The following is a 57671-nucleotide window of genomic DNA, read 5'->3' as shown; positions in this document are numbered from 1 at the left end:
AAGCGATATCCTGTTACAAGTACAAGTGTCATAAAGATAATTATCGGCATAATCATCCAAATCTTAAGAAAAAGAACGACAAATGGTAAGTTTATTTATACGCATCATAATCGAATAGCATAAAAAAAAACATACGTTTGGTTAATTAACAGCCAAGAAATAGTCAGAATGTGCGATTACTGCTATAGAAACTGGATTAAAAATTGCGAATAAGAGATTTTGTCCTTTTTCTTGGAGTAACAAAGAGGGATAAACCCCGAATTCTCCAACTTAACTTCACTTGGGTATATAATAACAACAACCCACTATTTACTGTTATGTTGTGAGCCTAATGAAAGAAACCACCTTTATTCAAGAATCACATTATCTTGAAACCATGAAAAATGACGTTACTCCTTTTTGGGAAAGACGCCAACACGGCTTTTATCAAGGTGAAAAATCGACACAACTGCATTGGGTAAGTTTTACCAGTCCAGCCAACCGCAAAGCTATTATGGTCGTCAACGGACGCATTGAAAGTGTTCATAAATACCAAGAGCTGTTTTATGACCTTTTCTGTCAGGGTTATGATATTTATTCATTTGATCACCGCGGGCAAGGCCTGTCAGAACGACTAACAGACAATCAAGATATTGGGCATATCGAAGACTTCAATGATTATATTCTCGACCTAAACAACATGACTCAATACCTAATTACACCTGAAGACTACCAAGATTGTTATTTACTTGGTCACTCGATGGGCGGTGCAATTGCTACTCAGTATGCAGAAACTCACTCACATCCATACTCCGCAATGGCATTAAGCGCACCAATGCACGGCATTCATATTCAGCCTTGGTTAAAACCAATTGCAGGCCCAATAAGTCGCTATTTAAGTCGTTGGGCTTCACAGCCTTCTTACGCTTTAGGTCAAGCTCCCTACCAGGAAAAACCGTTTTTAGATAACACATTAACCACCTGTGAAATTCGCTATCAATGGTTCCGTGAATTATACAACCTAAAGCCTGAGCTTCAGATCGGTGGCCCAAGTAATCACTGGGTAAATCAAAGTTTAAAAGGGTCAAAACTTTGTGTCGAGCAAGCCGCATCTTGCTTGGTGCCTACTTTATTACTTCAGGGAGAAAACGATCGCATTGTAGATAATAATGCTCATGTCGCTTTTCAAAAAAAAGCCCCAGATTGCCAATTAATCACAATTCAAAAAGCAAAACACGAATTACTTTTTGAATCCGATAGTTGCCGTAATCAAGCACTCTCGGAGATCCTCAACTTTTTCCAACATCATAGTTCATCATCAGAAATGTGATGCCTTACTAAAGTAAAAAGAGGAAAAGCAATATTGTTATCTTTACCCTCTTTTTTCTTTATAAAGTGACGTAAACTGAACTCAGTTATTTTTAAATCTATTCTTTATTTCTGAGGCTTTATGATTACTATCGTTGCATCTGATCTTGACGGCACGCTACTGACTCCTGAACACAAAATTGCAGACTTCACAAAAAAAACACTTAATAAACTGCACCAACAAGACCTGACCTTTATTTTTGCAACGGGTCGTCACCACATTGATGTGGGCAATATTCGTAACGATGTGGGCATTCCTGCTTACATGATCACATCCAATGGTGCTCGCGTTCACGATGCTGATGACAATCTTATTTACAGTAAAAACCTGCCTGAGCATTTAGTTCCGCAAGTATTAGACCTACTAAAAAATGATGACTCTTTATCTATTCATATGTATTCCGACGATAAATGGTTTATGCATAAAGAAGATGAAAGCTTAAAAGAATTCCATGACAGTGGTTTCACTTACACTTTATTTGATGTTGAAAACCCACCGGTTGAAAACATGGCAAAAATCTTCGTGACCATGCCAGAGCATGAATATTTGGTGCAATATGAAACTAAGCTAAAAGCACAATTTGGCGATCAATTAATGGTCGCTTTCTCAACCCCTTGGTGCTTAGAAGTGATGGCTTCAGAAGTCTCTAAAGGCGCTGCATTAGAGGCTGTTGCTAAGTTACTTGGTAAGACATTAGATAACTGCATCGCGTTTGGTGATGGCATGAATGATTATGAAATGCTGCATATGGCTGGTAAAGGAATCGTGATGGGAACATCGCATGAGAAAGTAAAAAAAGCCCTACCAAATAATGAAGTTATCGGCTCATCTGCCGACGAAGCCGTTGCTCATTACTTAGAAAACCTACTGTTAAAATAAGCGTACAGACTACTTAGCCTATCATAGGCCAAATAGTTAACTGTTATTTAAAAACAAATGGTTACCTAAGTTCATAGTAAAAACAATCAAGTATAAAAAAGCCAGATACGTAATAATACGCATCTGGCTTTTTTATACTTGATATCAATCTAGATACCCCGTTGAATAAATTATTTTTTCTTCGCTCTTGGATGCGCTTGGTCATACGCTTGAGCAAGATGTTGAAAATCTAAATGGGTATAAATTTGCGTAGTAGAAATATTTTCATGCCCAAGTAACTCTTGAACGGCACGTAAATTGCCACTCGATTCAAGCATGTGGGTTGCAAATGAGTGACGTAATTTATGTGGGCTAATATGACTATTGACCCCCTGTTTCATTCCCCACTCAGCCATTCTTTTTTGCACATTTCGATGCGAAATACGAACACCCAATTTAGAGACAAATAACCCTGGCTCTTCTGGTTTTGCTAGTTGATTTCGAACTTGTAACCAATGCCCTAACCACTCTTTCGCTTGACCTGAAAAAGGAACTTTACGTTCTTTATCGCCTTTACCAATGACGCGTAATTCGCCTTGGCGTAATTGAATATCACGAACATCAATACCCACTAATTCAGCCAAACGTAAACCAGCACCATACATGAGTTCCATCATGGCACGATCACGAATCGATAATGGATCATCTTCGTTTACTTCAAGTAACTGCCCCATCTCATCCACATCGATATTTTTTGGTAATGGACGAGATTTACGAGGTGCAGAAACCCCTTTCGCAGGGTTGGCCGCTAATATATTTCGTAATACTAAAAAATCAAAAAAACTGCGCAGTGAAGATAATCGAGTGGATAAGCTACTCGCTTTCAGTCCTTCTCGCATGCCTTTACTGGTAATTTGACGTACCCAACCCGCATCGACGTCTTGCCAAGACTCTACGCCTAACTCAACCAGTTGCTCAGCAATCGTTGTTAGTTGGCGCTTATAACTGCGTTGAGTATAAATACTTAAGCCTTTTTCATTACGTAAAAATTCATAAAAGGCATCAAGGTGTTTGGAATATTGAAGAGGAAGTACATCACTCATGAGAAGATTTCGACCATTGCATTAATAAATAATGGAAAACACTAACCAGCTGTTCTAAAAATAAGGTATCCATATTTGGTTCGAAATGCCGGCCATCACGACTAGCAAACGCCATCACCCCAATAGGTTGAGATTGACCTAATGGAAGGATAGCAAACGAGCCTAGCTCCGCACTTGAGTGGTCAAGCCCACCATAGGCCAATAAGCTATCACGCTCAGCCTTACGTAAGCGACCTAAATACGCAGAGTGTCCATTCAAAAACTTTTTAATAAAATTATCGAGTGCGGTTTTATCCACATGATACTTAGGATGAGAATGATCAATGATTTTAATATGCGCGGTTAAATCTAGAGAAAGTGCTTTTTGCTCGATAATTTTTGCCGCTTGAGAAAAATCCTTACACAGTAATAATTGTTTTTGTATATTAGCAAAATCATGAAATAGACGATCATTTTTTGCTGCAAGTGACATGAGTTGAGTAATTTCTTCTTCTAAGTCACCGATACGATCACGCAATTTACTGACTTGAACTTCAACTAAAGAAACCACGCCTCGCTCAGGCGTGTCTACTTTAATTCGTCCAAGTAACTCTGGATGCTGCTGAAAAAAATCAGGATGGTCCATTAAAAATTGAGCAACAACGTCTTCAGTAAGTTGAGTGGGTTGCGGTTCGATTGATGTTACGTCATTCATATTGATAATTGACCATCATAAACATGGGCTGCAGGACCAGTCATGAACAATGGGTAACCTGGGCCTTTCCATGAAATCTGCAAATCACCGCCAGGCAAAGAGACTTTAACGTCTTCACCTAATAATTCTTGCATGATACCAATAGCAACCGCACCACACGCGCCACTTCCACACGCTTGAGTTTCACCAGCGCCACGCTCATAAACACGTAATTTCACTTCATTCGGTGAAATAACTTCCATAAAGCCCGCATTCACACGATCAGGAAAACGCTCATGCCCTTCGACTAACGGACCATATTTATCAACGTCATAATTATCAACATCATCAACCACGGTGACACAATGTGGATTACCCATACTTACCGCACCACAGAAAAGTGTTTTATCTTCTGCTCGTAGTAAATAGGTTTTCTCAGCTTGAGTGGCTTTAAATGGAATTTTATTTGGTTCAAATACTGGTTCACCCATGTTTACCGTTATTTGATCATCATCTTCCACTTTTAACGTCATTTTACCTTTTTTGGTGCTCACTGAAATGCTGATTTTATTGGTTAAGCCTTTCATTCGAACGAAACGTGCAAAACAGCGAGCGCCGTTACCACATTGCTCTACTTCTGTGCCATCAGCATTAAAAATACGATAGTGAAAATCAGTTTCAGGATCATAGGGAGCTTCAACCACCAATAGCTGATCAAAACCAATACCACGGTTACGATCCGCTAGGCGACGGATTAAATCTGGTGAAAAGAAAATATTTTGAGTTAAGCAGTCAACCACCATAAAGTCATTGCCAAGCCCGTGCATTTTAGAAAAATGAAAGTGCATAGTTGTTCTTCTTTTTTATATTTTAGGTTGAATACCAAAAGAGCAAGTAACGTTAAGCTGCTTGCTCTTTAATCTAAGTTAGTTTGGTAAGATGGATTCTAGTTCCCATAAAGAACTTAACTCTTCTCGTTTACGTACAAGATGAACTTGGTCCCCATCAACCATTATTTCTGCTGCGCGAGTGCGCGTATTATAGTTTGATGACATCACAAAACCATAGGCTCCAGACGAACGAACCGCAAGCAAGTCATCAGCTTCGAGAACTAGATCACGGTCTTTACCTAAGAAGTCACCAGTTTCGCAAATAGGCCCAACTAAATCATAGCTTTGCGCTTCACCTTCACGAGGAGCCACAGGCACGATATCTTGCCACGCTTGATATAATGCAGGACGCATCAAGTCATTCATTGCCGCATCAATAATGGCAAAGTTTTTATGCTCAGTGTGCTTTAAGAATTCAACTTTAGTCACCAAGATACCGGCATTTGCTGCAATCGCACGACCTGGTTCAAAAATCAATTCAAGATCTTCACGGCCCACTAAACGACTTAATAATGCGGTTGCGTATTCTGATGGCTGCGGCGGTAACTCATCACGATAAACCACACCTAAACCACCACCCACATCAAGGTGACGAATATTGACACCTTGTGCTTTTAAATCATCAATCAAGGCAAGAAGACGATCTGTGGCATCAATGAATGGCGTAATATCCGTTAACTGAGAACCGATATGGCAATCAATACCTTGGATATCTAAGTTCGATAGGGTTTGTGCAAATTTGTATACTTCAGGAGCACGATCAAACGCGATACCAAACTTATTATCACGCAAGCCCGTTGAAATATATGGGTGTGTTTTCGCATCGACATCTGGATTAATACGCAGTGAAATAGGTGCAATTACCCCCATTTCAGCAGCAACCGCATTTAAGCGCTCAAGCTCTGGTTCTGATTCAACATTGAAGCATTTAATTTTTAGCTCTAGTGCTCGGCGCATTTCATCAGCCGTTTTACCAACGCCAGAAAAAACCACTTTAGTTGGATCGCCACCGGCAGCCACAACACGCTCAAGTTCACCTTGAGACACAATATCAAACCCTGAACCTAGACGGGCAAGTGCATTTAACACGCCGATATTTGAGTTCGCTTTTACGGCGTAACATACAAGATGAGGTTGTTCACCTACCGAGCTATCAAATGCATTCCAGTGGCGCTCTAATGTCGCACGAGAATATACATACAATGGCGTGCCATACTGCTCAGCTAATTGTGCAACCGGTAACTCTTCAGCCCAAAGTTGTCCATCATCCTTATAATTGAAATAATCCAATGTCGTCTTCCTTGTCTAGTTCAGTGTTTATTAGCCAGTGATTATTCAAATACACTGACTACAAATAAATTATTCTGCTACTTCTGTTTTTGGTGCGTCATCTGCAGGCATGTACAACGAACCCGTTTGACCACAACCTGCCAGCGTTAAGGCACTCAATAGCATTAACGCCATCACTCTTTTTTGCATAAGATTTTACCATTAGTGTTAATATCTGGTTATGCTCTCTATAATCGCACCACAGCCAAGAAAAGCAATAGGATAAATAAGATGAATAACACTGAATTTCACGAGTTAGTCGATGCAAAACTGCAATTAATCGAAGATATGATTGATGAATCTGGTGCCGATATTGAACCAGTTATCACGGGTAACGTTTTAACATTAGAATTTGAAAACCGCAGCCAAGTCGTGATCAACAAACAAGAACCAATGCACGAAATCTGGTTAGCATCAAAATCTGGCGGCTTCCACTTTGCTTATACTGATGAGAAATGGACATGTTCTAAGACGGGCATGGAATTTATCGAGATGGTCAAAGAAGAGTGTCAAAAGCATGCAGATGAAGAGATTGAGTGGGCTTAAAGCAGAGTTCAGATCGGTCGCAAGCTCCCTTGAAGAGTTCAGAGGAGCTTGAGATTCAGGATTCAGGATTCAGGATTCAGGATTCAGGATTCAGGATTCAGGATTCAGGATTCAGGAGGATTTTATTGCTCTTCCTGAACCCTGCAAGCGAAGCGGCCTGAAACCTTAAGCTCCAATACCCGCATGACGCAGCATTGCATCTACTTGTGGCTCACGACCACGGAAGCGTTTGAACAGTTCCATTGGCTCTTCACTGCCACCCATTTCAAGAATATTATTCAAGAAACTTTGGCCTGTTTCTGTATTAAAAATGCCTTCTTCTTCAAAACGAGAGAATGCATCCGCTGATAATACTTCTGCCCATAGGTAGCTGTAATAACCCGCACCGTAGCCACCCGCAAAAATATGACCGAAGCTGTGAGAAAAACGGTTCCACTCAACACTTGGTAATACCGCTACTTTCGCTTTTACTTCAGCCAGCGTTTCTAAGACTTTTGCACCTAAATCAGGATCATAATTTGTGTGCAACGTGAAATCGAACATACCGAACTCTAGCTGACGCAGGATAAACATCGCTGATTGGAAGTTTTTCGCAGCAAGCATTTTATCTAGCATCTCTTTTGGCAGTGGCTCACCCGTTTCATAGTGACCAGAAATAAACGCCAATGCTTCTTCTTCATAACACCAGTTTTCTAAGAACTGACTTGGCAATTCAACCGCATCCCAAGGCACGCCATTGATACCAGACACTGACGCCACATCAATTTGCGTTAGCATGTGGTGAATACCGTGACCAAATTCGTGGAATAAAGTAACCACTTCATCATGAGTAAATAGCGCTGGTTTACCACCAACAGGCTTATTGAAGTTACACGTTAGGTATGCAACTGGCGTTTGCAGTTCGCCATTTTCAGTAATACGACGGACACGACACTCGTCCATCCATGCGCCACCACGTTTGTGCTCACGCGCGTATAAATCTAAGTAAAAACTACCACGTAAGGTATTGGTAGAATCAAAGATATCAAAGAAACGCACTGATTCATGCCATACATCAACACCCTCACGCTCAACTACCGTCATACCAAACAAACGGTTTAATACTTCAAATAGACCAGAGACGGCTTTTGATTCAGGAAAATAAGGACGTAACTCTTCATCTGAGATCTGGTATAGCTTTTGTTTTAGCTTTTCAGAGTAATAAGTCACATCCCACAGATCTAACTCATCAATATCAAACTCTTCTTTTACAAAGGCTTTTAACTCTTCAACTTCGCGCTCACCTTGTGGTTTCGCTTTCGCTGCTAAATCATTTAAAAAGCCCAGTACTTGAGTTGGGCTTTCTGCCATTTTGGTTGCTAATGATTTTTCACTGTAAGAAGCAAAGCCCAATAAACGTGATACTTCATGACGAAGTTGCAGCTCTTCAGAGATTAAATCGGTGTTATCCCATTTACCTGCGTTTGGACCGCGATCTGATGCACGAGTCACGAACGCTTCGTAAATTTCACGACGCAGTGGTTTATTATCAGCATAAGTCATGATTGGAATGTACGATGGCATTTCTAGTGTCAGTAACCAACCGTCTAACTCTTTCGCTTCTGCCGCGGCTTTTGCTGCTGCCATTGCAGATTCTGGCAAGCCAGATAATTCCGCTTCATCAGTAATATGTTTTGACCAACCCATGGTTGCATCAAGCACGTTGTTGCTGAAGTTTGAACTTAATTCTGAGGTACGCTTGCTGATATCACCGTAGCGTTTTTGTTGATCTGCCGGTAGGCCAATGCCTGATAATTCAAAATCACGCAGCTCATCAACCATTGTTTTTTGTTGAGCTTGAGACAGGGTTGCAAACGTCTCACTCTCTTTAATTGATTTATACGCTTCGTACAATCCTTTATGTTGGCCTACCCACGTGCCGTACTCAGATAACGCAGGTAAACACGCTTCGTACGCTTCACGCAATGCTTCACTGTTTTGCACTGAGTTCAAATGGCTCACTGGTGACCAAATGCGACTTAGGCGATCATCGGTTTCAGCCAGAGGAATAATTATGCTCTCCCAACTTGGCGCAGCATCAGACTCTAATACTTCTTCCACTTTAGCGCGACAATCGGCAATGGCTTGTTCTACCGCAGGCTGAATATGCTCAGGCTTAATTTGAGAAAACAGCGGTAAATCAGTAAAGGTTAATAACGGGTTAGACATATTCATTCCTTTTCTATTTTTCGTTTTTAGGATCGGCTTATCCCTTAAAGATGGTGCTTAATGGATAAAATTTCAATGGCTGATGCAAGAGTACACACATTGAGCGGTAAACTTGGGTATAATCATGTGATTCCAATAGTGAGAGTTCATCCATGCTAAGTTATCGTCACAGTTTTCATGCAGGCAACCATGCCGATGTGGTTAAACACATTGTACAAAGCCTTATCCTTGATTCATTAACGCAAAAAGATAAGCCATTTGTTTATCACGACACCCATTCAGGGGTTGGTCGTTACGATTTAACGCATGAATGGTCTGAAAAGACAGGCGAATACAAGCAAGGTATCGCTCGCATCTGGGAGCAAACTGATCTTCCTGAAGAGATCACAAGCTACCTAAATGCCATCACTGAATTAAACGACGGTGAAGAACTGCGTTACTACCCAGGTTCACCTCGTGTTGGTCGTGCTCACCTGCGTCGTCAAGACCGCATGGTATTAACCGAGCTTCACCCTGCCGACCACCCTCTGCTTGAGCAAGAGTTTCACCGTGATCGCCAAGTGTCTATTTATAAAGAAGACGGCTTTGCACGACTAAAAGCAAGCCTTCCACCAAAAGAGCGCCGAGGATTAGTCCTAATCGACCCACCTTATGAGCTTGCAAAAGAATACCGTGATGTTGTGACTGCAATTGCTCAAAGCCATAAACGCTGGGCAACGGGCATTTATGCAATTTGGTATCCTGTGGTTAATCGCTGTGATATCGAAGATATGATCGAAGGATTAGAAGGTCTTGGTATTCGTAATATCCTACAAATTGAATTAGGTGTTTCTGCTGATACTAACGAGCGTGGCATGACCGCATCTGGCATGATCGTCATTAATCCACCATGGAAATTAGAAAGCCAAATGAAAGAAATTTTGCCTTTCTTGAAAGAAGCAATTGCACCAGCAACAGGTCACTTTAAAGTCGAGTGGATTGTTCCGGAATAAGATCTAAGAATTCAGTTCGGTCGCAAGCTCCCTTAAAGAGTTCAGAATAGGTAGCGGGAGGCGCTCACTCTCAACAAACACCTCTGAACTCTGCAAGCGAAGCGATCTGAATTCTCAAGCTTTTGAAACCTCGTAGGCCTTGAAAAAGAAAAATTTGGTCGCATTTCATACATAGTATTAAAAAAATTAACACCAATATAATTAGATAATTATTAGCATTGGTATAAAACCTATCGGAGAGAAAGTAATGGCTACGCATTTTGATTATATCTGTATCGGCGGTGGTTCTGGCGGTATCGCATCAGCAAACCGTGCGGCTATGCACGGCGCAAAAGTTGCTCTTATTGAAGCACAAGAGCTTGGCGGCACGTGTGTAAACGTGGGCTGTGTTCCTAAAAAAGTAATGTGGCACGGTGCACAAGTTGCTGAAGCAATTAATTTATACGCTGAAGATTACGGCTTTGATGTTGAACTGAAAAAATTCAACTGGAGCAAAATGGTTGAAAACCGCCAAGCGTACATTGGTCGTATTCACCAATCTTACGATCGCGTTCTTGGTAACAATAAAATAAACGTAATTAAAGGCTTTGCTAAGTTTGTTAATGCAAACACAGTTGAAGTGAATGGCGAACACTACACAGCGGATCATATCCTTATTGCTGTTGGTGGCCGTCCATCAATCCCAAATATTCCAGGTGCTGAGCACGGTATCGATTCAAACGGTTTCTTTGAGCTAATGGAGCAACCAAAACGTGTTGCTGTTATTGGTGCAGGTTACATCGCAGTTGAAATCGCAGGTGTTCTTCACTCTCTAGGCACTGAAACTCACCTTTTCTGCCGTAAAGAATCACCATTACGTAGCTTTGATCCAATGATCATCGATACGCTAGTGGAAGTAATGAACACAGAAGGCCCTACACTTCATACTCACTCTGTACCAAAAGCAGTGGTTAAAGAAGCCGATGGTAGCCTAACACTTCACCTAGAAAATGGTGAAACACAAAACGTTGATACCCTAATTTGGGCAATTGGTCGTCACCCTGCGACTGACGCAATCAACCTAGAAAACACAGGCGTTGCTACTAACGATCGCGGTTACATCAAAGTTGATGAATACCAAGAAACTAACGTAAAAGGCATCTACTGTGTAGGTGATATCATGGAAGGCGGCATTGAGCTAACACCTATCGCGGTTAAAGCCGGTCGTTTATTGTCTGAGCGTCTATTCAACGGTCAAACAAACGCAAAAATGGACTACACATTAGTTCCTACTGTTGTGTTTAGCCACCCACCGATTGGCACAATTGGTCTTACTGAACAAGAAGCTGATGAGCAATACGGCAAAGACAACGTAAAAGTGTACACATCAGGCTTCACAGCGATGTACACAGCGGTAACTAAGCACCGTCAGCCTTGTAAGATGAAGCTAGTATGTGCTGGTGAAGACGAGAAAGTTGTTGGCCTACACGGTATCGGTTTCACCGTTGATGAAATGATCCAAGGTTTTGCAGTAGCAATGAAGATGGGCGCAACTAAGGCTGATTTCGATGCCGTTGTCGCTATCCACCCAACAGGTTCTGAAGAATTTGTTACTATGAGATAGTCTATTTTTAGACTGTTTTGATTATAAAAAACGCCGCCAATAGTTAATATTGGCGGCGTTTTTGTTTTATTTAATCAGGTTTAATTCAATTAAATATGATGTTACTTGCCTGACTTTTCTGCAATTTTATCTTCAACCATTGGTGCTAACTTTTCATAAGGTAAATAGCCAGGAAGAAGTTGACCATCGATCAACATAGCTGGTGTTCCCCTTGCGCCTAAATCCGTAAATAATTGGCGGTTTTTTGCCACCATATCTTCCACTTCTTTATCCGTTGATACGTACTTTTCAGCATCATTCGCTTTTGCTACTTTCATCACAGAGCGCACATTGTGAATGCCGGGTTTACTCCATAAGGTTTCGTTAATTTTATTAAATTTTTCAGGGCTTTCTTTCCATACTCTCATTGCAAAGGTGGCAGAGTTAATCGGGTTTAAGTGCTCTTTAAGTGGTACATAAATATTTATCACTTTAAGATCATCTGGGTGTTCATCGACCAACCTCATTAACACTGGATCTAGTTTTTTACACCAAGGACAACTTAAATCCGTTAACACCACAATAGTTAACTTAGGATCTTTGGCACCAAACGACGGAAGATTTGGGTTGTTGTACATATAATCATGATAATCCGCCAATGTTTTTTGATAGTTACCTTGTTGAACAATATACATAGCTAAACTTTCATGAAGACTATCAATGATTGCAGGATTACCTTTAAGCATCTCATTGATATCTTGAATTTTCTCCGACTGAGTCATTGCAGAAGCAAGGGGAGAAAATAAGCATGCCATTACCAGTGTTGTGATTAATTTCGTTTTAAATTTCATTTTTTATTGTCCGTATATATTTGTTTAGATAAGCCATAAGCGAGCAAGTAATCCCATCGGAGTTGTTATCCCCGTAGTGATGTTTTTTATCTCGCCTTTATCAATAATGACGATCGTTGGGGTCACTCTAATGCCCCACTCTCTTGAAATATTGCCGCGCGTATCATTAATATTTTTAAAGGTATATTCGTGGGATTTCATATAGCCGGAGACTCTTCTATCCTCTCCAGAGCTCGTACTCACTCCAACAACCTGATAAGAATCACTGAACCAATTAATTGTTGGTGTTACGAATCGACACGCTGCACACCACGTCGCCCAAAAATAGACCACCACAGGTTTTTCTTGGCTCATCGCAATAACATCTATCGACTCTCCTGTTGTGCTAATCCCAGCAACTGCAGGAGTTGCATTAACAGGCATATCTTTGGTTCTCCACATATCAACAGCAAAGCTAAGAATAATGATCATAACCAAGTAAATAAGCGCTTCTTTACCCCAACGTTTCATTTTTTTACTCTTACCCATCACTGTTCCCCCCTGCTTTTTTAATCGCATCCATAACGGCTTTTTCATTCAAAATCACAGGAAGTTCGATGCCGTTTGGCGCTCCTGGGCCATAAACCACATTAAATGGCACCCCAAATCGGCCATGATCTTGTAGGTAAGAGGTAATCTCTTCATTCGGAACCGTCCAATCTCCCTCCATAGGAACAACATTGGCGCTGTTTAACTCGCTATAAACCGGCTCTTGAAGCATCACACCAATCTTGTTTGCCTTACATGTCACACACCAATCGGCGGTAACATCAACAAACACCACTTTTCCTTCATCGACATGTTGCTGAATAGATTCACTCGATAAAGGAACCCAGTTGGGCTCGGCAGGTAAAAGGTCCGTTGACGTCATGCTGTCTATCACGGTGCCAAAACCAAATGCGATCGCAAACAAAATACTCAACCATCCCGCCGCTTTCTTACTATGCACTTGAACCGTTCGCAGTAAAATTGCACCACCTGATATCACTGCAATAGCATAAATCCAAAGCTCTGATAAATGATTAGAAAGTAAATTCAGTAACCAAATACTGGTGATAAGCATCATCGCACCAAAAAGAGACTTAACCTTACTCATCCATGGACCAGGTTTTGGTAACGAAAGAGCAATCGATGGGAAGATCGCAACCAATATCCACGGTAAGGCCATACCAAGCGCTAACGCAGTAAAAATGCCGTACATGGTTGGGATATTTGTCGCTAAAGCAAAAGCAACCGCAGTTCCTAAGAAAGGGGCGGAGCAAGGTGTGGCAAGTAAGGTGGCAAACATACCTTGAATGAAGTGACCAAAGTAAGAGTTGTTCCCTTTTGATGCGATCCAAGTGTTGGTATTTGATGATAATCGGATTTCAAATAAGCTCAGCATATTGGCACCAAACAACACGGTAATGAGTGTCATTGCCCCAATAAACCACGCACTTTGAAATTGAATCCCCCATCCAATTGCATTACCCGATAACTTGAGCACCGCTAAGAAAGAAGCAAGAAGCCAAAACGAAAAAACAATCCCACTTGCAGAGGCTAAAAACTGCAATTTAATCTGCTTTTTCTCAAGGCCTTGGGCTGAGATAACACTACTTAATTTCATACCCAGTACAGGGAAAACACATGGCATGATATTTAAAATAAAACCACCAAATAAAGCAAACAGGACCATTTGTACAATAGACTGCATATTGCGTGCGATCATTCCATCGCGAATACTTGCGGGCTGCTCAGCAATGAATTCCTTATCTTTTAAAGTAACACTGATATTTTCACCGGTTAGATTAGGAGTTCCCATCCAACTGCTGACATCGAATGTTGCGGTGATATCATCACCATCCACATCAATCTTTGGACGAGAAAAGTTATCGTCCTGCATCTCATCGGAAGGACCATCAACCAATACATCAGGGGCTATCCACCCCATTTTTTTGGTTGCTGTCACCTGAAGCTGCATTTTTGTAGCATCCCACACCGCTTTCACCTCACTGATCAATGCCGATTGTTTTGGAACCTGACTTAACCCTTGGGCATAAACGTGCATCGCTTCTTTGGAAAGCGTTAGATCGGTAGGAGTGAACGTAAGTTCAAATGGATAGTCAGTCAGTACGCAGATAGTGGTACAAGATGACAAGGTGAGATCGGCCTTAAAGGTTACAGGCTTATTGAGATCATCAATATGAAGTGTCATAGGGAAAATAACACTTCCCTTATAGCCTAGGGTTTCAATCCCAAGTAAATCGAAGCGTTTCGGATATGGCCAATACCAATCGATACTGCGAATGTTTTGAGAATCCTCCCACGTCATGCTCGGGGCAATCCCCCCTTCTCCAGGGCTTCTCCAATAGGTTTTCCAATCACCGGCAAGACGAACTTCTAAAAATCCGGCAACGGTTTGATCAACTTTATTGATTTGTCCAGTAAGAACAAAACGTGTTTCTATTGGGGTGTGGTTGGGGTTTTTAATCCATCCAGTATTTGGCGTTTCTGCATGGGCAACAGATATAAATACGCTGCACAATACCGCGAATAGCCCAAATAAGACTATACGCGCTGTCATTGCTGATTTTTGCATGTGTGTTTCCTTTAAAAATAAATATACGTCGAATGTCGATAAAACATTCGATTATTTATTCTCTAAAGACACATAACTTGAGATGAAGCCGCCTTCCTTTGTGAAGGATTGGCTCTGTAAATAAGGAGGTATAACTAAAAGATAGCAACAGCCCTATCACTAGGAGGACTGTAAATATCTGTACAATAAGTACATGCTCGCCAACTTGATGTGATTCAAAATGAACTAAATGATCTGATAATTCGCATTTATCACTTAATCCGTTTTTATCTTGCTCTACTTTTGATCCCTGCTGAACAGAAGCAGACTCCGAATCAGTTAACGGCAAAGAACATGAATTCAAGAAACCAATATTATTTGCCGCACAGACAAAGATAACCCAACATACGAGAATGAGGGGCCATCTAAAAAATTTATGTCTGTGAAACGCAGATTTCATCAACCGGTTAACTACAAATAATAAGGAACGAGTGCAATTAGGACACACGCTCCTTTAAATAGTTTCCTAGTTTACCTATTTAAATTTAATGCGAGTGATCATGGTGATGATGATGCCCACAACCACAAGTCGGTGCAGCGATAACACTTTGTAGGGGGTGAAACTCCATTTTTTCTTGTAGAGCTTCTGGCGTTAACGAGTTTATTAACTGCATATTTTCCATATTCACCGCATCCACATTACCCAACTCACGCTGCGCCTTAACCACTTCAATAAACTGACGGCTTAATACTTCTGGCAGCGTAAACTCTCGAACAGCGACGAGTAAATTCGTTGCACTATCTACCGCTATCATAGAAACAGATAGAGCTTTCTCTTCTGTCAGTGTGAAATAATCTTCAGGAATAGCGGCTGAGTTTAATTGCATCTCAAATGCTAGATCACCAAAACTAACCACAACCAAGCAACCCCCATTATCAGAGGTAATGACACTAAGTTGCGCGTCAGTTTGACCTAAAACCGCTTGTTCATCAGCGGTGATATTACCAAGGCCAACATAAAGCATATTTGGTAAATCATTACGGAACAACTCAAGCATTGCACCATCACCTTCTTGAAACGGGTGATCTGTAAACGTTTGTCCAACTTGAAATTGCAGAGTGTTGTGTTCAGCCATAATAATTACCTTCTATGCATTAACTCGATTTGATGAGACTAAGTGTAAGCTTTATTTGAAAAATGACTATCCCAGTAAAAAGCAAATGACTATTACGTGAGTGTAATAATAACCTAAGATAAGCCAGCATAAAGAAGGATAAAAACTCACCATACAATGCAAGGATCAATAAATTTACTGAAATATTCTCACTTTTTAGAAAATAAATTCCCTTTTATCACATTAGTGAATACAGTACGCAAAAATAACTATACTCATAATTCCGTGCAGCTAGGAAATACCACCACTCAAGTGTTTTATCGCTTACTAGATTTAGATGAGAAGCAGCAAAAAAAAGCACTCGAAACGCTTAAAGAAAATCATCAAACACTCTATCAAGAGATAATCCCTTTACTGACTACTTCCACTTCAGAGCACTTTACTAAACTGCTCGGTTTTCACGCGCAACAAATCTGCCTTTTTGACCATGATTTAAGCGGCCAAACCGTAGATAAGTACCAACTAACCCATGAACTTGGTCGTGGTGGTATTGGGGTCGTGTATTCTGCTGTTCGTGCTAATGATACTTTCGAGCAAGAACTCGCTATCAAATTTATCCAACCAAGCTTTAATAATTTATTGGATAAACACGCTTTATTTAAAGAAGCTCAACTATTGGCTAATCTAAATCATCCGTATATAGCTAAAGTTTTTGATGGCGGAGAGCATCAAGATCTCGTTTACATCGTGATGGAAAAAGTAATTGGTACAACCCTTAATGAATTTACCGCTAATACTTCATTATCAAAAAATCAGAAACTGCATTTATTTAGTCAGATTTGCCAAGCATTAGAGCACTCTCATCAACATAATGTGCTTCATGCCGATTTGAAACCGGAAAATATTCTAATAGATAAGCAGGGGTTACCGAAGTTAATAGATTTCAATTTAACCCAAAAAACACATGATGAACCATGCTCTAATCAGCATACTTTACTTGCTTTTAGTGAACAATTTGCGAGCCCAGAACAAAAATTGGGGAGCAATCTAACACCACAAAGTGACATCTACTCATTAGGGCAACTATTACGCTTTTTATTTCCAAACCTTACTGATAAAAGTGATATAGCACAGATCCAACATAAAGCGGCACAAGTCCATTTATCTGAGCGTTATCAGTCGGTCGCTGAGTTGCGCCTAGATATTGAATGTCTACTGGGTTCTCGACCAATCGCCTTTAAACGACACTCACCTCTTTATGTAACTCAATGTTTATTAAAGCGAAAGCCGATCCAGTCATTTCTTTTTGCTTTATTAATCCTATCTGGAGCCACTTTTTCAACGCTCCTAGCGATTAAAAACCATCAATTAGAACAAGAAAAAATCGTTGCTGAAAAAATGATGTTTGAAGTAACCCAATTACTTTTTCACTCAAAGGGAACCTCCACGTCACAAGCATCAATTAGCTCAATGCTTGAGTTAACTCGACGTCGAATTTTGTCTAATCAAGAATTGCCTACACACATAAAACAGAAAATGTTGCTGGCCATGATGACGCCTATTCCAACGAAACAAAAAATAACAGCGGTTCCCCCTAAAGACTCAACACATCAAGAGAAAAAAGCAGCGCTATTATGAAAACAATACTCAAATCCTTACTGTCCTCTGGATTACTATTTAGTATTTCTACCCCTACTTTTGCTGAAATTAAGACCGGATACTTTATTGATTCACCAGTCACAGGGCTTTATTACCAAACTAGCTCACAACTTTCTGGCACAACAAATAAAGGCGCTTTTGAGTATCGCTCTGGTGATGTCGTACGCTTTTTCTTAGGAAACGATGATAGTGGTTATTTACTTAGTACATTATCAGGCCAAGAAGTGGTAACGCCGACTTTAGCAACGACAACACCAAGCAAAAGCATTAATCTCACGCGATTATTACTTTCCCTTGATAGCACCCCAAATAATCGCGAAGAGATCACCCTTGCCAGCAAAATGCTTTCTGATGTGAGCTTCCAACAACAGCTCAAAAAAATTGATCTCAATATATTAGATCATTCAGCAGCGGCGCTTAATATGGAATTGGTCTCTGTCAAAGAAGCAGTACAACATCTAAACCAGAGCCAGAAATACATTGAGCAAAACTTTACATCAGACAATATTATTTACCGCCCACTCAATAAGCGATTTGAACATACCACGATTAAGAAAAAAGATTGGCAAGGAAGAGTGTGTGTTTATGACATTAAGTATCAGCATCACCCAAAATTCCGCCCTTCTTTTGGAAATATTGAATATGAAGTTAGTCTTTCTCATCTTACTCAATATCCAAGCTCGGGCGATTATTTTAATGGATGCCGATTAAACCCCTCTAACTCTGTAGAAAAAATCAAAGAACCTATTTCTGAGTTTGACGGTTTTGGTGGTCTTATTGGTTGCTCAACAACCGGATGTACTCGCAATGATCTTAATGGTTTTTCTTTAGATAATTACAATGACGCTGGAGATTGGAAGTACAGAACCATTGCGATGAACTTTGATCCTGAAACTGAATTATTCATGGAAAAAGCACAAGGGCTTGGACCTAATGAACACATTAAACATCAAAATCGCAGTGAAAAAATCACCTTTACCTATCCAAAAGAAAAAGAGAAACACATCCCTTTTGAAGGTATTTGGCGTCAAACGCAATATCAAGATAATACGATACACACTACCTGCTTATTAATTAAAGACGGTTCTGTATTTAAAGGCCCTAACGAAACACGCTCTTGCTCTTTGAAAAGAGATGATTATCAATTAGATGTAAGCAAAGAATATGCGGATATGTGGTGGATAAAAAATAAAACCAAAAGCGCTCGTTTGGTCCAAATGAATTTATTAATACGTTGGTACCTCAACGGTAACCAAGCTCAGCACACCAGTTGGGAGTATTTGCCTGCAGGTAAAAATTGGCATCAGGGTATTCTTTATCGCTACCGCCAAACGCTTCAAGTACAACCTGATGGAACTGAAGAGCTCCATACTTTTTCGATCTCTGAATTTAGTAAAATTTAACGGAATATCTTTTATGACAGCGACAACGCAATTAACTCAAATAATTCAAGACTGGCAATCTGGGGATAAAAAAGCAGAAAGCCAACTCTATCAATTTGCTTACTTACAACTGCGTCATATAGCCCAAGAAGAACGAAAACGTAACGCCGAAAAGTATGGTGATGATAACGATGTATTGTCTGATAGCGTTAATAGCACCACGGCGTTAATTCACGATGCATATCTTAAGCTATCAAATTCAGAGCTAGATAATATAAAAACTAAACGTGATTTCTTCTTAATGGCAACTAAGGTAATGCGTCAAATTTTGATCGATAATGCTCGCTCATTACAAGCAAGAAAGCGTCAAGCATTGACTGCAATACAGAATGACAGTGATAGGTTTGAACAGCTGCTTATAATGGATAAAGCATTAGACAGTTTTAGTATTCGCTATCCTCGTCAATCAAATGCCCTAAAATTAAAATATCTGATGGGTATGAAAAACAACGAAATCTGTCAGCTTTTAGAGTGCAGCTCAAGCTTAATCGAAAAGGATTTAAAATTCTCTCGCAGTTGGCTTCAAACACGTATGATGTAATAACACATGAAAAAATACACATTACCATTAGTGCCAGTCGCCGTAATATTGATGGCTGGCATCGGACTATACTCAGTACACTCATCGCCATCAGATAAAACACTGACGATAAAAAATCTATCACAGCCAAAAGCTAAAAATAGCCCGGAGCATGACGCTTTTCTTACTCGTTTTCACCGTACTGAGGCATCTATAGAAAAAAAAGCTCAATCAGAACAACGTGAGAAAGAAACAATAAAAGAAGAAGACGCTACAACAATAAATAAGACTTCAATGATTCAAAACCTCCCTCAAGACACATTGAATACAGAGAGTGATGAATATACCAATCAAGACAGTTCAAAATTAAAAGCAGAAGAAAAATCAGGCCACCTTGGTAATCAAAAACCTAAAGTAAACAAAGAAATACATCAAAAACTTCAAACTATGCTATATGCTTTGGATTTAACCCAATCAACGCCGATTAATTTATCATTCAATATCAGTGGTCTATTTTATGATGAAGAAGATGACTTTATTACCACTCGAATATACTTTTCATATCCAGGTTTATCTTTAATAAACAAAAATGGCCTCACCTTGGTTGGTTCGCCAATTAAAAATGAGAAAGAGACGAACTTTATTATTTCAGCCAAAGATGATCATCACGGAGAGGGAGAAGAAGCCTGGACACACATTGAATTCACGCTTCCTTCAATAGAGGATGCAGCAGCAACCAACGAAAACGCACTTGTTGGAGAGATTATTTATCGTTTAGAAACAACAAACTCGTTTCTTGGACAAGATTACGATTATGAAGTTGTTTATTGTGAAGCGTTTAAATTTATTAATGATACCGCTTTCTATGCCTCATCGACGAATAAACAAACCTGCCCTACCGAAAAACAATTGACTCAAATAGGAAATTATCAAGCTGATAAACAACAGCTTATTTTAACCAGTACTCATTCTTCTTTTGATGCCGATCAGCATTGGCAAATTAAACTTGCTTATGAATCCAGTGAAGAAAAAGGAGAGAGCCTCCTCACTACTGTGCATAATGGAAAGCAATTTGAAACCTATACAATTTTAAAAAATAAGCAGGCCATGGAATCCCGTTTAAATGTAGTGACTGGTGAATATCCTTATCAAATGGAAAAATTTGAATATTTCTTTCCTACCGATAAAAGTGGTAACTACATTAAAGGGACGACTGGAATGTACATGATGGATTCTAGGTTAATAGACCCAAGCTGGGCTGTCTTAGATTCTGATCTGAATATTAATTCTGATACTCATGATATGAGATGTAGCTTTGTTTTGCCTTTCTATCAAAGTTCAATATTAGGTGGACAAGGGGCATACGCTAGCATCACAACAAGCTCAACGGCACCAAATAATATTGACCCTATAGAATGCGAAGAGAGAATTAACGCAAATAACCAAAAGCGCTTTGCTTATTTAGATTTAGATTACTCCTATTATGATGAGCTGGTTGATGGTGGAATCTATAGTTATGTTCTCAAGCCAAAACCAGAGTTTGCCCATCTCATTGAAGAGTTTAAAGTTAACTTAATTTATCACGCCCCAACATTCGATTAAAAACAGTAAACCATTTAATATCAAAAATTTAAATATAGAAGGGAAAATAAAGAAGCCCCTTCTATTATTTGGCCTATAGTAGGCTAAAAACTCCAAAGGGCTTGTAAGCCGGTACTGAATGTATGAGTATCGGCTTCTGGTAGTGTCGCATATCCACTGTTCATCTCACGCTCAGTACACACTCCATCAACCATGGTCACACAGGTCTCAAATTGCACTGCTTGTTTATCTGTCTCAAAACGTTTTTCGTAGCTAAGCATAGCATACCAACCAAGGTGCAGCCCTTTCATTATCTCGTAACTAACCGTCCCCTCAATGGATGCTCTCATGCCAAAATCATTAAAGGTATTATCTTCGAACTTGGTGTTTTTAGTCACACTGTAAATTGGCATTCCAAGTACCGCACGACCACTCACTTTCCATTTATCATCACTAAATAGAGAGCCATTATCATAAGCGACACCAAGATCAACAAAGATATCTGTCGATGTTTCTTCCCATGTTCCATAGAAGGCTTTGTTAATAAAACCATTATGGTTTCTCATGCCATAGCGAGTGTAGGTTTGATAAGTAAGAGCTGGACCACCAATCACTCGCCATTCATCAGTAAGCTTGTAGTGTAATTGAATATTCGTCGCCGTTTTTAAGTATTCAAATTGGTTTGTTTGGGTTAGTTGCCCACGATAATCCCACTCTTCAACCGCACTTTGTGGAGAGAATGACGCTAACGCATCTATCGAGAAATCAAACTTATCGTTGATGTAATACAGACCCCCACTGTTTAACACAGGATTGGTGATCGTCACTTTCGATTGCGTCCCACCATAATATTCTTGATAAGTAACGTTCTCTAATCCGAATGTAAAGTAAGAATAACCGTAATTTTTCTCACCTTCATGCGCCACTGCCAAGCACGGAAGCAAGCCTAACCAAACTAATCGTTTCATTTTTAATCCATCACTTATTTTTGCGGCGAAATATGAGTGATTTATTCCAAAAAACCAAGATAGTTATTGAAAATAAATAAAAATAAATTTTACGGTTTTTTCCTTATTTTCCGTGTCTTGTTTAGCTCCAAAAGGAGGAGTACAAGTAGCCTGTTTTTTTGAATTTATAAATAACATGCTGGGTTCGGCTACCCGACATTACAAAGGATTAAGATAAAAATGAAAAAGGTAAGTTTACTAGCAGCGTCAGTGGCATTAGCGTTAGTGGGTTGTGGCGGCTCAGATGGTGGTTCAGATACCAATACAGGTACACCTTCAGCTGGTGGTATCGTTATTACGGGTTTTGATGGTTATTTTAAGAATGCGGTAGTTTTTCTTGATAGTAACATTGGAACTAAAGGCCAACTTGACCAAAGCGACACAGTTCTTGGCTTAACGAATACAAAAGGCCAAATAACGTTACCTAAAGGTACTGACTTATCAACAGGAACTATTGCGCTACAAACATTAAAACCTGGGGATATGACTAAGGAATTTGCTGATCAGCAACTTGCTCAACGTTTAGCTGATGCTGAAAGTAAATTTGCATCAGAATACTCTGATACCTATACCACAGATATGGATTTACCGGGGCAACCAATGGAACATTCGGTTGTATTTCGCTCTCAACAAGTTGGCGATAATATCGTAATTTCACCAATTACTGACCTTGTTGCATTGCAAGCTCCTGTAGTATTAAGAACAGATGCAACAGCTGAACAAAATGTATGTAATTCTCTATTTGGTGAAGGCACAGTAACAGGCGAAAAATGTACAACTAAACTGTACTCTGACTTCACTAAATCAGATCCAGTTTTACATAAAACAGCACAAATTCTGACAGAAACAAAAGCGACTTCTGCACCTAGTGATTACACAACTAAAATCGATTCGATTGCCAAAGTCGCGATGGATACCGCTGTAACATTAAATACTGATGAAAATAAAGATAAATTAACCGACCCAACATACAAGCCAGTAATTGATACATCTGTAGCTGTCGATAGTATCGCACCACCACCAACCACAACTTACAAAACACTGGTTAATCAAGCTAAATACAATGAGATCCAAAACTCATTAGATAAACTAAATTTAGAACAAGCTCTCTCTCCAAAAGAAGCAGCATCATTACTAACAATTTCTATCGCAGATCTATTTAGCGATAAAGATATTAATGGTACTGAGATTCTTGCTGTGACAGATACAACTAATACCCCTAAAGGTATGGCATTTGAAATTATTAACAACGAGTTAGTTATTTCTGGTGTTCCAACAGACGCTGGTAAATTTGCTCTTATTTTACAACCAGAAGCGGGACAAGAAAAGGTTGACTCAACAGTTACTGCCCGCTTCTCTTTTGATGTTAAAGCAGAAGCTGACGCTGTAAAACCTTCTATCGATACCGACTATTTAGCTGAAACAAAAGATACGCTTGCAAATCTAGACCTAATCGTTGGCCAGTCTTTCACTATGCCTGAAGGTACGGTTCTTTCCGCTAATGGTTTGTTTAACGAAACCGTTAAGACAATCGAACTATCATCAAATGCAAACGCGATTGGCTTAACTATCAAATTAGATGAATATCAGAAAGATATTATTATCTCAGGTCGCCCAACAAGCACAGCAAAAGCAGGTGAATATTTTATTCAACTAAGAGCAACTGCGGATAACGGCTTAAGTAGTGAAGTGGTAAAGCTTGAACTTCCAGCAATTGTTGAAGGCATGATTTCAGTTAATCAAAATGAAGTGAAATTACTGCAAGACCAAATTAATAGCCTTGATTTAACCGTCGGTGATTTAATTGACCATGAGGCTCTAGACTTAGATATTACACCTCTGTTCAATTCAAATGTAACTGGAGACATTGAGTATTACGCGGGCTTAGAATTTGATAAAAAATCAAGAAACAATCACGAGTATTACACAACGATTCCTGGTGTTCGAGTTTATACTGATGAAGTAAACGGCCTTGGTACTTTAACTATTTTAGGTACACCAAAAGAAGCAACAAAAGGCGGTTATTTCTACGTAGCAGCAGGCATCAATCCTGATGCTGAAAATGAAATCGTTTCTAAAATGGTAAAAATCACTCTGCCTGATGTTAAGCCAGCGGATGAAGTGATTCCACCACCTCAACCTGGCAATAATGTCAGCATGGAAAACACTTTCCTTTATGAATCTGCAGTTGAAGGTATCGATAATGAAGATGGTCAATACTTAGGTTCTGGTGTTTCATGTGAAGTTCGTTACTTTATGAGCGATGGGGCAAATACAGGCACTGGCGAAATGTTCTCATCAATTCGCACAGTAGAAACTTTTGATGAATGCCCAACGATAAGTAAAGATACGCAACCTAATATCGATGAAAGATTTGAATCTTTTGGCAAATATACCGTTGATAGCAACCATGTAATAAACCTGCAAATGGAAGAAGAATACCGCGATGAGAATGGTGATATTATTCTTGATGATAATGAAAAGCCTTTAATGGAAAAAGGTAATATCTATCTATCTGCAAAAATGTTTGATAATAAATTTATTACAACACTTCAGGAAACTATGACCCCTCCGGTAGGGCACGGTGAATCATACTCATGGTTATATTCATATGCTGCGTCGACAACTCCAGACTCAGCAAATGCAATTATGGCTGAGTGGCATAAACTGGAAGATGGCAGTATTAATCAACTTGAAAATACAATCTATTTCACAGATGAATCCGGTAATATTCAACAATTAAGAGTTGATGCAACGATGAACAGTGTTGATCAAAATTGCTCAGGTGATATGTGTGAAAGTGGTTCTACTGATGCCGATATTTTCATCAAAAACATGTCATGTGATTTAGTAAAAAAAGTTTACTCATTTGATGGTTATTCAATCTCTGAATACCCAATCTCTTGGGGATATTGGGATTCCGTGACAAATAATTACACCCCTAATATTAATTTTTACCCACAAGGTGATTCATGTGGTGTTGACTTTACGAGTGACTCAGAAATATCGTTAGGCATTCACACTCTACACGGTGAAGTGAAAGAAGCTTACGAAGGTAAATATCAAGATATTATGTTTAGCTTCAAAAAAGACTAACCATAATTAGTAAATAAAAACCCCGCGTCGCGGGGTTTCTTTTATCTACGACCTGAAATTCTCACTTCCAACTCCAACAAAAAATCCAACCAAAATCACAAAAATCATCACTATCAATTTAACTTCCACTTTCCATTACTGCGATTTCCAGTTCATAACCCCATAATAAATAAGTGAATAAATTTAAAACTTTGAACTCATCCCACCAACTCCTTCCTATTTCCACTTCAAAGTGGAAAAACTCTCCCTGTTCACTTTTTCTTTCCACTTATATTATTCAACCATCAAGTTAAACATTAAAACTTATTATGTAGAGGGAACAACAAACGTGGATAGTCCTACTCTAGAAATTAATGAAGAGTTATTCACTGAAGAAGTAAATTCAACGTTCAATAAAGTAATTTCTATTTTAAGAGCTGAGAAAATATTTCCAGACAGTGTTCAAAAACAAATGCTTTATTCTCATTTAAAAGCAATGGTAATTAGATCTCATACTCATGAACCATTACCAGAAGTTGAAATTGACATGTTTGATGAAATATCAAAATCATCACACAAATTAGCAGAAGATGTTGTTAATTTATTTCCAACATTAGCGTACGAAGAATCTTATTTATTATCTGTTCACTTTGAAGTGGCAAAAGAAAACGAATTAACAGAAGAATTTGGAGCATAGCATGACAAATATAACAGTAGTGATTGGCGACCGTTTAGGTAAAGGGCAAAAAGTAGGTTTAGGTGTTGAAGCGGCGGGTGGCATTGTCACTGTGATCCCAGGAATGGCCGCAGACATGAAACTTGGTGACATCATGAACCAAGAGCAAGCAGACTTCGGTATCTCTTTCTGTGGCAGCGGCGGCGCTGGTGCAATCACAGCTCAAAACAAATACGGTTACAAAGCAAAATATGGTATGCGTTCTGTTGAAGAAGGCGTGACCGCTATCAATGAAGGCTACAACGTTTTAGGTTTTGGCTTCATGGATAAAGAAGAACTTGGCCAAAAATTGGTTGAAGCATTCGTTAAAAAATACAGAAGCTAATATGAAAGAATCTATTACAACAACTGTAACGGTTAGTGGTGATGGAAATACAAAACAATCAGCTTTCAGTGCCGCATTAAATAATATTCAAAAAACAATTCTTAAAGATAATGAACAAGTTATTTTACGTATAGAACCTGTTGATGTGAAATTAATTACTGCGGACAAAAAAGAAAGAATAGAAAAGTTTATGTTTTTCTTTTTACCACGAAATAAAGCCACGTATTCAGTAACGTTAGATGTCACTGTTAATGTCACCATTATTAATATTGACCAACTGGATTTTAAATCAATATAAACACCTATTCGCTTTAAATAGTAAAACTTATTTAAGTATATAAATGGAAGGTATATATAGATGTTCTTAATTATATTAATGAAGTCTCTAATAATAGGGGCTTTAGTGGGCGTAGGCGTCGGTGTGGGTGCCGCTCGTATGTTCCACGCTCCAACGGTTCAAGGTATGGGGGCATTCCGTACTCTTGGCGAACTTAACTCTTGTGAAGGCGATCCTGCATCTCACTTTTCTTTTGGCCTTGGCTTCTTCTTTAACGCATGGGCGTCTTCTGTTGCAGCGGGTGCCTTCACTCAAGATGTTGACCATCGAATCATCCCTCACTGGGGTGCTGCGGCTCTAATGTTTAAAAATAAAAATGTTGCAGAGACAATGCATGACCCGAAAAAAATGGGTATTGCGTGTGGCATCATCGGCATGATTGTCGTGGCATTTTTAAACTCAACAGCATCTGCTGTTCCTGAAAGTCTACAAATTACCGCAGTGAAAGTACTGGTTCCAGCAGCCAACCTACTCGTAAACATTGCGATGCCAGTTATCTTCTGGTTAGCCGCTATCGAAGCAGGTCGTCGCTCTGGTTTTTGGGCAACTATTTTTGGTGGTTTGGCTCAAATGATCATGGGTAACGCTGTACCTGGCCTTGTTCTTGGCATCTTAATCGGTAAAGGCGTTGAAGATGGTGGATGGAATAAAGTAACCAAAATTATGCTGGCAGCGGTTATCACTCTGTTTGTTATGAGTGCCTTCTTCCGTGGGTTCGACATTGAGCTTATCGAGTCTTTCAGGCTCACCGTTCCTACTTGGTTAGAGAATGTTCATACCACCCTTAGCGGCAATCAGTAAGTCTGGAGTTGAAAATGGATGACAAATTAAAGAATAACTTTTGGTACGCAGATTGGTCTTTTCCTTTCTTCGTAGGTCTGCTGTCTTCAGGCGTGTTTGCTGGTACACACATGTACTATTTATACGGCATTGGCGCATTTAATGAAGTGGCATTCGTATCGATGTTACGCGCTGGAATGGACAGTGGTGTATATGGTGCAGTAGCAGCCTTTGGTGCAAGCTTCCTGTTTGCTCGAATCATTGAAGGTTCACTGGTTGGTATTTTAGATATAGGCGGTGCGGTTCAAACGGGTGTTGGTTTAGGTGTTCCTGCCCTGCTACTTGGTGCTGGTATTGTTTACCCATTAGAAAACTTCGTCGCTTCATTGATTGTCGGTTTCTTATTAGGCTTAGCAATTGGCTACATCATTATCTTGGCTCGTAAATATACCATTGGTCAAAGTAACTCAACTTATGGCGCTGACGTCATGATGGGTGCTGGTAATTCATCAGGTCGATTCTTAGGTCCACTGATTGTTTTGTCTGCAATTGCCGCGTCAATTCCAATTGGTATCGGTTCATTAATTGGTGCGCTTGCATTCTATCAATGGCAAAAACCAATTACTGGCGGCGCAATTATCGGTGCAATGGTATTTGGTTCTCTATTCCCAGTCGCTATTGGCTAACTCTCTCCACATTAATGCTCTTTCAATAAGAGGGAGCATTACGTAATACAGGTAAGAATTATGTATGACTTACTGATAAAAAACGGAAAACTGGCAAATGGTGACATTGTTGATGTCGCTATTCTAAATGGGAAAATCGCTGAACTTGGCTCTAATATCAACGAAGTAGCGACAAAAGCAATAGATTTACAGGGTTTACACTACCTTAGTGCTGGTTGGATTGATTTACACACTCATTGCTATCCGTCATCTCCAATCTACAACGACGAACCAGATTTAATTGGTGTTAATCATGGCGTGACTACCGTGGTTGATGCTGGCAGTGTTGGTGCTGATGACGTAGATGACTTTTATCGTTTAGCTCAAAAAAGTACCACGAATGTATACAGTATTTTAAATATCTCTCGTATTGGCTTATTACGACAGGATGAACTGGCTGATATGAGCGACATTAACTTAGATGCTGCAAAAACTGCCATTACTAAGCATTCTGATTTTGTCGTTGGCATTAAAGCAAGGATGAGTGGCAGCGTTGTAAAAAATAATGGATTAGCACCATTGATTAGAGCCAAAGAAATGCAGGCTCAAAATAACAACTTACCTTTAATGGTACATGTTGGAAATAATCCACCAAATTTAGATGATATTGCCGAGCTACTAACAAAAGGCGACATCATTACACACTGTTATAACGGTAAACCAAACCGAATCTTAACTCCTAATGGTGAGTTAAAAGAATCGATGAAAAAAGCCATTAAGCGCGGCGTTATTTTGGATGTAGGCCATGGCGGTGCAAGCTTCAGTTTTGATGTGGCCGAACAAGCGATTAAAAAAGGGATTTATCCTGACACCATTAGCTCTGATATTTATTGTAAAAACCGAATTTCAGGCCCTGTACGTAGCTTATCTCATATTATGTCGAAGTTTTTAACTATTGGCTTACCAATGGAACAAGTGATCGAATGTGTCACCACCAACGCTGCTAATGCGTTAAAAATAACAACAAAAGGGAGATTAGAAGTAGGCAAAGACGCTGATATCACTATTTTTAATATTCTCAATGAACCTTGTATCTTTGAAGACTCAGAGCAAGGTTCACGCAAAGGCTCTGAATCCTTTTTACCGCTAGCCTGTATTGTTTCAGGCAAACTAATTACTACACAACATGGGGAACAACATAATGTCTTCAATGCATGAAAAATACGGTCTTACTGAAGTAATTAATGCATCAGGTCGAATGACCGCATTAGGAGTTTCAACGCCAAACGAAGACGTTGTAAATGCGGTGAAAGAAGGCCTTGGCCAATATTTTGATATGAAAGATCTGGTAATAAAAACCGGTGAATATATCGCAAAACTTTTAAATGTTGATGCAGCCGTTGTTGTTTCTTGTGCCTCAGCGGGCATCGCTCAATCTGTTGCCGCTGTGATTGTGCAAGACAGCCAATATCGATTAGAAAACTTACATGCTCACGCTCATGATGTTCCTTCTGAGATTGTTCTTCCAAAAGGCCACAACGTTAACTTTGGCGCTCCAGTCGGCACCATGGTGACATTAGGTGGCGGAACAATTAAAGAAGCAGGTTACGCTAACGAATGTTCAGCTGAGCAGCTCGAAGCAGCAATTACAAAAAATACCGCAGCTATTTTATATATAAAGTCTCACCATTGTGTTCAAAAAAGTATTTTAACCGTTGAACAAGCCGTTGTTGTCGCACAAAAGCATAACTTGCCATTAATTGTTGATGCTGCCGCTGAAGAGGATTTACACGGCTATTTTGCAATGGGGGCTGATTTAGTCATTTACAGTGGTGCTAAAGCAATTGAAGGCCCGACAAGTGGCTTAGTTGTTGGTAAAACGCAATATGTAGATTGGGTACGAAAACAATCTCAAGGTATTGGTCGAGCAATGAAAGTCGGTAAAGAAGGCATTCTAGGCTTAACCCATGCCATTACTGATTACCAGACAATTGAAAAAGAAACAGGCCAAGAGATGGTCGCTAAGATGGAAAAATTCATCTTTGATATTAATACCATTAACGGCGTTAAATCTCGTGTGGTATGGGATAGTGCGGGTCGTGATATTGCAAGAGCTGAAATAGCATTTGATCACGACATTCTGGGCACAACCACCACCGAACTTGTAAAGCGCTTAAACAATGGTAATCCAGCGATCTACTGTCGCGGTTACAAAGCCAACGAAGGCATTATCGAAATTGACGTTCGCAGTGTTAACGCTACTCAGCTTAATACTATTTTCGTAAAAATTAACGCATTATTTTAAGAGAGACACTCCATGACTTTAAAAGCTAACTTCTACAAAAATCGTGTATGCCTAAACGTATTAGCAGGCTCTGTTGATAATGCAGGCGAAATTTATGACGCCGCAGAAGGCCATGTTTTGGTTGGTGTTTTATCTAAAAACTACCCAGATGTGGATACTGCCGTTAGTGACATGAAAAAATACAGCGAAGTAACCAACAATGCCGTTTCTGTTGGCTTAGGTGCTGGTGATCCAAACCAATCAATGATGGTGTCTCTTATTTCTCAGCACGTACAACCACAACACATCAACCAAGTATTTACGGGTGTAGCCACAAGCAGAGCACTAGCTGGACAAGATAAAAGTATCGTTAATGGCTTAATCTCACCAACTGGTACTGTTGGTATGGTGAAAATCTCAACGGGTCCACTAAGCTCTCGCGCTGAAGATGCAATTGTTCCTGTTGAAACAGCCATTGCAATGCTAAAAGACATGGGCGGAAGTTCAGTAAAATACTTCCCAATGGGTGGATTAGAAACCCGTGAAGAGTTTGCTTATGTCGCCAAAGCTTGTGCAGAACAAGACTTTTGGTTAGAACCAACTGGCGGTATTGACCTTGAAAACTACGAAGAAATCATGCAAATCGCATTGGATGCAGGCGTGAGCAAAATCATCCCTCACATCTATAGCTCAATCATTGATAAAGCGACAGGAAATACCCGTCCAGCAGACGTAACAACTCTGCTTGAGATGACAAAAAAATTGCTTAACTAAGTTTGCTCCTCCAAAGCCGGAACCCTGCCCCCAGGTTTCTGGCTTTTTTATTTTCTTAAAAAGAACTTATTTCGAACAAAAAAAATAACTCAAGATAACAATCACACATTCAATAAATATTGATATCTAGTTACTTAAAACTGGTTGATATTATTGTTAATAAAAATCAACTCACTTTATCGGTTTTCTTATGATTCAATTGCCTTATCCGCGCCTTAATACCATCTTTGAAGCTCTTAGATACGAAGCTCTTCCTCAACAGGAGCTTGCACAGCGTTGTGATATTTCAACTCGAACCATTCGCACTGATATCTCTGCATTAAACGATATTTTAGCGTCTTATGGCGCTCAAATTCAGCATCAACGCGGAAAAGGCTATCACTTCGATATTTACGATGAAACACGATTCTCTGATATTGAAAAACAAACAAAAAAGATGAAAACCTCACCGCGAAACGCAAAAGATCGCGTGGTGTATTTAATTATGCGTCTTCTTTCTCAAGAGGAGGAATGCAAATTAGATGATTTAGCAAACCAGTGGTTTGTTAGCCGAACCTCTTTGCAGGCTGACATGGCTGAGATTAGAGAGATATTAGAGCAGTATAATTTAGAGATTGTCAGCAAAGCTCACCATGGATTGAAACTGTTTGGCGAAGAACAAGCCATTCGTGCATGCATTGCTCATGTCTTATTTCAATTTAAACCCAGTGATCGTACGTTTGTAGATGTATGCGAACACTTTTTCCCTGAAATAAACCTTCCTTCTTTACGAGAAGATTTATTGCATTTAATTAATCAAAATCACATAAGATTAACCGATGAGGGATTACATCATTTATTAGTGTATTGCGGTATCACCTTACATCGACTTAAATTAAATGCCATTATTCATCATGTTCATCAACCACAACTCAGCAGTGAAGCACAGAGTGCCGCATTAGATCTGAGTAAAATGATTGAAACCTTACTTGGAACTCGTCTACCTCAATCAGAGATAGATTATCTAAGTATTCAAATTGCAGCTCGTCGAGTTACAGGGGTCACTGTGATCGACACAGAAAAGCATACAGAACAGTTAGAATTAACGAATTTTTTATTGGATTACGTTAACAAGCATTATAATTACGATTTACGTAACGACGGATTACTTAAGCGTGATTTATTGTGTCATATCACGACAATGATATTACGAGTAAAATACCAAATCACCATTCCAAATCCATTAGTCGATCATATCAAACGTTATTACCCACTCGCTTATGATATGACCGTTGCTGCCATTTCTCATTGGGGAAAACATTTAATTCCTGATGGCGAGGTTGGTTATCTAGTCATGCATATTGGGGTTGGATTAGAGCGAAATTTTGCCTTAGAAGAACAGCAACCACCTAGAGCTTTATTGGTGTGTGATTCTGGTACCTCGATTATGCGCCTACTTGAATCTCAATTACTTAGATCTTTACCGCAATTAGATATCCAAAAAATAGGCTCAGTCAGAGAATATGAAGCGTTAACAAAAGTAGATGCTGACTTTGTTATCTCTACAGAAAAAGTATCACAAAAAAATAAACCAACGATCGCAGTATCACCAATACCAACCAGTTTTCAGGTAGAGCAAGTAAATAAATTAATCCTGATGAATCGGTCTCATCCTTACATGCTGGATAAATTTTTTGATCATCGTTATTTTTCAGTACTCGAAAAACCAACCACACAAGCAGAGTTATTAAAAACCTTCTCTAGTCACTTAACTCAAGACAATATCACCCCGACTGAGTTTTATAATTCAGTGATCGAGCGTGAAAATATTACATCGACTATTTTAGGGGAAGGTATCGCTATTCCTCACTCTCTAGGGTTATTAGCCAATGAGACCAAGGTATACACCATTATTTCACCTCATGGTGTTGATTGGGGCAATGGAAAAATAGCGCATGTAATTTTCCTTTTTGCTATCAATAAAGACGACTATGAAGAAGCAATGAGTCTCTATGATTTATTTGTGACTTTTATGAATGGTAAAGCTGTAGATACGATTTTAGGCTGTTCATCTTATGAAGAGTTTCAATATGTGGCAAAAGAGTGCTGGTTTAATCGAAAAAAAGATTGGTAATTAAGTACATTGATATAATAAAAAATCCCAGACAGTCTGGGATTTTTTATCGATAACAGAAATAGATGATTAACCGCGTGGCTTAAACTCCAGCACCGGAGCTTTCTCACCGTCATTTACATCTTTTGGATTATTAATAACCAAAAAATCCAGCGCTCGTCCGGTTGGGCTTAATAACGCTAACTCTTCTTTATGTTCATCTTCTAAACAAATATTCAGTGTTATGTTTGATAGCGCTTTAACACCAAACTCATCTTCTAATGTCTCTAATGCTTCTTGTAAATTTTCCGCCAGAGACTTACTGTCCCAGCGACCTTTAAATTGGATTTCCAACGACTTTATCCTCTGCTTTTTTCGTACACATCACATTGAGCATGGATGCATTTTTTAATTGTCTTGTTGCACCATCTTTAAAGAGGCCTAAATCATCAGCGCCCCAATAAGGTAATAATATCGGCCATTTATCTTCTTTCATGGTGTTGGAATCAATCAATATTTGCCATTGTTCTTTTGATACTAAATTCATATCTATACGCTGACAAATCTCTTGGCTACCTTTTGAGCTTGCTCGTAACCAAGGTAAGGAATCTTCCATATAAAAACCATAATCATCACTCTGAACAAATGGCACTGCAAATTGTTCGCCATTAATAATGACTTGTTTGCGAATAGTAACAGGATCAGGTGTTGGCTCAACGGCTATTTTAGGTAATTCACTTTTTTCAGCTTTAGACTCCACCTTAGGCAGCGAAGCAAGAGCGACTTCTCTTAATGCTGACTGTCTAAACAGTGAATCCTTTTGTAATGCTTTTAATTGCTTTTTAGCGACCGAAAAATTGTTATATGGGCCGATTAAACAACGCTTACCTTTACTTTCTTCTTTCATGTTTATGGGTGCGTCAACTTTCGATTGAATTCGGCTCACCTTATCAGCACCAAGTGGTTTACTAAATACACCACACTGGATCCAAAACTCACTCTCACCTTGTGCTAATTTTGCGGTTTGATTACCCCAAAGCGCTTCTCCAATAGGGCAAGAATCAGGTAAATAGCCCGATGTTGAACAAACAGAAGTGAGCGCACTATTATTACTCTCAAGATACTGAGTTAACTCATCAGCCGCCTTGGCTTGTGATATTGTCGCCAATAACATTAACGGCATTAATAACGTATTTGTTTTTTTAACGATTGCCATCATGGAGGTACCTTAAAAGAAATGTATCTATTAATGTTAGCAAAAAGTCAGTTGAAAATCTGAGATTCTACTGTGTATTTTTGTCTATAAATCACGCTTATTTTCAAAATATAAACACAATTCAGATAGATATCGTCATGATGATAAACTACACTGAATCCTTACTTTCTACATTACTATCGAGCCCTACATGGAAGTTGAACTGCTAGAGATCCAACACTTTTTATCCCAATACCCTCCTTTTAATTTGCTACCTGAAGAGGCGATTAAAGAAGCGGCACAAAGTGTCGAAATTTCTTATTATCGAGCAGAAAGTATGGTGATTGGTTTTGGTGATGAGATCAAAGATTTATACATGGTTCGCAGTGGTATTATCGAAGTCTACCGTCGAAACGGTGAGCTCTATAATCGATTAGATGAAGGCAGTATCTTTGGCCAAATGGGGCTATTGATGAATAATAAAGTACGTTTTCCAGCGAAGGCTTTAAACGATTCTTTATTATATTGTATTCCTGAATCGGTATTTGATGATTTCTGTGAGCGCTATGATGAATTCTCAGACTTTGTTGAAGTAGAAGATGCAACTCGCCTAAAACAAGCAGTAGAAAGTAACCATGATGATGCGAATGATTTAACCACCTCGAAAGTAAAAACCTTACTGACTCGTGAAGCGGTCATGATCACCAAATATGAAACCATTCAATCAGCCGCAAAAACGATGGCTGAAGAGAATGTCTCTGCGGTGTTAATTACCGATCCTGAAATCGATACCGACGAAGAAGATAATGACTTTGTGGGTATTATTACCGACCGAGATTTATGCACTAAGGTACTGGCGTGTGGTTTGGATTCTGAAACCCCTGTATCTGAAGTCATGTCGACAGAGCTTATTTCACTAGACCATAACGCTTACGTATTTGAAGCAATGCTGATGATGCTTCGCTACAACGTCCACCACCTTCCTGTGTTACGAAATAAACAGCCTATTGGTGTCCTTGAGGTGTCCGACATTGTTCGCTATGAGTCTCAAAACAGTCTGTTGTTTGTAAGTAGCATCTTCCAACAACAAACCATTGAAGACTTGGTTATTCTATCGACTCAGCTTAAAGATTGCTTTATCCGAATGGTGAATGAGGATGCAAACTCACACATGGTTGGTAGTGCAATGTCTGAGATTGGGCGAAGCTTTAAACAGCGACTATTAGAATTAGCAGAAGAAGAGCTCGGTTCACCACCAGTGCCTTATTGTTTCTTAGCACTTGGCTCTATGGCTCGTGATGAACAATTAATTGTTACCGACCAAGATAACGCGATTATTTTAGACAATGACTACAACGAAAAAGAACATGGTGAGTATTTCAAAGCGTTATCTGCTTTTGTTTGTGATGGCTTAGCTGCCTGTGGTTACACCTATTGTACTGGCGATATCATGGCAACCAACCCTGAATGGCGCAAAACTCAGTCAGAATGGGAAGAGTGCTTTGCTGATTGGATCGATAATCCAGACCCTCAAGCCTTGTTAAACAGCTCTATTTTCTTTGATTTAAATGGCGTTTATGGTCGTACAAAATGGGCAGAGCAACTTAATGGTTTTATTGTCCGTCGAGCGAAAAAGAATACTCGTTTCTTAGCCTGTTTAGCGAGAAATGGATTACGCCGAACACCGCCTCTAGGGTTCTTTAAAGACTTCGTGATGGAAAAAGATGGTCGTCATAATAACTCGATCAATCTAAAACGTCGTGGTACTGCTCCACTAGCAGATTTGATCCGTGTTCATGCTCTGGCTATTGGTTCTCAAGCTCAAAACTCATTTGAACGTTTAGATGACATCATTGAGGCGGGTATTTTACCTAAATCAAAAGGGGGCGATTTACACCATGCGATGGAATTAATCTCATTGGTACGTCTGCGTCACCAAGCACTAGATGTAGAAGCGGGGATTGAACCTGATAATAATATCGAACCTGAAAACATGTCGGATTTTGAACGTCGAAATCTAAAAGATGCATTCCAGGTACTGAGTAATGCTCAAAACTTTTTAAAATATCGCTACAGCGCGAATAAATTCTAGGAGCTAATGATGTTTCCCCATTCTCCTCAAGAAATTTTAAATTGGGCCTCTTTTTTTAAGCATAAATTTAAGATCAGTAAAGATAAAAGACTTAAGAACTTCTATCAGTCTGGTACGTATGAAGAAGAAACCCCGCTCAGTGACATTGATTTTGTTGCCTTAGATTTTGAAACAACAGGATTAGATGCAAATCAAAACAGTATTATTAGTATTGGGTTGGTTCCATTCACATTGCAGCGTATTCGCTGTCGTGAGTCTCAACATTGGTTTGTAAAAGCACAAGACAGTTTAGAAGAAAACTCAGTAGTTATTCATGGTATCACCCATACCGATCTACAAGGGGCTCCTGATTTACGTCGTATCTTAGAAAAGGTATTAGACTCTTTAGCAGGTAAGGTAGTTGTGGTTCATTATCGTAGAATCGAGCGTGACTTCTTTGATATAAACCTACGAAATTTGATTGGTGAGGGTATTGTCTTTCCAGTTATAGATACAATGCAAATAGAGGGTGACTACCAACAAGAGCAATCAAAGGGCCTAATTAATTGGCTTAAAGGAAAGCGCCCAGAGTCAATACGCTTAGCAACAACTCGTTTACGCTATGGATTACCGGCTTATCCTCCTCACCATGCATTAACAGATGCGATTGCGACGGCGGAGCTATTTCAGGCTCAAGTCCATCACCACTTTTCACCAGATGACCCAATCAAGAAGCTGTGGTTATAAACACAAAAAAGCCGATGAAGATAATGACTCTTCATCGGCTTTTTATTTAGCTTCTATTTAGTGTGAAGAACTATTATGTTTCTCTGTTCTCATGCCCATCAGTAAGCTGACACACATTACTAATAAAATAATGGTGAATGGTAGAGCCGTTGAAATAGCACCAGCTTGCAATGCTTGAATTGCTTGAGTACCACCAACCCATAGCAGAGCTACCGCAATAGCACCTTCCATGAAGGCCCAAAATACACGCTGTGGAATTGGTGCATCCACTTTACCACCCGCAGTAATACTATCGATAACGAGCGAACCTGAATCTGATGAGGTAATAAAGAACACCAGAACCAGAACAACCGCAATCATCGAAAGAATATTACCCATAGGCAAGGCATCAAACATTTGGAACATTGCTAAAGATACATCAGTTAAGCCCTCAGAGCCCAATGTACCAATATTATTCACAACTTGATCAATCGCAACGCCACCAAAGATAGACATCCACAACACAGTAAATATCGTTGGTACAATCAATACAGCAGTCAAGAATTCACGAACAGTACGACCACGCGATACACGTGCGATAAACATACCTACAAATGGAGACCATGAAATCCACCATGCCCAGTAGAACACAGTCCAACCGTGCATCCACGCTTCATCTTCACGGCCATGAGGATTACTCAATGGAATAATATTCTCAACATAACCCATGATGGTTGTTGGAATCGTCCCCATAGAAACGGCAAACGTCACCAAAGCAACAAAAGCGACCAATACAATCGCAATGATCATATTAATGTTACTAATCACTTTAACGCCGCCATCAATACCGCGCATTACCGAAATAACAGCTAATAAAGTAACAACAAAAATAATCGCAACTTGAAGTCCTAGACCACCATCAATACCAAATACATGTTGAAAACCACTTGCTGCTTGTTGAGCACCTAAACCTAATGAAGTAGCAAGGCCAAACAAGGTCGCTAACACCGCTAAGATATCAACAATGTGTCCTGGAATACCCCACGTTTTATCACCAAGAATTGGGTAGAAGATTGAACGCATTGAAAGTGGTAAACCTTTGTTGTAAGCAAAGAATGCTAACGACAAAGCAACAACACCATAAATAGCCCAAGGATGAAGCCCCCAGTGGAACATGGTTGCACCTAATGCAAGCTTCGCCGCTTCTGGTGTATTTGCTTCAACACCTAATGGCGTTTCAAACCAACCAGTAAAGTAAGCAACCGGCTCTGCAACTCCCCAGAACATAAGACCAATACCCATGCCCGCAGCAAATAGCATAGAGAGCCAAGATATCATCGAATAATCAGGTTTTGCTTTATCTCCGCCAAGACGGATTTTACCAAATGGCGATACAATCAACGCCAAACAGAAAATAACAAAGATGTTTGCAGACCACATGAATAAACCATCAAACGCATTAATGATTTTCCACTTAAAACCATCTAAAACGGTTTTTGCTGCTTCAGGGTCAGTTACTGCAACAGCAACTAAGAAGAGAGCGATCAGACCTGCGCTGATGCCGAAAACGGGATTGTGTACATCGAATCCCCATTTTTGAACGTTATCCTGTCCAACAGTATAATCCGTGTTATCTATACTGTACTTGTCCTTATTCCTACTCATTATTCCTCACTTCGAACCGAAGTTCTCTGTTTTGGTTTAATTCAAATACTCACTTTAAAATATTTAAACACACTCTATGATCCTAACAACTGAGTAAATTATTACCAGTAAAAGCAGCAAATTAGTCAGAAAAACAACAAAATAAGCCTAAGATTCTTCTCTGTAATACATAAACAGTGTTTTACAAGTATAAAAAAAGCGATGAGAGAATCACCGCTTTTCTATCTATTTCTGCTTATTAACCCTTATAAATTTTCGGGTTAAATACATCTCTTAACCAATCTCCAAGTAGGTTAATTACCAAGACTAGAGTAACCAAAACTAAGCCTGGGAATGCCGTGATCCACCACGAACCAGAGAAGATATAGTTAAATCCAATACTGATTAACGAACCTAAAGAGGGTTGGTCTACCGGTAGACCTAAACCTAAGAAAGAGAGTGCCGCTTCTGACATGATAGCGTTGGCAATCTGTACTGTTGAAATAACCAAAATTGGAGATAAACAGTTAGGTAAAATATGACGGAACATGATGCGTGGAGAACGAAATCCCATCACCTTTGCCGCTTCTACATATTCTTTTTTCTTCTCTGCCAGTACTGACGCACGGATCGTACGCGCATATTGTGGCCATTCGGCAACACCAATGATCACAACCAACATAATCACCGCATATTGACTGAAGAACTCAGTGCCAAAGCTTGCTTTAAAGATCGCAGAAACAATGATCGCAACCATCATGGTCGAGAATGATAACTGCACATCTGCAAATCGCATTAAGAAGCTATCAATTTTCCCACCAAAGTAACCAGCCGATAAGCCAATAACAATGCCGAGAGTCAGCTGTACTGCAACGGCTAGGAAACCAATCGTTAAAGATAAACGAGAACCATATAAGATCGTTGATAAAACATCTCGACCTTGGTCATCGGTACCCAGAAGAAAACGTTCATCCCCTTCTTCCATCCAAGATGGAGGCAACTCTGAATCCATAATGTCTATCGAACTCAGATCATACGGATTACTTGGTGCAAGTACGGGAGATAAAAGTGCGCCTAAAAGAAACACCATAAAAACAGCAAAACTGAACATTGCCACTTTATCGCGTAAAAAATAATACAAAAAATCTGATGATTTAAATCGTTCCCAACGTGTTGGAACGTGGTTAGTCGTTACATCCATGATTACGCTCCTTTTCCTGTGATATCTACGGTTGGGTTAATTAGTCCATATAACAAATCAACAATGGTATTCGTTACCACAAAAATTAAACCTACAAAGATAACGTAAGCAGTAATCAGTGGCGTATCTACACGGTTAATTGCCTCTAAGAATAAGAAGCCAGTTCCCGGCCACTGGAATACAGTTTCTGTCAAAATGGTATAAGCGACCATGGTACCAATCTGAACACCCCCCACAGTTAATACCGGTAGCATGGTATTTTTAAGTGCATGTTGGTAATAAATTTTATTTGTTGCGATGCCTTTCGCTTTTGAAAACTTAATGTATTCAGAGCTCAGCACTTCTAACATTTCAGAACGAACCAAACGAATAAACAGAGGTAACATGATTGAAGCTAATGAAATACAAGGCAATACTAAATGAGCCAGTCCATCAAGAGTAAAGAACCCTGACTCCCAGCCTAATAGATTATAGGTTTCCCCTCGTCCATAAGACGGTAACCAATTTAATTCAATGGAGAAAACATACATCAGCATTATGGCGGTTAAGAAGACGGGTACCGAAATACCAATACTACTGAATGCCATGATAGCTTTCGTGAAGAAACTTTTTGGATGAATAGCCGAATAAACACCCAGAGGTATAGAAAGAAATACAATAATGATTGCGGCCCCTAATACTAGTTCTAGGGTTGCAACAAGCTTATCAAGAATGACTTCTACCGCTGGTTTTTTGAAGAAATAAGACGTGCCCAAGTCACCTTGAACCGCATTAGTAATAAAACGTGTGTACTTTGTAATGAATGGGTCGTTTAACCCTAAATCATCTCTCAGAGCTTGACGCTCTGCTTCTGAAACTGATTGTCCAACCAATTCACGTAACGGGTCACCCAAATTATCTTGGATGGAAAACGCAACCAGACTGATCACAAACATCACTATCAGTGCCTGAAACAGGCGCTTGACCAGAAACGTAAACATTCCTTGTCCCCTCTTAATCCTAAAAATGATATAGAAAATATATCCATATCTAACAAATTGTTGGTATTACTTTTTATCGATGAATCTCTTATGACGAACAAAGGTTGCCCTGAATATCAAGACAACCTTTTTACAGACAGTTACTTAACAACTAAATCGCCAAAGTATGGGTATTCCATTGCATTTACGATTGGTTTGATATCAATGTTAGATTTCGCGCCCCATGCAAGGTTTTGCCAATGTAGTGGAACAAACGCAGCATCGTTATACAGCGTGTCTTCTACTGTTTTTAGCATTTGGCTACGTTTCGCAGGATCAGTTTCCACATTTGCAGCTTCAACTAAACGGTCAATCTCAGGGTTTGAGTAATGACCACAGTTGTACTGGCCTTTACCTGTCTCTTCATTACGAGTCATTGTTAGGAACTCTGAGAAGTTTGCTGAATCTTCTGTATCTGAGTGCCAACCGATCATCATCATGTCCGCAGAACATAGATCAAACTCTGGCCAGTATTGCGCTTTTGGCAAGGTTTTTAGATCAACCTTAATACCAATTTTTGAAAGCATTGCTGCAGATGCTTGTGCTACTTTTGCATCATTAACGTAACGGTTATTTGGAGCCATCATGCTAAGTTTGAAGCCTTTCTCGTAACCTGCTTCTTTCATTAACTCTTTAGCTTTTTTAAGATCGTAACGTGGTACTAGATCAGCATCATAACCAGAGTAGCCAGATGGACCTTGTTGACCCGCTGCTGTAGCAAAGCCTTTCATGATCTTCTTAACAATACCTTCATTATTGATTGCATGAACGATTGCCTGACGAACACGGACATCTTTAAGTGCTTCATTGCTGTTTTGGTTCATTTGGAAGGTAATGATACGAGTACCTGGTAGCGTAACTAAATCGATACCTTTTGTATTTTTCACTCGTTTGTGATCATTTGGAGCCACTGGAGCGATAATATCTACATCACCAGAAAGTAGAGCTGCAACACGTGTGGCATTTTCTTTGATTGGAACAAGAGTTAATTCATCTACGTTACCTGGAGAATTTTTATCCCAGTAACCATCAAAGCGATCAAAGACAACTTTTACGCCTTGCTCACGAGATTTAACGACAAATGGGCCTGTACCAGAGATGTGCGTTGAAGCGAATGAATTACCGTGTTTTACGATTTCAGACTTATCTTTACCATCTTCTGTTTTACCAGAATAGAACTTACTGTCCATTGGGAAAAGGTAGGTTGCTGTCTGTAAAACTAACGGATAAGCACCTTTAGAAACAAGTTCAACCGTGTAATCATCAATTTTAACTAGTTTTTCATACGGTTCGAAAATCGCTTTAAAATCAGGAGAGTCTTTTAAACGATCAAATGTCCATACGACATCATCAGCCGTCATTTCATTGCCTGAATGAAATTTCACGCCTTTACGTAGATTAAAACGGAAAGTTTTGTCATCAATACGCTCCCACTTTTCAGCAAGACGCGGTTCAAAGTCAAATGACTGCGTATAACGAACTAGGGGATCAAACACCATATGAGAAAGTTGTAGTGTACCGCCAGACAATTGCTCATGTGGATCAAGTGATACTGGATCGGCATCATAAGCAACAGTAATATCTGCTGCTGCTGCACTAAAACTTAGGCCTGCAGCCATAAGCGCGATAGCCAATTTGGTCTTTATGGTTTTCATTGCATAACTCCTTATGCGGGAATATATCCCTAGTTTGTTGTATTTATACTTATTATTTGACGGTTTATACCGCTGTTATATTTTCTCTTAAGCCTTTAAATTCAGGCATAAGTGAAATTAATTGCTTGCTGTATTCATTCTGAGGATTGGTATAAAGATTTTCAGTTGGAGCCACTTCCAGTAGCTTACCCATCTTCATCACACCAACTCGATCACACATTTGACGAATAACAGGTAAATCATGACTGATAAACAACATGGTTAAATTTAACTCACTTTGTAAATCTTTTAATAAGTTGAGGATTTGCGCCTGAACCGATACATCTAATGCAGAGGTTGGTTCATCACAAATTAATAGACGTGGGCGCGTTGCTAATGCACGAGCAATCGAAATACGCTGACGTTGACCACCAGAAAACTCATGCGGATACTTCAATGCCGCCATTCTCCCCAAACCTACATGATCAAGAAGATCATTCACGATCTGTTGCGTTTCAGCTTCTGAGCCTGTTAGCTTATGAAAACGGATAGGTTCTGCGATGATATCGAAGATTTTCATACGCGGATTCATCGAAGTGTATGGGTTTTGGAAAACCATTTGCATTTGACGGCGCATCGGACGACGTTCTTTCTCTGATTTCAATGCGGTCAGGTCAATACCTTCAAAAGTAACCGTTCCTTCATTTGGCGGATATAAACCAGCAATAACACGAGCAATGGTTGATTTACCCGAGCCAGACTCTCCTACAAGGCCAAAAGTTTCGCCTTCATGGATCTCAAAGCTAACATTGTTTGAGGCTTGAACGTATTCACGACGACTTTCAAACATAGAATCTTTCGTCACAAAACGAAGACTAACGTTATCTACTTTTAATAGTGGGCCTGAATATTCACGATGATCTTGGCTTTGTCCTAACCAGTGCGTCTTTACATCGATACATTCATGCTCAACGGCTTCTTCGATGTAACTTACCAATGGAAAGCGATCTAATTTAATATCTGAACGTGGTACTGCAGAAATTAAACTACGAGTATAAGAATGGTCAGGATCTCCTAGTACTTTTTCTGTTTTACCAAACTCGACAAGATCACCACGGAACATTACCGCCACTTTATCTGTAACGTTCGATACCACACCCATATCATGGGTTACTAGCATACAGCCTACATTTTTCTCAATGCAGAGATCTCGGATCAGAGTTAGAATTTGATCTTGAATAGAAACATCAAGTGCCGTCGTTGGTTCATCAGCAATGATGAGGTCCGGTTCGCCAGCCAAAGCGATAGCGATAACTACGCGCTGACGCATACCGCCTGAAAATTGATGTGGGTACTGCTTAAGGCGATTTTCAGGCTGCGGTATACCTACTTGCTTCATTAAAGATAAAGCACGTTCATAGGCTTCTGCAGCTGATACTTTTAAATTCGCGTGAATGGTTTCTGTAATTTGCTGTTCGACAGTAAATAGAGGGTTTAGGGATGTCATTGGATCTTGGAAGATGAATCCGATTTTAGAACCTCTAACTTTACGCATCGCCTCTGTAGATAGGCCAGAGATTTTCTCTCCATCTAGAAAAACCTCTCCGCTAGCAATAACGCCTGGAGGGCTTAATAGATCAATAACAGCATTACCTACTGTTGATTTACCCGCTCCAGATTCACCAACAACCCCTACAATCTCACCACGTTCTATTGAAAACGATAATGATTTAACAGCAGCATGAACTCCATGACGAGATGGGTATTCGATACGTAAATTTTTAACTTCTAAAAGTGACATTATCAGACTCCGACTACTCGGCAGCATCCTGCCCTGTCTGCACATTGATTCCATTCGAAACAGCAAGAAACACTGCAACATGATTAGGACACCAATGTAGTCAATTATTCACATAAAAGCAACAAACAAAGAGTATAAAACTGATATATGTCATTATTCTGCATAAAAAGTCATAAAACAAGCTGTTAACAGAAATCTATGACTAATAATGACAAACACAAGATTCAAATAAAACAGTCAGTTAGTAACAAAAACATAATTAACAACTTAACTTTCAACACCTCAGGATTTAGATAAATAAACATAAATATATTTAACATTTAAAATAACGTTTTAATTGGGGTAAATGATGAAATACAGAGTTTTATGCAAGAGATCCCATAAACAACTAGTGTAAACAATCAAAATAAACATAAAACAAAGTAATAGAAACTTGAGATAAAAAATGAAATTCTAGAATAGATCACCATGTAAAATAGTGATTTTGTGATGAAGGTTAGAATAATATAAAGCAGAAACGAAAAAAGCCTCGTCATTTCTGACGAGGCTTTTAAATGTGGTCGGTGAAGAGGGATTCGAACCCCCGACCCTCTGGTCCCAAACCAGATGCGCTACCAAGCTGCGCTATTCACCGATTTTTTATTTGATTCTTGGGATGTTACTTGAATCAAAAGGGAAACTGTTTTTACAGTTACCAAAAATTAATGGGGTGGCTAACGAGATTCGAACTCGCGACCACCGGAATCACAATCCAGGGCTCTACCAACTGAGCTATAGCCACCACTAACTTTTTATATAACCGCTATTGCGATTATTGAAATAGTGGTCGGTGAAGAGGGATTCGAACCCCCGACCCTCTGGTCCCAAACCAGATGCGCTACCAAGCTGCGCTATTCACCGACAAATTTCGTTTCGATTCTTGGGATGTTTCTTGAATCAAAACTGGAAACCTAATTTACTATGTAAAATCAGTTACCAAAATAATGGGGTGGCTAACGAGATTCGAACTCGCGACCACCGGAATCACAATCCAGGGCTCTACCAACTGAGCTATAGCCACCACTACTTTATTACGTTTTCTGTGCCTTTTAATTTCTATTCCGGATGGCACGCCCGAAAGGATTCGAACCTTCGACCTTTGGCTCCGGAGGCCAACGCTCTATCCAACTGAGCTACGGGCGTATACCCTATCGGCGGAGAAGAATAATACGGATCTGAGTCACCTTCGTCTAGTGTTTTTTTTACTTTTTTTATCGTTTGGTCTCTTTTTCGACAATTCCTTGCTATTTATCCTCATTTTCTTTGGGTCTAGTGGTTTATTGCAACAATTTAAGCAGATATAATCACTCAATATTTACACGAGATTAACGCGACTCTTTTTCTAAGTACGTTTTTTACCTCGGTAAATACAATAAAATGGGCTTTAGCCAATAATAATAACTGGGAGTGTAAAGTGAGCTTTATGGAAAAATCTATTCGTAACATCATTATTGCAACGGTTGCTGCATTAACTTTTTCAACTACCTCTTTTGCAGCAGGTAATTCTGACGATGCAATTGCTGAACGAATTAAGCCCGTTGGCCAAGTTTATCTAGCAAGTGATGTCGCTGTTGTAGAAGAACCAACAGGACCTCGTTCAGGAGATCAGGTTTACAATACTTTTTGTATTGCTTGTCACTCTACTGGTGCGGCTGGGGCTCCAAAAACACAAAATGCAGCAGATTGGGCTCCTCGTATCGCGAAAGGTATGGATGTACTAAACAATCATGCATTAAATGGCTTTAATGCTATGCCAGCTCGTGGTTCTTGTATGGACTGTTCTGATGATGAAGTACTTGCAGCGGTTGAGCATCTTATTAAAGGACTATAATTTAATTATTATCTCCCTTTAACTCAATCATAAAAAATGCCCACTGTATTATCAGTGGGCATTTTTATATCTGTTTACTTCTTCAGCATGGCTCTAAGGTTAGCAATGTTGGCTTTCCCTCTTTCCATCCTTTCTTCTTGAGTGGGTTTTGGCTTTTTCATTTCCCAATCCAGATCATCATGTGGCAGCTCTTCAAGAAAACGACTTGGCTCAGGACGAATTAACTCTCCATACTGACGACGCTCTTTACATAGGGTAAACGTCAGCTCTTTTTGTGCTCGTGTTATTCCTACATAAGTCAAACGACGCTCTTCTTCTACATTATCTTCATCAATGCTCACTTGGTGAGGTAAAATCCCCTCTTCTGCACCAATCAAGTAAACATAAGGGAACTCTAAGCCTTTTGAAGCATGCAAGGTCATTAACTGAACCTGATCTGCACCGTCCTCATCTTCTCCTCGCTCCATCATGTCACGCAAAGTAAGACGCTGAACCACTTCTTTTAATGTCTTTTCTTCTTTGTCATAGTTATCACCCTCAAGATCAGCAACAATCCATGAATATAAGTCCGAGACATTTTTCATTCTCATCTCTGCCGCTTTTGAACTGGTAGATGTTTCATATAACCAATCTTCGTAATGAATATCTTTCACTAACGAACGAACCGCTTCAACCGTGTTACCACGCTCAGCGTTTTCTGAAATAGACACAACCCAATGGGAGAAACGGCGTAAAGATTCTAGCCCTCGTCCCGACAGAGTTTGCTCTAATCCCATTTCAAAACTGGCTTCAAATAAACTTTTACCACGCATATTGGCATAGGTACCGAGCTTTTCTAATGTTACAGGGCCTATTTCACGGCGCGGAGTGTTCACTACACGTAAAAAGGCATTGTCATCATCAGGATTTGTCAGCAATCGAAGATAAGCCATGATGTCTTTTATTTCAGCACGGGAGAAGAACGATGTCCCTCCGGAGATCTTATAAGGTACTCGGTTTTGCATCAGTGATTTTTCAATCAAACGAGATTGATGATTACCGCGGTATAACACGGCGTAATCTTTATAATCTGTTCGGTTTAAAAAGCGATGGGCAATGATCTCTCCGACAACTCGCTCTGCTTCATGCTCATCATCTTTTGCTGTTAGTACCTTAATTTGCTCACCGTCTGGAATTTCTGAAAACAGACGCTTTTCAAATACGTGAGGATTATTGGCAATCAATATATTAGCCGCACGTAAAATTCGACTGGTCGAACGGTAATTCTGCTCTAGTTTTATCACTCGTAAAGCAGGGTAGTCTTCACTCAGCAGTACAAGGTTTTGAGGTTTTGCCCCACGCCATGAGTAAATAGACTGATCATCATCACCCACCACGGTTAACCGCCCTCTTTCACCAACTAATAGCTTAACTAACTCATATTGGCTGGTGTTCGTATCTTGGTATTCATCCACTAAAAGATAGCGGATCTTCATCTGCCAACGTTCACGTACGTCTTGATTGTTGCGGAGTAATAATACCGGCAATGAAATAAGATCATCAAAATCAAGGGCGTTATAGGCTTTCATTTGAGTAAGATACATTTCATAACAAAAGGCGAATAGCTGATCTTGCTCAGAGCGAGCAAAGCCTTTGACTTGGGCTGGTGTCAGCATCTCATTTTTCCAGTTTGAGATACTGCTCAATAACTGACGTAATAAATCTTTATCACCATCGATCTGCTTTTCTGTTAATTCCTTTAGTAAAGCGAGCTGGTCCTGATCATCAAATAAAGAGAAACCCGCTTTTAACCCTAATACTTTGTACTCTCGACGAATAATATCCAGACCTAACGAGTGAAAAGTAGAGACCATTAAACCACGAGACTCTTGCTTATTCAGTGTTTGCCCTACACGCTCTTTCATTTCACGAGCGGCTTTATTGGTGAATGTCACAGCGGCAATATTTCTGGCTTTATAGCCACATTGCTGTACGAGGTAAGCTATTTTGTTGGTGATCACACGAGTCTTACCAGACCCTGCACCTGCCAATACTAAACATGGTCCAGAGACAAACTTTACTGCTTCATCTTGCTGTGGATTGAGTCTCATGAATCACCTATAAAATCGATAATGAATATTTGTGTCTATAATAAAGCTGTCGATGATGGAATACCATGTAAACCATCGATGAAAAATTGTGATCTTTACGTTTCTTGACACAAAAATAGATTACATTTTATTCATCGTAGCCTAAAATAATGAATGAACGTTCATTCATTTCATAAGGACCAATTTATGAAGGAAAAGCGTCAGCTCATTCTTGAATCTGCTGAGCAATTATTAGCTACCGATGGATTTCGTGGCTTGTCTATGCAAAAAGTAGCGAATCAAGCAGGCGTTGCTGCCGGCACGATATATCGCTACTTTGATGATAAAGAAGCCTTAATCGAAGAAATAAAACTGAATATCATGCAACGTGTTGCATTTGCCATCCAAGAGAATGTGCAAGATTCAGATCCAATTAAAGTTCGATTTCGTACTATGTGGTTAAACATTTGGTACTTTGCTATTTCAGAGAAGAATACTTTTTTGAATCGTAATCAATACGACTCTCTCCCTTCTACTGACCTAGTGAAATTTAAGGAACTAGAGGAGAAAATGTTTGCCCAAGTAAATCAACTCTTTGTCGATGGACTTGAACAAGGTGTATTTAAACCTCTTAGCGTAGAAATATTAACTGGCCTTAGCTTAGAAGCGAGTGTTTGTTTAGCTCGAAAACATGCTCAAGGTTTTTTTACTTTAACAAACGATGATCTCGATGCGGCAATTGAAGCCAGTTGGGACGCTATTATTAAACACTAATTTGGAGTTCTAATCAGAATGAAAAAGTGGACTTTCTTTATGTTACTTCTTGCACTACTTCTTTTCGGTAGTGTGATTGGTTTTAACATGTTTAAACAACAAAAAATCGCTGAATATATGGCTAACCGACCAGAACCTGAATTCCCTGTTACGGTTGAAACCATTGCCTCATCTCATTGGACTCCAACCATTGAAGCTATTGGTTTTATTGAACCTAACCAAGGCGTTACATTAACAACTGAAGTTAACGGTATTATTGATAAAATTTCATTTGATTCTGGTAGCCAAGTAAAAAAAGGCCAAGTATTGGTTTCTCTTGATTCTAAAGTAGAAAAAGCTAACTTGAAGAGTACTCAAGCTCGCTTGCCTGCAGCGGAAGCAAAATATAAGCGTTATAAGGGCCTATATAAGAAAGGTTCTATTTCAAAAGAAGCATACGATGAAGCTGAAGCAAACTACTTCTCTCTTGCTGCTGATATTGAAGGAATGAAAGCATCTATCGATCGTCGTGAGATCAAAGCACCTTTCAGTGGTGTTATCGGTATTCGTAATGTTTACCTAGGTCAATACCTACAACCAAGCACTGATATCGTTCGTCTAGAAGATACAAGTGTAATGCGCTTACGCTTTACTGTTCCTCAAACTGATATCTCGCGCATCAATATTGGACAAGAAATCGATATCTCAATTGATTCTTACCCTGCGGACATCTTCAAAGGTTCTATTAGCGCTATTGAACCTGCAGTAAATATCCAAAGTGGCTTGATCGAGGTTCAAGCTGATATCCCTAATAATGGTGGAAAATTACGTAGCGGCATGTTCGCTCGTGCTGAAATCATTCTACCGACATTAGAAAACCAAGTTGTTATTCCTCAAACATCAATCACCTATACTCTTTATGGTGATAATGTTTATCTTGTTACAGAAAAAGATGGTGTAAAACGCGTTCAACAACATGTTGTGAAAGTAGGTGAGCGCTCAGAAGCGATTGCTCATATCCTTGAAGGTGTTAAAGCTGGCGATATGGTGGTAACCACAGGTCAGGTTCGTCTAAGTAATGATGCGAAAGTTCGCATTGTGGAAAGCGATGCAACAACACCACCTGCTGAAACACCAATGCTGTAATCGGAGGAACTATGCGCTTTACTGATGTTTTTATTAAACGTCCAGTTTTAGCGGTATCAATCAGCTTTTTGATTGCTTTGCTTGGGATTCAAGCAATTTTCAAAATGCAGGTTCGTGAATACCCTGAAATGACGAATACCGTTGTAACGGTAACAACTAGCTACTACGGGGCGAGTGCTGACCTTATCCAAGGTTTTATTACTCAACCCTTAGAGCAAGCCGTGGCTCAAGCCGATAATATCGACTTTATGACGTCACAATCAGTAATGGGTAAATCTACCATTACTGTAACAATGAAGTTGAATACTGACCCAAATGCAGCCTTGTCTGATATTTTGGCTAAGACAAACTCTGTTCGCTCTCAGTTACCAAAAGAATCTGAAGATCCGACAGTAACCATGTCTACAGGCTCAACAACTGCGGTACTTTATATTGGCTTTACTAGTGATGAATTAGTATCAAGTCAGATTACCGACTACTTAGAGCGAGTGATTAACCCTCAGTTATTCACTGTTAATGGTGTTTCAAAAGTAGATCTTTACGGTGGTATGAAATACGCGTTACGTATCTGGTTAGATCCAGCACGTATGGCTGCTATAGATATGACTGCAACTGATGTTATGGGCGTGCTAAGCGCGAATAACTTCCAATCAGCAGCAGGTCAAGCTACCGGTGAGTTTGTTCTTTATAACGGCAGTGCTGATACTCAAGTATCTAATGTTGAAGAACTAGAAAATCTTGTTATCAGAACGACTAATGGGGAAATTGTTCGCCTAAGTGATATTGCGAAAGTCTCTCTTGAAAAAAGCCATGATGTCTATCGAGCAAGTGCGAATGGTAAGGAAGCCGTTGTTGCTGCAATCAATGCTGCACCAAGTGCGAACCCAATTAACATTGCCTCTGATGTTCTTGCGTTGTTGCCTCAGTTAGAGAAGAACTTACCAACGAATATCAAGATGAACATCATGTATGACTCTACGATTGCGATCAACGAGTCTATTCATGAAGTAATCAAAACCATCATTGAAGCTGCATTAATCGTACTGGTTGTAATTACCTTATTCTTAGGTTCATTCCGAGCGGTAATCATTCCAATCGTTACTATTCCATTATCACTTGTTGGTGTGGCAATGGTTATGCAGGCGATGGGGTTCTCATGGAACTTAATGACACTACTCGCAATGGTACTCGCCATCGGCTTAGTAGTAGATGATGCTATCGTTGTTTTAGAAAACGTCGACCGTCATATTAAGTTAGGTGAAACACCTTTCCGAGCAGCGATTATAGGTACTCGTGAAATTGCGGTTCCTGTTATTGCTATGACATTAACGCTTGGTGCGGTATATGCTCCAATTGCAATGATGGGTGGTATTACCGGTTCTCTATTTAAAGAGTTTGCCTTAACCCTAGCTGGTGCCGTATTTGTTTCCGGTATCGTAGCATTAACACTATCTCCAATGATGTGTTCAAAAATGCTCGTTGCAAATGAAGAACCAAATCGTTTTGAGAAAAAAGTACACCATATCTTAGATAATATGAGTGATCGTTATGAGCGTATGCTAAATGCCATCATGACTCGTCGCCCTGTGATTATTGGTTTTGCTGTAATTGTTTTTGCTACTCTTCCGCTTCTGTTTAAGTTTATTCCAAGTGAACTTGCCCCATCAGAAGATAAGGGTGTAATCATGTTGATGGGTACCGCGCCTTCAACTGCAAACCTTGATTACATGCAAAACACTATGAATGATGTAAATAAGATCCTATCAAATCAACCAGAAGTTGCATTTGCACAAGTATTTACCGGTGTACCTAATGCGAACCAAGCCTTTGGTATTGCATCAATGGTTCCTTGGAGCCAACGAACAACAAGCCAAGCTGAGGTTGCTAAACGTGTTGGTGAACTAGTTAAAGATGTACCAGGAATGGCAGTAACGGCTTTCCAAATGCCTGAACTTCCAGGGGCTGGCTCTGGTCTTCCAATTCAATTTGTTATTACGACACCAAATAGCTTTGAAAGCTTGTTCCAAATAGCAACCGAAGTACTGACTAGTGTTAAAGGTAGCCCACTGTTTGTCTATTCTGATCTTGATTTGAATTTTGATTCAGCAACAATGAAAATCAATATAGATAAAGATAAAGCAGGCGCTTACGGTATTACCATGCAAGATATTGGTATTACACTAAGTACGATGATGGCTGATGGCTACGTAAACCGTATTGATCTTAGCGGACGTTCATATGAGGTTATTCCTCAAGTAGAACGTAAGTTCCGTCTAAACCCTGAATCAATGAATCACTATTACGTTCGTTCAACCAGTGGTGAAGCTGTTCCTCTAGGAAGCCTAATATCTATAGATGTTGTTGCTGAACCTAGATCACTGCCTCACTTCAACCAATTGAACTCAGCGACTATTGGTGCAGTACCATCACCAGGTGTTGCTATGGGTGATGCGATTATATGGTTTGAAGACTTAGCAACGAGTACATTACCAAGTGGTTATAGCCATGACTATATGGGTGAAGCTCGTCAGTACGTAACTGAGGGTAGTGCTCTATATGCTACGTTTGGTTTAGCACTCGCTATCATTTTCTTGGTTCTTGCTATTCAATTTGAATCAGTACGAGATCCATTAGTAATCATGGTATCTGTTCCGCTAGCAATTTGTGGTGCTTTAATCGCTCTTGCTTGGGGCGCTGCAACAATGAATATCTACTCTCAAGTTGGTTTGATCACGCTTGTAGGCTTGATTACTAAGCATGGTATTCTTATTTGTGAAGTAGCAAAAGAAGAACAACTTCATCACCTCAAGAATCGCATGGAAGCCGTAACCGAAGCTGCTAAAGTTCGTCTACGTCCTATCCTAATGACGACTGCTGCGATGATTGCAGGTCTTGTACCTCTAATGTATGCAAGTGGTGCAGGTGCGGCTCAACGCTTTAGTATTGGTATTGTAATCGTAGCTGGTCTAGCGATTGGTACGTTATTTACACTGTTCGTACTGCCTGTAATTTATAGTTACTTAGCAAGTGAACACAAACCATTACCTGTTTTTGAAGAAGGTAAAGAGATTAAAGAATCTTAATGGTTAATTGTTATTAAAGGCTACTTCGGTAGCCTTTTTTTTATTTCGATAGCGACAATTGGCAAGGCTTTACTTAGAATAAAGAAAATATTCAATTAAGGGTAAATGATGTTTGATCCAAAGAAACTAGAACAAGTAGCAAAACAAATTCATGACTCAATGCCTCAACCAGTAAAAGAGCTAGGTACTGATGTTGAGCAAAAAGTTCGCCAAGTTATCCAAGGCCAATTAAATAAGCTCGATGTTGTAGGTAGAGAGGAATTTGATGTTCAAACTCAAGTTCTGTTACGCACTCGCCAAAAACTAACGGCAATGGAACAAAAACTGGCTGAATTAGAAGAGAAACTATCAGAAAAGTAATACAATCACAGTAAGTAAGTGAGCAGAAATAACGCAGGAAAATGCTTGAGAACAAGACGAAATTTTTTGATAAGTAGTTATTCTACAATCAAAAATTTCAACGCAGTTATCGAGCATTTTAACCAGCTAGGATGATCAGTTATTTACTACGATTGGTATAACTCGATAGAAACATAATTTACGCATAAAAAAATGGCTTAACCATCACTGGTTAAGCCATTTTTATATTCATTTGGTATTAATTAGCCACCAACGGCAATACGCTTCATATCACTCATATAGCTACGTAGCTCTTCACCGATATATTCTACTGGGTGGTTACGAATTGCTTCATTAACAGCGATTAACGTTGCATTATCAACTTGATTTGATGTTTCACCCAAGCCACGGCCAATTACGTTAGTCTCAACTGATGTCATAAACTTCTCACGAAGTAGTGGCGTTGCTACATTAGCAAATAAATAGTTACCATATTCAGCCGTATCAGAAATTACTACATTCATTTCATACAAACGCTTACGAGCAACTGTATTTGCAATTAGCGGTAGCTCATGCAGTGATTCGTAGTATGCAGATTCATCAACAATACCTGATGAAGTCATTGCTTCAAAGGCTAATTCAACACCAGCACGAACCATAGCAACAAGTAGAATACCGTTATCAAAATATTCTTGCTCTGAAATCTCTACGTCTGACTCAGGGTAATTTTCAAATGCAGTTTGACCTGTCTCTTCACGCCAGCCTAATAGATTCACATCATCATTAGCCCAATCAGCCATCATTGTACGAGAAAATTCACCTTGAATAATGTCATCCATATGTTTGTTATATAGAGGACGCATTAATTCTTTTAGCTCTTCAGATAGTTCGAATGCCTTCACTTTTGCAGGATTAGATAGACGATCCATCATGTGAGTAACACCACCGAACTTAAGTGCTTCGGTAATTGTTTCCCAACCAAACTGTAGCAATTTACCGGCATAACCAGGTTCAATGCCATCAGCGATCATTTTCTCATAAGATACAATTGAACCCGCTTGTAGCATGCCACAAAGGATTGTTTGCTCACCCATTAAATCAGATTTAACTTCAGCGACGAAAGAAGACTCAAGACAACCAGCTCTGTGACCACCAGTACCTGCAGCCCATGCTTTTGCAATATCCCAGCCTTCACCTTTTGGATCATTTTCAGGGTGAACAGCTATCAATGTAGGTACACCAAAACCACGCTTATATTCTTCACGTACTTCTGTACCAGGACATTTAGGAGCGACCATAACAACCGTTATATCTTTACGGATCTGCATCCCTTCTTCTACAACATTAAAGCCATGAGAGTAACCTAGTGCAGCGCCTTCTTTCATTAGTGGCATTACCGTTTCAACAACATTTGTATGTTGTTTATCTGGCGTCAGGTTAACAACAAGATCTGCTTGAGGGATTAGTTTTTCATAGCTAGCAACTTCAAAGCCATTTTCTTTGGCATTTTTATACGACTGACGTTGTTCATCAATCGCAGCTTGACGTAGCGCATATGCTACATCTAAGCCTGAGTCACGCATATTAAGACCTTGATTAAGACCTTGAGCACCACAACCTACAATAACCACCTTCTTTCCTTTAAGGTAATCAGCTTCTGTTGCAAATTCCTCACGGTCCATAAAGCGACAACGACCAAGTTGATCCAACTGCTCGCGTAAATTCAGTGTGTTAAAGTAATTAGCCATGATAAAACTCCATAAATATCATTTAATCCATTAGGATGATCTTGTGTATAAAAAGATAATAACGAAAGATTAACATTGTCAAAAGTGATATATTAGCAATACATGATTGCAATATAGGCAACATAAATGAACATAAAACTTCTACAAACTTTCCTACATCTTTGTGAAAGTCATAGCTTTACTCAAACATCAAAAGCGATGCATTTAAGTCCCTCAGCTTTAAGCCGACAAATTCAAAAACTAGAAGATGACGTTGGACATCCACTTTTTATTAGAGATAATCGAAGTGTTGAACTAACAACGGCGGCTAAGCAACTTATACCTATAGCCTTGAATATATGTGCGGAATGGAGTGGTTACAAAGCAAGCTCTAATACTGTGAATAATACACTTAAGGGTCAGCTTAATTTATTTTGCTCAGTGACGGCAAGCTACAGTCATTTACCTCAATTATTAAACGACTTTAAAGTTAACTATCCCCATATAGACATTAAACTATCTACCGGTGATCCAGCTCAAGCGATCAATAAGATTGAAACATCAGAAGTCGATATTGCAATATCAGCTCTTCCAGAAACCCTATCAAATAAACTCGCCTTTGAAATTATCAGTGAAATTCCACTTTCGATCATTGCTCCAATTGGTAGCAATCACTTCATCAGTGAAATTAATAAAGAAAATACAAATTGGAAGTCATTGCCTTTTATTTTGCCTGAATCAGGGACTGCGAGGAATAGAGCGAATCAATGGTTTAAGGAGCAGAAAATCAAACCCACAATTTACGCTCAAGTATCAGGGCATGAAGCAATTGTTAGTATGGTGGCGTTAGGCTGCGGTATAGGTATTGCTCCAGACGTAGTAATCAATAACAGCCCAGTTAAAGACAAAGTTCAACGCCTAAATATATCGCCTATAGCGCCTTTTAAATTAGGATTATGTTGTAAAAAATCAAAACTAAACGACTCTGTCATTCAGGCTCTTTGGCAAGTCGCAGAAAATACATTTATTTAGCGATTAAAACGAAAAAAGGCTTCCCAATGGGAAGCCTTTTAAAATTTGAGCCTAGCGATGTCCTACTCTCACATGGGGAAACCCCACACTACCATCGGCGCTATTATGTTTCACTTCTGAGTTCGGCATGGGATCAGGTGGGTCCATAATGCTATGGTCGCTAAGCAAAATCTGTCAGTAAATGGTGCTGATACCCAGACTCGAACTGGGGACCTCACCCTTACCAAGGGTGCGCTCTACCGGGCTGAGCTATATCAGCAATAAACTATTTACTTTTGTAATCGAAAAAAAGCCATCCTTTGGATGGCTTTTTAAAATTCAAGCCTGGCGATGTCCTACTCTCACATGGGGAAACCCCACACTACCATCGGCGCTATTACGTTTCACTTCTGAGTTCGGCATGGGATCAGGTGGGTCCATAACGCTATGGTCGCCAAGCAAATTCTTTCTATCTACCTCAATAAGAGATAAATAATAATCTGGAAAGCTGTGTATGCGTTCTTAATCACATTCAATATCGTTCTTGCAACTTCAAATCCGTTCAAAACCCCTTGGGTGTTGTATGGTTAAGCCTCACGGGCAATTAGTACAGGTTAGCTCAATGCCTCGCAGCACTTACACACCCTGCCTATCAACGTCGTAGTCTTCAACAACCCTTTAGGATACTTAAAGTATCAGGGATGACTCATCTCAAGGCTCGCTTCACGCTTAGATGCTTTCAGCGTTTATCGATCCCGAACTTAGCTACCGGGCAATGCTACTGGCGTAACAACCCGAACACCAGAGGTTCGTCCACTCCGGTCCTCTCGTACTAGGAGCAGCCCCTTTCAATCATCCAACGCCCACGGCAGATAGGGACCGAACTGTCTCACGACGTTCTAAACCCAGCTCGCGTACCACTTTAAATGGCGAACAGCCATACCCTTGGGACCGACTTCAGCCCCAGGATGTGATGAGCCGACTTCCAGGTGCCAAACACCGCCTTCCATATGA

At 39.7% G+C, this 57671-nt stretch carries 47 protein-coding genes, 6 tRNA genes and 3 rRNA genes; 27 read left to right on the top strand and 29 right to left on the bottom strand.

Going from position 1 to position 57671, the window contains the following annotated elements:
• Window positions 1–331: 331 nt before the first annotated feature.
• Both ED622_RS18290 and ED622_RS18285 read left to right on the top strand, forming a co-directional pair.
• On the top strand, window positions 332–1309 hold the full coding sequence (locus ED622_RS18290) for an alpha/beta fold hydrolase (protein ID WP_122036487.1): 978 nt from the start codon (window positions 332–334) through the stop codon (window positions 1307–1309).
• A gap of 120 nt (window positions 1310–1429) precedes the next feature.
• Entirely contained in the window at window positions 1430–2227 is a 798-nt protein-coding gene (locus tag ED622_RS18285; RefSeq protein WP_122036486.1) for a Cof-type HAD-IIB family hydrolase, read from the top strand.
• A gap of 170 nt (window positions 2228–2397) precedes the next feature.
• Here ED622_RS18285 and xerC read toward each other — a convergent pair whose 3' ends face one another.
• The 5 genes from xerC to ED622_RS18260 all read right to left on the bottom strand — a co-directional run bounded on the left by xerC (window position 2398) and on the right by ED622_RS18260 (window position 6351).
• Window positions 2398–3309, bottom strand: coding sequence for a tyrosine recombinase XerC (xerC, locus tag ED622_RS18280; protein ID WP_122036485.1), 912 nt, complete (start codon window positions 3307–3309; stop codon window positions 2398–2400).
• Window positions 3302–4003, bottom strand: a complete 702-nt coding sequence (locus ED622_RS18275) for a DUF484 family protein (RefSeq protein WP_122036484.1) — start codon at window positions 4001–4003, stop codon at window positions 3302–3304. The genes xerC and ED622_RS18275 overlap by 8 nt, the downstream gene beginning before the upstream one ends.
• Window positions 4000–4830 carry a diaminopimelate epimerase gene (gene dapF / locus ED622_RS18270; protein WP_122036483.1) on the bottom strand — a complete coding sequence of 277 codons (831 nt, stop codon included), beginning with the start codon at window positions 4828–4830 and terminating at the stop codon, window positions 4000–4002. The genes ED622_RS18275 and dapF overlap by 4 nt, the downstream gene beginning before the upstream one ends.
• 78 nt (window positions 4831–4908) lie before the next feature.
• Entirely contained in the window at window positions 4909–6162 is a 1254-nt protein-coding gene (gene lysA / locus ED622_RS18265; RefSeq protein WP_122036482.1) for a diaminopimelate decarboxylase, read from the bottom strand.
• A gap of 69 nt (window positions 6163–6231) precedes the next feature.
• Window positions 6232–6351 (bottom strand): lipoprotein, encoded by a 120-nt coding sequence (locus tag ED622_RS18260; RefSeq protein WP_080889821.1) that lies wholly within the window; start codon window positions 6349–6351, stop codon window positions 6232–6234.
• An 81-nt stretch (window positions 6352–6432) separates the two neighbouring features.
• Here ED622_RS18260 and cyaY point away from each other — a divergent pair, with 81 nt between their 5' ends.
• On the top strand, window positions 6433–6747 hold the full coding sequence (gene cyaY / locus ED622_RS18255) for an iron donor protein CyaY (protein WP_122036481.1): 315 nt from the start codon (window positions 6433–6435) through the stop codon (window positions 6745–6747).
• Window positions 6748–6912: 165 nt separating this feature from the next.
• On the opposite strand, the gene prlC is transcribed toward cyaY, so the two are convergent.
• Window positions 6913–8955 carry an oligopeptidase A gene (gene prlC, locus ED622_RS18250; RefSeq protein ID WP_122036480.1) on the bottom strand — a complete coding sequence of 681 codons (2043 nt, stop codon included), beginning with the start codon at window positions 8953–8955 and terminating at the stop codon, window positions 6913–6915.
• A 152-nt stretch (window positions 8956–9107) separates the two neighbouring features.
• On the opposite strand from prlC, the gene ED622_RS18245 reads away from it, so the two are divergent.
• Together ED622_RS18245 and gorA are read left to right on the top strand one after the other, a co-directional pair.
• Window positions 9108–9947, top strand: coding sequence for a 23S rRNA (adenine(2030)-N(6))-methyltransferase RlmJ (locus ED622_RS18245; RefSeq protein ID WP_122036479.1), 840 nt, complete (start codon window positions 9108–9110; stop codon window positions 9945–9947).
• 247 nt (window positions 9948–10194) lie between these two features.
• Window positions 10195–11550: a glutathione-disulfide reductase gene (gene gorA / locus ED622_RS18240; protein WP_122036478.1), complete on the top strand. Its 1356-nt coding sequence runs from the start codon at window positions 10195–10197 to the stop codon at window positions 11548–11550.
• A gap of 101 nt (window positions 11551–11651) precedes the next feature.
• On the opposite strand, the gene ED622_RS18235 is transcribed toward gorA, so the two are convergent.
• The 4 genes from ED622_RS18235 to ED622_RS18215 all read right to left on the bottom strand — a co-directional run bounded on the left by ED622_RS18235 (window position 11652) and on the right by ED622_RS18215 (window position 16112).
• Entirely contained in the window at window positions 11652–12380 is a 729-nt protein-coding gene (locus tag ED622_RS18235; protein WP_122036477.1) for a DsbA family protein, read from the bottom strand.
• A gap of 24 nt (window positions 12381–12404) precedes the next feature.
• A complete protein-coding gene (locus tag ED622_RS18230) occupies window positions 12405–12908 on the bottom strand; it encodes a protein disulfide oxidoreductase (protein ID WP_045103177.1) in 504 nt (167 codons plus the stop codon).
• A complete protein-coding gene (locus tag ED622_RS18225; RefSeq protein ID WP_122036476.1) occupies window positions 12901–14997 on the bottom strand; it encodes a protein-disulfide reductase DsbD in 2097 nt (698 codons plus the stop codon). Before ED622_RS18225 ends, ED622_RS18230 begins: the two co-directional genes overlap by 8 nt.
• A 524-nt stretch (window positions 14998–15521) precedes the next feature.
• Window positions 15522–16112 (bottom strand): hypothetical protein, encoded by a 591-nt coding sequence (locus ED622_RS18215; protein ID WP_122036474.1) that lies wholly within the window; start codon window positions 16110–16112, stop codon window positions 15522–15524.
• A 264-nt stretch (window positions 16113–16376) separates the two neighbouring features.
• On the opposite strand from ED622_RS18215, the gene ED622_RS18210 reads away from it, so the two are divergent.
• From ED622_RS18210 to ED622_RS18195, 4 genes are read left to right on the top strand one after another with little or no spacing between them, the layout of a single operon-like run.
• Window positions 16377–17729, top strand: coding sequence for a serine/threonine-protein kinase (locus ED622_RS18210; protein WP_122036747.1), 1353 nt, complete (start codon window positions 16377–16379; stop codon window positions 17727–17729).
• A complete protein-coding gene (locus tag ED622_RS18205; protein ID WP_122036473.1) occupies window positions 17726–19153 on the top strand; it encodes a chromosome partitioning protein ParA in 1428 nt (475 codons plus the stop codon). The genes ED622_RS18210 and ED622_RS18205 overlap by 4 nt, the downstream gene beginning before the upstream one ends.
• 13 nt (window positions 19154–19166) lie before the next feature.
• Entirely contained in the window at window positions 19167–19733 is a 567-nt protein-coding gene (locus ED622_RS18200; protein ID WP_122036472.1) for an ECF-type sigma factor, read from the top strand.
• A gap of 6 nt (window positions 19734–19739) precedes the next feature.
• Entirely contained in the window at window positions 19740–21314 is a 1575-nt protein-coding gene (locus ED622_RS18195) for a hypothetical protein (RefSeq protein WP_122036471.1), read from the top strand.
• A gap of 83 nt (window positions 21315–21397) precedes the next feature.
• Here the strand turns inward: ED622_RS18195 and ED622_RS18190 are convergent, their stop codons facing one another.
• Complete coding sequence (locus ED622_RS18190; protein ID WP_122036470.1) at window positions 21398–22261, bottom strand: hypothetical protein; 864 nt, start codon at window positions 22259–22261, stop codon at window positions 21398–21400.
• A 219-nt stretch (window positions 22262–22480) separates the two neighbouring features.
• Between ED622_RS18190 and ED622_RS18185 the strand changes: the two genes are divergently transcribed.
• The 10 genes from ED622_RS18185 to ED622_RS18140 all read left to right on the top strand — a co-directional run bounded on the left by ED622_RS18185 (window position 22481) and on the right by ED622_RS18140 (window position 33389).
• Window positions 22481–25396 carry a hypothetical protein gene (locus ED622_RS18185; RefSeq protein WP_122036469.1) on the top strand — a complete coding sequence of 972 codons (2916 nt, stop codon included), beginning with the start codon at window positions 22481–22483 and terminating at the stop codon, window positions 25394–25396.
• Window positions 25397–25724: 328 nt separating this feature from the next.
• Complete coding sequence (locus tag ED622_RS18180; protein WP_122036468.1) at window positions 25725–26072, top strand: transcriptional regulator; 348 nt, start codon at window positions 25725–25727, stop codon at window positions 26070–26072.
• A 1-nt stretch (window position 26073) separates the two neighbouring features.
• On the top strand, window positions 26074–26436 hold the full coding sequence (locus ED622_RS18175; RefSeq protein WP_061005510.1) for a glycine-rich SFCGS family protein: 363 nt from the start codon (window positions 26074–26076) through the stop codon (window positions 26434–26436).
• Window position 26437: 1 nt separating this feature from the next.
• Entirely contained in the window at window positions 26438–26734 is a 297-nt protein-coding gene (locus tag ED622_RS18170) for a DUF4312 family protein (RefSeq protein WP_061005512.1), read from the top strand.
• 60 nt (window positions 26735–26794) lie between these two features.
• A complete protein-coding gene (locus ED622_RS18165) occupies window positions 26795–27574 on the top strand; it encodes a DUF4311 domain-containing protein (RefSeq protein ID WP_060994042.1) in 780 nt (259 codons plus the stop codon).
• 14 nt (window positions 27575–27588) lie between these two features.
• On the top strand, window positions 27589–28239 hold the full coding sequence (locus tag ED622_RS18160; RefSeq protein WP_060994043.1) for a DUF4310 family protein: 651 nt from the start codon (window positions 27589–27591) through the stop codon (window positions 28237–28239).
• A 60-nt stretch (window positions 28240–28299) separates the two neighbouring features.
• Entirely contained in the window at window positions 28300–29436 is a 1137-nt protein-coding gene (locus ED622_RS18155) for an amidohydrolase/deacetylase family metallohydrolase (RefSeq protein ID WP_122036467.1), read from the top strand.
• Window positions 29420–30523 (top strand): DgaE family pyridoxal phosphate-dependent ammonia lyase, encoded by a 1104-nt coding sequence (locus ED622_RS18150; RefSeq protein WP_122036466.1) that lies wholly within the window; start codon window positions 29420–29422, stop codon window positions 30521–30523. Before ED622_RS18155 ends, ED622_RS18150 begins: the two co-directional genes overlap by 17 nt.
• A 12-nt stretch (window positions 30524–30535) precedes the next feature.
• Window positions 30536–31276, top strand: a complete 741-nt coding sequence (locus ED622_RS18145) for a KDGP aldolase family protein (RefSeq protein ID WP_122036465.1) — start codon at window positions 30536–30538, stop codon at window positions 31274–31276.
• 190 nt (window positions 31277–31466) lie between these two features.
• Window positions 31467–33389: a transcription antiterminator gene (locus ED622_RS18140; protein WP_122036464.1), complete on the top strand. Its 1923-nt coding sequence runs from the start codon at window positions 31467–31469 to the stop codon at window positions 33387–33389.
• 69 nt (window positions 33390–33458) lie between these two features.
• Here the strand turns inward: ED622_RS18140 and ED622_RS18135 are convergent, their stop codons facing one another.
• A complete protein-coding gene (locus ED622_RS18135) occupies window positions 33459–33722 on the bottom strand; it encodes a hypothetical protein (protein ID WP_151655712.1) in 264 nt (87 codons plus the stop codon).
• The gene (locus ED622_RS18130) at window positions 33706–34587 is read right to left on the bottom strand and encodes an SPOR domain-containing protein (protein WP_122036462.1); all 882 of its coding nucleotides are present in this window, start codon (window positions 34585–34587) and stop codon (window positions 33706–33708) included. Before ED622_RS18130 ends, ED622_RS18135 begins: the two co-directional genes overlap by 17 nt.
• 187 nt (window positions 34588–34774) lie before the next feature.
• Here ED622_RS18130 and ED622_RS18125 point away from each other — a divergent pair, with 187 nt between their 5' ends.
• Window positions 34775–36655, top strand: a complete 1881-nt coding sequence (locus tag ED622_RS18125; RefSeq protein ID WP_122036461.1) for a DUF294 nucleotidyltransferase-like domain-containing protein — start codon at window positions 34775–34777, stop codon at window positions 36653–36655.
• Window positions 36656–36664: 9 nt separating this feature from the next.
• The gene (locus tag ED622_RS18120; RefSeq protein ID WP_122036460.1) at window positions 36665–37381 is read left to right on the top strand and encodes a 3'-5' exonuclease; all 717 of its coding nucleotides are present in this window, start codon (window positions 36665–36667) and stop codon (window positions 37379–37381) included.
• A gap of 57 nt (window positions 37382–37438) precedes the next feature.
• Here ED622_RS18120 and ED622_RS18115 read toward each other — a convergent pair whose 3' ends face one another.
• From ED622_RS18115 to ED622_RS18070, 10 genes are all read right to left on the bottom strand, one after another.
• Window positions 37439–39025 carry a BCCT family transporter gene (locus ED622_RS18115; protein WP_122036459.1) on the bottom strand — a complete coding sequence of 529 codons (1587 nt, stop codon included), beginning with the start codon at window positions 39023–39025 and terminating at the stop codon, window positions 37439–37441.
• A gap of 238 nt (window positions 39026–39263) precedes the next feature.
• Window positions 39264–40205, bottom strand: a complete 942-nt coding sequence (locus ED622_RS18110) for an ABC transporter permease (protein WP_122036458.1) — start codon at window positions 40203–40205, stop codon at window positions 39264–39266.
• Between the two features lie 2 nt (window positions 40206–40207).
• Window positions 40208–41185 carry an ABC transporter permease gene (locus ED622_RS18105; RefSeq protein ID WP_045103187.1) on the bottom strand — a complete coding sequence of 326 codons (978 nt, stop codon included), beginning with the start codon at window positions 41183–41185 and terminating at the stop codon, window positions 40208–40210.
• 140 nt (window positions 41186–41325) lie between these two features.
• Entirely contained in the window at window positions 41326–42879 is a 1554-nt protein-coding gene (locus ED622_RS18100; RefSeq protein ID WP_122036457.1) for an ABC transporter substrate-binding protein, read from the bottom strand.
• Between the two features lie 64 nt (window positions 42880–42943).
• On the bottom strand, window positions 42944–44659 hold the full coding sequence (locus ED622_RS18095) for an ABC transporter ATP-binding protein (protein ID WP_122036456.1): 1716 nt from the start codon (window positions 44657–44659) through the stop codon (window positions 42944–42946).
• 557 nt (window positions 44660–45216) lie between these two features.
• Window positions 45217–45293 (bottom strand) — tRNA-Pro (locus ED622_RS18090).
• 71 nt (window positions 45294–45364) lie between these two features.
• Window positions 45365–45440 (bottom strand) — tRNA-His (locus tag ED622_RS18085).
• Window positions 45441–45482: 42 nt separating this feature from the next.
• Window positions 45483–45559, bottom strand: a tRNA-Pro gene (locus ED622_RS18080).
• Window positions 45560–45643: 84 nt separating this feature from the next.
• Window positions 45644–45719, bottom strand: a tRNA-His gene (locus tag ED622_RS18075).
• 45 nt (window positions 45720–45764) lie between these two features.
• A tRNA-Arg gene (locus tag ED622_RS18070) sits at window positions 45765–45841 on the bottom strand.
• Window positions 45842–46121: 280 nt separating this feature from the next.
• On the opposite strand from ED622_RS18070, the gene ED622_RS18065 reads away from it, so the two are divergent.
• Entirely contained in the window at window positions 46122–46529 is a 408-nt protein-coding gene (locus ED622_RS18065; RefSeq protein ID WP_122036455.1) for a cytochrome c5 family protein, read from the top strand.
• A 74-nt stretch (window positions 46530–46603) separates the two neighbouring features.
• Here ED622_RS18065 and rep read toward each other — a convergent pair whose 3' ends face one another.
• Window positions 46604–48619, bottom strand: a complete 2016-nt coding sequence (gene rep / locus ED622_RS18060; RefSeq protein WP_045103191.1) for a DNA helicase Rep — start codon at window positions 48617–48619, stop codon at window positions 46604–46606.
• A gap of 186 nt (window positions 48620–48805) precedes the next feature.
• On the opposite strand from rep, the gene ED622_RS18055 reads away from it, so the two are divergent.
• From ED622_RS18055 to ED622_RS18040, 4 genes are all read left to right on the top strand, one after another.
• The gene (locus ED622_RS18055) at window positions 48806–49372 is read left to right on the top strand and encodes a TetR/AcrR family transcriptional regulator (RefSeq protein ID WP_080889822.1); all 567 of its coding nucleotides are present in this window, start codon (window positions 48806–48808) and stop codon (window positions 49370–49372) included.
• Between the two features lie 18 nt (window positions 49373–49390).
• On the top strand, window positions 49391–50497 hold the full coding sequence (locus ED622_RS18050; protein WP_045103193.1) for an efflux RND transporter periplasmic adaptor subunit: 1107 nt from the start codon (window positions 49391–49393) through the stop codon (window positions 50495–50497).
• Between the two features lie 11 nt (window positions 50498–50508).
• Window positions 50509–53580: a multidrug efflux RND transporter permease subunit gene (locus ED622_RS18045; RefSeq protein WP_045103194.1), complete on the top strand. Its 3072-nt coding sequence runs from the start codon at window positions 50509–50511 to the stop codon at window positions 53578–53580.
• Window positions 53581–53688: 108 nt separating this feature from the next.
• Window positions 53689–53940: an accessory factor UbiK family protein gene (locus ED622_RS18040; RefSeq protein ID WP_045103195.1), complete on the top strand. Its 252-nt coding sequence runs from the start codon at window positions 53689–53691 to the stop codon at window positions 53938–53940.
• Window positions 53941–54182: 242 nt separating this feature from the next.
• Here the strand turns inward: ED622_RS18040 and ilvC are convergent, their stop codons facing one another.
• A complete protein-coding gene (gene ilvC / locus ED622_RS18035) occupies window positions 54183–55667 on the bottom strand; it encodes a ketol-acid reductoisomerase (RefSeq protein ID WP_122036454.1) in 1485 nt (494 codons plus the stop codon).
• 126 nt (window positions 55668–55793) lie between these two features.
• Here ilvC and ilvY point away from each other — a divergent pair, with 126 nt between their 5' ends.
• Complete coding sequence (gene ilvY, locus ED622_RS18030; RefSeq protein WP_122036453.1) at window positions 55794–56678, top strand: HTH-type transcriptional activator IlvY; 885 nt, start codon at window positions 55794–55796, stop codon at window positions 56676–56678.
• A gap of 49 nt (window positions 56679–56727) precedes the next feature.
• Here ilvY and rrf (ED622_RS18025) read toward each other — a convergent pair.
• From rrf (ED622_RS18025) to ED622_RS18010, 4 genes are all read right to left on the bottom strand, one after another.
• Window positions 56728–56843 (bottom strand): 5S ribosomal RNA (rrf, locus tag ED622_RS18025).
• Between the two features lie 17 nt (window positions 56844–56860).
• A tRNA-Thr gene (locus ED622_RS18020) sits at window positions 56861–56937 on the bottom strand.
• A gap of 63 nt (window positions 56938–57000) precedes the next feature.
• A 5S ribosomal RNA gene (rrf, locus tag ED622_RS18015) occupies window positions 57001–57116 on the bottom strand.
• A gap of 124 nt (window positions 57117–57240) precedes the next feature.
• Window positions 57241–57671, bottom strand: a 23S ribosomal RNA gene (locus ED622_RS18010); the annotation flags it as partial.

This window comes from Aliivibrio sp. EL58 (assembly GCF_900312675.1).
GTDB lineage: Bacteria > Pseudomonadota > Gammaproteobacteria > Enterobacterales > Vibrionaceae > Aliivibrio.
The sequence above is the reverse complement of the archived record's forward strand: the minus strand, read 5'-3'. Positions and strand labels throughout refer to the sequence as shown.

What these genes read in the sequence shown, in the direction of transcription:
- ED622_RS18290 (WP_122036487.1), top strand. Translation starts at nt 332, where the DNA reads ATGAAAGAAACCACCTTTATTCAAGAATCACATTATCTTGAAACCATG.
- ED622_RS18285 (WP_122036486.1), top strand. Translation starts at nt 1,430, where the DNA reads ATGATTACTATCGTTGCATCTGATCTTGACGGCACGCTACTGACTCCT.
- xerC (WP_122036485.1), bottom strand. Translation starts at nt 3,309, where the DNA reads ATGAGTGATGTACTTCCTCTTCAATATTCCAAACACCTTGATGCCTTT.
- ED622_RS18275 (WP_122036484.1), bottom strand. Translation starts at nt 4,003, where the DNA reads ATGAATGACGTAACATCAATCGAACCGCAACCCACTCAACTTACTGAA.
- dapF (WP_122036483.1), bottom strand. Translation starts at nt 4,830, where the DNA reads ATGCACTTTCATTTTTCTAAAATGCACGGGCTTGGCAATGACTTTATG.
- ED622_RS18260 (WP_080889821.1), bottom strand. Translation starts at nt 6,351, where the DNA reads ATGCAAAAAAGAGTGATGGCGTTAATGCTATTGAGTGCCTTAACGCTG.
- cyaY (WP_122036481.1), top strand. Translation starts at nt 6,433, where the DNA reads ATGAATAACACTGAATTTCACGAGTTAGTCGATGCAAAACTGCAATTA.
- prlC (WP_122036480.1), bottom strand. Translation starts at nt 8,955, where the DNA reads ATGTCTAACCCGTTATTAACCTTTACTGATTTACCGCTGTTTTCTCAA.
- ED622_RS18245 (WP_122036479.1), top strand. Translation starts at nt 9,108, where the DNA reads ATGCTAAGTTATCGTCACAGTTTTCATGCAGGCAACCATGCCGATGTG.
- gorA (WP_122036478.1), top strand. Translation starts at nt 10,195, where the DNA reads ATGGCTACGCATTTTGATTATATCTGTATCGGCGGTGGTTCTGGCGGT.
- ED622_RS18235 (WP_122036477.1), bottom strand. Translation starts at nt 12,380, where the DNA reads ATGAAATTTAAAACGAAATTAATCACAACACTGGTAATGGCATGCTTA.
- ED622_RS18230 (WP_045103177.1), bottom strand. Translation starts at nt 12,908, where the DNA reads ATGGGTAAGAGTAAAAAAATGAAACGTTGGGGTAAAGAAGCGCTTATT.
- ED622_RS18225 (WP_122036476.1), bottom strand. Translation starts at nt 14,997, where the DNA reads ATGCAAAAATCAGCAATGACAGCGCGTATAGTCTTATTTGGGCTATTC.
- ED622_RS18215 (WP_122036474.1), bottom strand. Translation starts at nt 16,112, where the DNA reads ATGGCTGAACACAACACTCTGCAATTTCAAGTTGGACAAACGTTTACA.
- ED622_RS18205 (WP_122036473.1), top strand. Translation starts at nt 17,726, where the DNA reads ATGAAAACAATACTCAAATCCTTACTGTCCTCTGGATTACTATTTAGT.
- ED622_RS18200 (WP_122036472.1), top strand. Translation starts at nt 19,167, where the DNA reads ATGACAGCGACAACGCAATTAACTCAAATAATTCAAGACTGGCAATCT.
- ED622_RS18195 (WP_122036471.1), top strand. Translation starts at nt 19,740, where the DNA reads ATGAAAAAATACACATTACCATTAGTGCCAGTCGCCGTAATATTGATG.
- ED622_RS18190 (WP_122036470.1), bottom strand. Translation starts at nt 22,261, where the DNA reads ATGAAACGATTAGTTTGGTTAGGCTTGCTTCCGTGCTTGGCAGTGGCG.
- ED622_RS18185 (WP_122036469.1), top strand. Translation starts at nt 22,481, where the DNA reads ATGAAAAAGGTAAGTTTACTAGCAGCGTCAGTGGCATTAGCGTTAGTG.
- ED622_RS18175 (WP_061005510.1), top strand. Translation starts at nt 26,074, where the DNA reads ATGACAAATATAACAGTAGTGATTGGCGACCGTTTAGGTAAAGGGCAA.
- ED622_RS18170 (WP_061005512.1), top strand. Translation starts at nt 26,438, where the DNA reads ATGAAAGAATCTATTACAACAACTGTAACGGTTAGTGGTGATGGAAAT.
- ED622_RS18165 (WP_060994042.1), top strand. Translation starts at nt 26,795, where the DNA reads ATGTTCTTAATTATATTAATGAAGTCTCTAATAATAGGGGCTTTAGTG.
- ED622_RS18160 (WP_060994043.1), top strand. Translation starts at nt 27,589, where the DNA reads ATGGATGACAAATTAAAGAATAACTTTTGGTACGCAGATTGGTCTTTT.
- ED622_RS18155 (WP_122036467.1), top strand. Translation starts at nt 28,300, where the DNA reads ATGTATGACTTACTGATAAAAAACGGAAAACTGGCAAATGGTGACATT.
- ED622_RS18150 (WP_122036466.1), top strand. Translation starts at nt 29,420, where the DNA reads ATGTCTTCAATGCATGAAAAATACGGTCTTACTGAAGTAATTAATGCA.
- ED622_RS18145 (WP_122036465.1), top strand. Translation starts at nt 30,536, where the DNA reads ATGACTTTAAAAGCTAACTTCTACAAAAATCGTGTATGCCTAAACGTA.
- ED622_RS18140 (WP_122036464.1), top strand. Translation starts at nt 31,467, where the DNA reads ATGATTCAATTGCCTTATCCGCGCCTTAATACCATCTTTGAAGCTCTT.
- ED622_RS18130 (WP_122036462.1), bottom strand. Translation starts at nt 34,587, where the DNA reads ATGATGGCAATCGTTAAAAAAACAAATACGTTATTAATGCCGTTAATG.
- ED622_RS18125 (WP_122036461.1), top strand. Translation starts at nt 34,775, where the DNA reads ATGGAAGTTGAACTGCTAGAGATCCAACACTTTTTATCCCAATACCCT.
- ED622_RS18120 (WP_122036460.1), top strand. Translation starts at nt 36,665, where the DNA reads ATGTTTCCCCATTCTCCTCAAGAAATTTTAAATTGGGCCTCTTTTTTT.
- ED622_RS18115 (WP_122036459.1), bottom strand. Translation starts at nt 39,025, where the DNA reads ATGAGTAGGAATAAGGACAAGTACAGTATAGATAACACGGATTATACT.
- ED622_RS18110 (WP_122036458.1), bottom strand. Translation starts at nt 40,205, where the DNA reads ATGGATGTAACGACTAACCACGTTCCAACACGTTGGGAACGATTTAAA.
- ED622_RS18105 (WP_045103187.1), bottom strand. Translation starts at nt 41,185, where the DNA reads ATGTTTACGTTTCTGGTCAAGCGCCTGTTTCAGGCACTGATAGTGATG.
- ED622_RS18100 (WP_122036457.1), bottom strand. Translation starts at nt 42,879, where the DNA reads ATGAAAACCATAAAGACCAAATTGGCTATCGCGCTTATGGCTGCAGGC.
- ED622_RS18095 (WP_122036456.1), bottom strand. Translation starts at nt 44,659, where the DNA reads ATGTCACTTTTAGAAGTTAAAAATTTACGTATCGAATACCCATCTCGT.
- ED622_RS18065 (WP_122036455.1), top strand. Translation starts at nt 46,122, where the DNA reads ATGGAAAAATCTATTCGTAACATCATTATTGCAACGGTTGCTGCATTA.
- rep (WP_045103191.1), bottom strand. Translation starts at nt 48,619, where the DNA reads ATGAGACTCAATCCACAGCAAGATGAAGCAGTAAAGTTTGTCTCTGGA.
- ED622_RS18055 (WP_080889822.1), top strand. Translation starts at nt 48,806, where the DNA reads ATGAAGGAAAAGCGTCAGCTCATTCTTGAATCTGCTGAGCAATTATTA.
- ED622_RS18050 (WP_045103193.1), top strand. Translation starts at nt 49,391, where the DNA reads ATGAAAAAGTGGACTTTCTTTATGTTACTTCTTGCACTACTTCTTTTC.
- ED622_RS18045 (WP_045103194.1), top strand. Translation starts at nt 50,509, where the DNA reads ATGCGCTTTACTGATGTTTTTATTAAACGTCCAGTTTTAGCGGTATCA.
- ED622_RS18040 (WP_045103195.1), top strand. Translation starts at nt 53,689, where the DNA reads ATGTTTGATCCAAAGAAACTAGAACAAGTAGCAAAACAAATTCATGAC.
- ilvC (WP_122036454.1), bottom strand. Translation starts at nt 55,667, where the DNA reads ATGGCTAATTACTTTAACACACTGAATTTACGCGAGCAGTTGGATCAA.
- ilvY (WP_122036453.1), top strand. Translation starts at nt 55,794, where the DNA reads ATGAACATAAAACTTCTACAAACTTTCCTACATCTTTGTGAAAGTCAT.